This window comes from Xanthomonas sp. NCPPB 1128 (genome assembly GCF_001043115.1).
Taxonomy (GTDB): domain Bacteria; phylum Pseudomonadota; class Gammaproteobacteria; order Xanthomonadales; family Xanthomonadaceae; genus Xanthomonas_A.
Genome location: NZ_LFME01000024.1, coordinates 1 through 57,671, shown reverse-complemented (window position 1 = coordinate 57,671; position 57,671 = coordinate 1). Strand labels below are relative to the sequence as shown.

At 63.4% G+C, this 57,671-nt stretch carries 42 protein-coding genes and 1 pseudogene (1 of these 43 running past the window's edge); 19 read left to right on the top strand and 24 right to left on the bottom strand.

Translation table 11 applies throughout. The features are described 5' to 3' along the window. The 3 genes from ACP93_RS14780 to ACP93_RS14770 all read left to right on the top strand — a co-directional run. Positions 1-227: the 3' end of a macro domain-containing protein gene (locus ACP93_RS14780; protein WP_048491435.1), read on the top strand. 868 nt of this gene lie to the left of the window's left edge; 227 of the gene's 1,095 nt are visible here — the last part of the coding sequence; its start codon lies beyond the left edge, outside the window; it ends in the stop codon at positions 225-227. Positions 228-480: 253 nt separating this feature from the next. Beyond that, positions 481-1,881 (top strand): 3' terminal RNA ribose 2'-O-methyltransferase Hen1, encoded by a 1,401-nt coding sequence (locus ACP93_RS14775; protein WP_048491434.1) that lies wholly within the window; start codon positions 481-483, stop codon positions 1,879-1,881. Between the two features lie 16 nt (positions 1,882-1,897). Then, positions 1,898-4,450, top strand: coding sequence for a polynucleotide kinase-phosphatase (locus ACP93_RS14770; protein WP_048491433.1), 2,553 nt, complete (start codon positions 1,898-1,900; stop codon positions 4,448-4,450). A gap of 149 nt (positions 4,451-4,599) precedes the next feature. Here ACP93_RS14770 and ACP93_RS14765 read toward each other — a convergent pair whose 3' ends face one another. From ACP93_RS14765 to ACP93_RS14740, 6 genes are all read right to left on the bottom strand, one after another. Then, complete coding sequence (locus ACP93_RS14765) at positions 4,600-5,904, bottom strand: PQQ-dependent sugar dehydrogenase (RefSeq protein WP_048491432.1); 1,305 nt, start codon at positions 5,902-5,904, stop codon at positions 4,600-4,602. After that, positions 5,897-6,340: a DUF2231 domain-containing protein gene (locus ACP93_RS14760; RefSeq protein ID WP_048491431.1), complete on the bottom strand. Its 444-nt coding sequence runs from the start codon at positions 6,338-6,340 to the stop codon at positions 5,897-5,899. Before ACP93_RS14760 ends, ACP93_RS14765 begins: the two co-directional genes overlap by 8 nt. 185 nt (positions 6,341-6,525) lie before the next feature. After that, positions 6,526-7,710, bottom strand: a complete 1,185-nt coding sequence (locus ACP93_RS14755; RefSeq protein WP_228136056.1) for a LacI family DNA-binding transcriptional regulator — start codon at positions 7,708-7,710, stop codon at positions 6,526-6,528. Positions 7,711-7,785: 75 nt separating this feature from the next. Then, the gene (locus ACP93_RS14750; protein WP_048491430.1) at positions 7,786-10,230 is read right to left on the bottom strand and encodes a GH92 family glycosyl hydrolase; all 2,445 of its coding nucleotides are present in this window, start codon (positions 10,228-10,230) and stop codon (positions 7,786-7,788) included. A 139-nt stretch (positions 10,231-10,369) separates the two neighbouring features. Further along, the gene (locus tag ACP93_RS14745) at positions 10,370-13,471 is read right to left on the bottom strand and encodes a TonB-dependent receptor (protein ID WP_048491429.1); all 3,102 of its coding nucleotides are present in this window, start codon (positions 13,469-13,471) and stop codon (positions 10,370-10,372) included. A gap of 295 nt (positions 13,472-13,766) precedes the next feature. Continuing rightward, positions 13,767-17,108: a GH92 family glycosyl hydrolase gene (locus ACP93_RS14740; protein WP_204243698.1), complete on the bottom strand. Its 3,342-nt coding sequence runs from the start codon at positions 17,106-17,108 to the stop codon at positions 13,767-13,769. Between the two features lie 542 nt (positions 17,109-17,650). Between ACP93_RS14740 and ACP93_RS21890 the strand changes: the two genes are divergently transcribed. After that, entirely contained in the window at positions 17,651-18,067 is a 417-nt protein-coding gene (locus ACP93_RS21890) for a hypothetical protein (RefSeq protein ID WP_131721660.1), read from the top strand. A gap of 425 nt (positions 18,068-18,492) precedes the next feature. Here ACP93_RS21890 and ACP93_RS21535 read toward each other — a convergent pair whose 3' ends face one another. Further along, positions 18,493-18,918 (bottom strand): hypothetical protein, encoded by a 426-nt coding sequence (locus tag ACP93_RS21535; RefSeq protein ID WP_131721659.1) that lies wholly within the window; start codon positions 18,916-18,918, stop codon positions 18,493-18,495. 543 nt (positions 18,919-19,461) lie between these two features. Beyond that, positions 19,462-20,337, bottom strand: coding sequence for a LysR family transcriptional regulator (locus ACP93_RS14725; RefSeq protein ID WP_048491426.1), 876 nt, complete (start codon positions 20,335-20,337; stop codon positions 19,462-19,464). Between the two features lie 83 nt (positions 20,338-20,420). On the opposite strand from ACP93_RS14725, the gene ACP93_RS14720 reads away from it, so the two are divergent. Then, the gene (locus ACP93_RS14720; protein ID WP_048491425.1) at positions 20,421-20,879 is read left to right on the top strand and encodes a multidrug/biocide efflux PACE transporter; all 459 of its coding nucleotides are present in this window, start codon (positions 20,421-20,423) and stop codon (positions 20,877-20,879) included. A gap of 30 nt (positions 20,880-20,909) precedes the next feature. Here the strand turns inward: ACP93_RS14720 and ACP93_RS22510 are convergent, their stop codons facing one another. Both ACP93_RS22510 and ACP93_RS14710 read right to left on the bottom strand, forming a co-directional pair. After that, entirely contained in the window at positions 20,910-21,191 is a 282-nt protein-coding gene (locus ACP93_RS22510; protein WP_048491424.1) for a hypothetical protein, read from the bottom strand. Positions 21,192-21,244: 53 nt separating this feature from the next. Then, entirely contained in the window at positions 21,245-22,279 is a 1,035-nt protein-coding gene (locus ACP93_RS14710) for an NADP-dependent oxidoreductase (RefSeq protein WP_048491423.1), read from the bottom strand. Between the two features lie 64 nt (positions 22,280-22,343). Between ACP93_RS14710 and ACP93_RS14705 the strand changes: the two genes are divergently transcribed. Next, positions 22,344-22,928, top strand: coding sequence for a TetR/AcrR family transcriptional regulator (locus ACP93_RS14705; protein WP_048491422.1), 585 nt, complete (start codon positions 22,344-22,346; stop codon positions 22,926-22,928). A gap of 976 nt (positions 22,929-23,904) precedes the next feature. Here the strand turns inward: ACP93_RS14705 and ACP93_RS14700 are convergent. The 6 genes from ACP93_RS14700 to ACP93_RS14680 all read right to left on the bottom strand — a co-directional run bounded on the left by ACP93_RS14700 (position 23,905) and on the right by ACP93_RS14680 (position 28,753). Then, positions 23,905-25,668, bottom strand: a complete 1,764-nt coding sequence (locus tag ACP93_RS14700; protein WP_131721658.1) for a coiled-coil domain-containing protein — start codon at positions 25,666-25,668, stop codon at positions 23,905-23,907. Next, positions 25,665-26,144, bottom strand: coding sequence for a hypothetical protein (locus ACP93_RS21880; protein WP_131721657.1), 480 nt, complete (start codon positions 26,142-26,144; stop codon positions 25,665-25,667). The genes ACP93_RS14700 and ACP93_RS21880 overlap by 4 nt, the downstream gene beginning before the upstream one ends. After that, entirely contained in the window at positions 26,144-26,791 is a 648-nt protein-coding gene (locus ACP93_RS21875; RefSeq protein ID WP_131721656.1) for a hypothetical protein, read from the bottom strand. The genes ACP93_RS21880 and ACP93_RS21875 overlap by 1 nt, the downstream gene beginning before the upstream one ends. Beyond that, a complete protein-coding gene (locus ACP93_RS14690) occupies positions 26,788-27,423 on the bottom strand; it encodes a dsDNA nuclease domain-containing protein (protein WP_048491420.1) in 636 nt (211 codons plus the stop codon). The genes ACP93_RS21875 and ACP93_RS14690 overlap by 4 nt, the downstream gene beginning before the upstream one ends. 650 nt (positions 27,424-28,073) lie before the next feature. Beyond that, a complete protein-coding gene (locus tag ACP93_RS14685; RefSeq protein ID WP_048491419.1) occupies positions 28,074-28,499 on the bottom strand; it encodes a type II toxin-antitoxin system VapC family toxin in 426 nt (141 codons plus the stop codon). Continuing rightward, entirely contained in the window at positions 28,499-28,753 is a 255-nt protein-coding gene (locus tag ACP93_RS14680) for a type II toxin-antitoxin system Phd/YefM family antitoxin (RefSeq protein WP_048491418.1), read from the bottom strand. The genes ACP93_RS14685 and ACP93_RS14680 overlap by 1 nt, the downstream gene beginning before the upstream one ends. Before the next feature lie 366 nt (positions 28,754-29,119). Between ACP93_RS14680 and ACP93_RS21270 the strand changes: the two genes are divergently transcribed. Then, positions 29,120-29,902: a protein NO VEIN domain-containing protein gene (locus ACP93_RS21270; protein WP_228136055.1), complete on the top strand. Its 783-nt coding sequence runs from the start codon at positions 29,120-29,122 to the stop codon at positions 29,900-29,902. A gap of 225 nt (positions 29,903-30,127) precedes the next feature. Here the strand turns inward: ACP93_RS21270 and ACP93_RS21870 are convergent, their stop codons facing one another. Next, positions 30,128-30,553, bottom strand: a complete 426-nt coding sequence (locus tag ACP93_RS21870; RefSeq protein ID WP_131721655.1) for a hypothetical protein — start codon at positions 30,551-30,553, stop codon at positions 30,128-30,130. A gap of 720 nt (positions 30,554-31,273) precedes the next feature. Between ACP93_RS21870 and ACP93_RS14675 the strand changes: the two genes are divergently transcribed. The 3 genes from ACP93_RS14675 (at position 31,274) to ACP93_RS14665 (ending at position 34,996) form a co-directional block, all read left to right on the top strand. Next, complete coding sequence (locus tag ACP93_RS14675; RefSeq protein ID WP_053069772.1) at positions 31,274-31,831, top strand: TetR/AcrR family transcriptional regulator; 558 nt, start codon at positions 31,274-31,276, stop codon at positions 31,829-31,831. A 26-nt stretch (positions 31,832-31,857) separates the two neighbouring features. Next, positions 31,858-33,102: a DUF418 domain-containing protein gene (locus ACP93_RS14670; RefSeq protein ID WP_082143492.1), complete on the top strand. Its 1,245-nt coding sequence runs from the start codon at positions 31,858-31,860 to the stop codon at positions 33,100-33,102. Positions 33,103-33,907: 805 nt separating this feature from the next. Further along, complete coding sequence (locus tag ACP93_RS14665) at positions 33,908-34,996, top strand: hypothetical protein (protein ID WP_048491416.1); 1,089 nt, start codon at positions 33,908-33,910, stop codon at positions 34,994-34,996. A 214-nt stretch (positions 34,997-35,210) separates the two neighbouring features. Here ACP93_RS14665 and ACP93_RS21265 read toward each other — a convergent pair whose 3' ends face one another. Then, positions 35,211-35,732, bottom strand: a complete 522-nt coding sequence (locus ACP93_RS21265; RefSeq protein WP_082143491.1) for a DUF695 domain-containing protein — start codon at positions 35,730-35,732, stop codon at positions 35,211-35,213. Between the two features lie 168 nt (positions 35,733-35,900). Between ACP93_RS21265 and ACP93_RS14660 the strand changes: the two genes are divergently transcribed. From ACP93_RS14660 to ACP93_RS14650, 3 genes are all read left to right on the top strand, one after another. Then, entirely contained in the window at positions 35,901-36,953 is a 1,053-nt protein-coding gene (locus ACP93_RS14660) for a DUF3800 domain-containing protein (RefSeq protein WP_048491415.1), read from the top strand. 99 nt (positions 36,954-37,052) lie between these two features. Then, positions 37,053-39,677, top strand: coding sequence for an AAA family ATPase (locus tag ACP93_RS14655; protein ID WP_048491414.1), 2,625 nt, complete (start codon positions 37,053-37,055; stop codon positions 39,675-39,677). Between the two features lie 324 nt (positions 39,678-40,001). Continuing rightward, positions 40,002-41,666, top strand: coding sequence for an SEC-C domain-containing protein (locus tag ACP93_RS14650; RefSeq protein WP_082143498.1), 1,665 nt, complete (start codon positions 40,002-40,004; stop codon positions 41,664-41,666). A gap of 194 nt (positions 41,667-41,860) precedes the next feature. On the opposite strand, the gene ACP93_RS21865 is transcribed toward ACP93_RS14650, so the two are convergent. The 3 genes and pseudogenes from ACP93_RS21865 to ACP93_RS21860 all read right to left on the bottom strand — a co-directional run bounded on the left by ACP93_RS21865 (position 41,861) and on the right by ACP93_RS21860 (position 45,244). Further along, positions 41,861-43,219 carry a ComEC/Rec2 family competence protein gene (locus tag ACP93_RS21865; RefSeq protein ID WP_131721654.1) on the bottom strand — a complete coding sequence of 453 codons (1,359 nt, stop codon included), beginning with the start codon at positions 43,217-43,219 and terminating at the stop codon, positions 41,861-41,863. Positions 43,220-43,353: 134 nt separating this feature from the next. Then, positions 43,354-44,083: pseudogene (locus tag ACP93_RS22345) on the bottom strand (IS5 family transposase); the annotation flags it as partial. A 117-nt stretch (positions 44,084-44,200) separates the two neighbouring features. Next, the gene (locus ACP93_RS21860; RefSeq protein WP_131721653.1) at positions 44,201-45,244 is read right to left on the bottom strand and encodes a hypothetical protein; all 1,044 of its coding nucleotides are present in this window, start codon (positions 45,242-45,244) and stop codon (positions 44,201-44,203) included. A 364-nt stretch (positions 45,245-45,608) separates the two neighbouring features. Between ACP93_RS21860 and ACP93_RS14625 the strand changes: the two genes are divergently transcribed. From ACP93_RS14625 to ACP93_RS14615, 3 genes are all read left to right on the top strand, one after another. Further along, positions 45,609-45,806, top strand: a complete 198-nt coding sequence (locus ACP93_RS14625; protein WP_048491409.1) for a helix-turn-helix transcriptional regulator — start codon at positions 45,609-45,611, stop codon at positions 45,804-45,806. 268 nt (positions 45,807-46,074) lie between these two features. Further along, positions 46,075-47,295: a YagK/YfjJ domain-containing protein gene (locus tag ACP93_RS14620; protein ID WP_048491408.1), complete on the top strand. Its 1,221-nt coding sequence runs from the start codon at positions 46,075-46,077 to the stop codon at positions 47,293-47,295. A gap of 44 nt (positions 47,296-47,339) precedes the next feature. Further along, on the top strand, positions 47,340-48,686 hold the full coding sequence (locus ACP93_RS14615; protein WP_082143490.1) for a DUF3987 domain-containing protein: 1,347 nt from the start codon (positions 47,340-47,342) through the stop codon (positions 48,684-48,686). Positions 48,687-48,758: 72 nt separating this feature from the next. Here ACP93_RS14615 and ACP93_RS22340 read toward each other — a convergent pair whose 3' ends face one another. Continuing rightward, positions 48,759-50,084 (bottom strand): hypothetical protein, encoded by a 1,326-nt coding sequence (locus tag ACP93_RS22340; RefSeq protein WP_228136054.1) that lies wholly within the window; start codon positions 50,082-50,084, stop codon positions 48,759-48,761. Positions 50,085-50,424: 340 nt separating this feature from the next. On the opposite strand from ACP93_RS22340, the gene ACP93_RS14605 reads away from it, so the two are divergent. Further along, positions 50,425-50,811, top strand: coding sequence for a helix-turn-helix domain-containing protein (locus tag ACP93_RS14605; protein WP_048491406.1), 387 nt, complete (start codon positions 50,425-50,427; stop codon positions 50,809-50,811). A gap of 80 nt (positions 50,812-50,891) precedes the next feature. On the opposite strand, the gene ACP93_RS14600 is transcribed toward ACP93_RS14605, so the two are convergent. After that, a complete protein-coding gene (locus ACP93_RS14600; RefSeq protein ID WP_048491405.1) occupies positions 50,892-51,401 on the bottom strand; it encodes a JAB domain-containing protein in 510 nt (169 codons plus the stop codon). Then, complete coding sequence (locus ACP93_RS14595) at positions 51,401-52,357, bottom strand: DUF932 domain-containing protein (RefSeq protein WP_048491404.1); 957 nt, start codon at positions 52,355-52,357, stop codon at positions 51,401-51,403. The genes ACP93_RS14600 and ACP93_RS14595 overlap by 1 nt, the downstream gene beginning before the upstream one ends. Before the next feature lie 618 nt (positions 52,358-52,975). On the opposite strand from ACP93_RS14595, the gene ACP93_RS21255 reads away from it, so the two are divergent. Continuing rightward, positions 52,976-53,623 (top strand): DUF1629 domain-containing protein, encoded by a 648-nt coding sequence (locus tag ACP93_RS21255; RefSeq protein WP_082143489.1) that lies wholly within the window; start codon positions 52,976-52,978, stop codon positions 53,621-53,623. A gap of 43 nt (positions 53,624-53,666) precedes the next feature. Continuing rightward, the coding region (locus ACP93_RS14590) for an AHH domain-containing protein (RefSeq protein ID WP_082143497.1) at positions 53,667-57,671 on the top strand (4,005 nt) is incomplete at its 3' end.

Here is a 57,671-nt window from a genome sequence, read left to right as displayed (position 1 = left end):
ACCTGTTCGCGCAGATCAGGAACATCGACCAGGCCGAGGACATCATGACGGTGTTCCAGGCTGCGCGCCGGCTTCAGGTGGCCCATCCCGGGCAGGCGCTCCATGCGCAACACCTGCATGCGCATCTGCTCGCTTCCAGGAGCACGGCCGATTCCGAACAGACGCAGCAGCGGCTCGCCGAAGCCATCCGCGTGCTGGTGGCGCTGGATTGGATACGCTTGCGCTAGTGCAGCGCTGTCGGGCGCGCCGCCAAGTAATCAGTCCAGCGCGACTCGCAGCAAGTGACACCGCGTCATCGCACCGACTGCGTGCCGACAACAGCATCCATGGTCCGCATGGCTGAGTCGCCATAGCCCTGCCACACCCGCCACCAAGCAGGCCTCCGTGCCCGGCCGACATTGGCCCGCCCACTTCCACAGCTGCCGCACAGCGGCAAGGGTGGCACGGTAGACTCACGGCCTTTCTCGCGAAGCCATCACCGTGCTGCTGTCCCTGTCCACCACCACCCAGCCCGCCACCGATCTCGGCTACCTGCTGGTCAAGCATCCCGAGCGCGCCCACGAAGTCGCTCTGCCGTTCGGCACCGCCCGGGTGTTCTACCCGCAGGCCGACGAGACCCGTTGCACCGCAGTGCTGATGCTGGACATCGACCCGGTCGGGCTGGTACGCGGTCGCGGCGAGGCCGAAGGCAGCCTGTCGCAGTACGTCAACGACCGTCCGTACGTCGCCAGTTCCTTCCTCTCGGTTGCGCTCAAGCGCGTGTTCGGCACCGCCATGGCTGGCACCAGCAAGAGCCGCCAGGCACTGGCGGACACGGCCATTGCGCTGGAAGCGGAGATTCCGGTGCTGCGGTGTCGCGGCGGCGAGCAACTGCTGCAGGCCTGGTTCGAACCGCTTGGCTACACCGTAACGGTCGAGCGCCTGCCGCTGGATCCGCGCTTTCCCGAGTGGGGCGACAGTCCGTATGTGCGCCTACAGCTCGCCAGAACCGTGCGCCTGCAGGACCTGCTGACCCACCTGTATGTGCTGCTGCCGGCCATCGACGGCGACAAGCACTACTACGTCGGCCACGACGAAATCGAGAAACTGCTCGACAAGGGCGGCACTTGGTTGTCCGCGCATCCGCAACGCGAGGCGATCGTCGGCCGCTACCTGCGCCGCCACAAGCCGCTGGTGCGTGCGGCGCTGGCGCGCCTACTGGACGATGAAGAGGAGGCGATCGACGAGCAGGAAGTACGCAAGGAAGCGGTCGAGGACGCGATCGAACGCCCGCTCAGCCTCAACGACCAGCGCATGCAGGCCGTGGTCGAGACACTGCGCACCCTCGGCGCACGGCGCGTGGTCGACCTGGGTTGCGGCGAAGGCCGCCTGCTCGGTTTGCTGCTCAAGGAGCCGCAGATCGAGCACCTGCTCGGCATCGACGTGTCACTGCGCTCGCTGGACCATGCCGCCGACCGCCTGCACCTGGAGCGTCTACCGCCGCTGCAGCGCCAGCGCATCACCCTGGCCCATGGCGCGCTGACCTACCTCGATCGCCGCATCGAGGGCTTCGATGCGGCTTGCGCGATCGAGGTGATCGAGCACATGGATGCGCCGCGCCTGCCAGCGTTCGAGCGCGCGCTGTTCGGTTTCGGCAAGCCGCAGGCGGTGGTGATCACCACGCCGAACAGCGAGTACAACGTGCGCTTCCCGACCTTGCCCGCCGGGCGCTTCCGCCACCCCGACCACCGCTTCGAGTGGACACGCGCCGAATTCCGCGCCTGGGCCGACGGCGTGGCGCAGCGCAACGGCTACCGCGTGCGCCATGCCCCCATCGGCCCGGACGATCCGGAGGTCGGCCCGCCGACCCAGATGGCGGTGTTCACCCGCGACGTGGCCTGACTCTTTCGGCATTCTCATGACGATACGCATTCCCAAGCTCAGCCTGGTCGCCCTGATCGGGCCATCCGGCAGCGGCAAGTCCACCTTCGCCCGCACCCACTTCCTGCGGACCGAGGTGATCTCCTCCGACACCTGCCGAGGCCTGGTCGCCGACGACGAGAACGACCAGACCGCCACCAGCGACGCCTTCGAGGTGCTCTACTTCATCGCGCGCAAGCGCTTGGCCGCCGGGCGCCTGACTGTCGTCGACGCGACTAACGTGCGTCCGGAAGACCGCAAGCGCCTGGTCGAACTGGCACGCGAGTTCCATGTCCTGCCCTGCGCCATCGTGTTCGACCTGCCCGAGCGCGTGTGCCAGGACCGCAACAGGGCGCGTGCGGACCGCAACTTCGGCCCGCATGTCATCCGCAACCAGCAGCAGGCGCTGCGAAAGGGGCTGCGCGGCCTGGAGCGCGAGGGCTTCCGCCATGTCAGCGTGCTGCGCTCGGTGGAGGATGTGGCGGCCGCCGCGATCGAACGCATCAAGGTCTGGAACGACCGCCGCGAGGAGCACGGGCCGTTCGATTTGATCGGCGACGTGCACGGCTGCCGCGACGAACTGGTCGCCCTGCTCGGCCGCCTGGGCTACACCGTCGGCGGCACCCGTGAGGCACCCGAGGTCGTCGCACCGGAAGGGCGCAAGGCGGTCTTCGTCGGCGACCTGGTCGACCGCGGCCCGGATTCGCCCGGCGTGCTGCGCCTGGTCATGCACATGGTCGGCAACGGCACCGCGTTGTGCGTACCCGGCAACCACGACGTGAAGCTGCAGCGCAAACTGGCCGGCCGCGACGTGCGCATCAGCCACGGCCTGGCCGAGACCCTGGAGCAGTTGCAGGGCGAGCCGGAGGAGTTCAGCCGCGAGGTCGCCGCCTTCATCGACAAGCTGGTCAGCCACTACGTGCTCGACGACGGCAAGCTGGTGGTCGCCCATGCCGGCCTCAAGCAGGAATTGCAGGGCCGCACCTCGCAGCGCGTACGCGAGTTCGCGCTGTACGGCGAGACCACCGGCGAGATCGACGCGTTCGGCCTGCCGGTCCGTTCCGACTGGGCGCGCGATTATCGCGGCCCGGCCATGGTGGTGTACGGCCATACGCCGACGCCTGAGCCGGAATGGGTGAACCGCACCATCTGCCTCGATACCGGCTGCGTGTTCGGCGGCAAGCTCACCGCACTGCGCTATCCCGAGAATGAACTGATGTCGGTCGCGGCCGCGCGCGAGTACTACGCGCCGGTCAAGCCACTGCTTCCGGCCGAGGACACGAGCGCCACGGCCACCACGCCGCGCGAGGCCCTGCTGCTCGACCTGGACGATGTGGCCGGCAAGCGCGTGATCGACACCCGCGCCTTCCGCAGCGTCACCATCCGCGAGGAGAACAGCATCGCCGCGCTGGAGGTGATGAGCCGCTTCGCCATCGATCCGCGCTGGCTGGTGTACCTGCCGCCGACGATGGCGCCGCCGGAGACTGCCAAGTCAGGCGATCTGCTCGAGCGCCCACAGGAAGCGCTCGAGTTCTATCGCCAGGAAGGCATCGCCACGCTGGTGTGCGAGGAGAAGCACATGGGTTCGCGCGCGGTCGTGGTGCTGTGCCGCGATGCCGGTGTCGCGCAACGCCGTTTCGGCATTGGCGACGACGGCCGCGGCGTCGTCTACACCCGCACCGGCCGCCGCTTCTTCGGCGAGCGCGAACTGGAGAACGCTTTGCTCGATCGTCTCGACGCGGCATTGCAGCGCGCGGGCCTCTGGGAGGAATTGCACACCGACTGGATCGTGCTCGACGCGGAACTGCTGCCGTGGTCGGCCAAGGCCCAGGAACTGCTGCGCGAGCAGTACGCGCCGACCGGCGCGGCCGCCACCGCGGCGCTCGCCACCGCCCGCACCTGGCTGGACGCGGCTGCAGCGCGTGGCGTCGACGTGCAGCCATGGCAGCAGCAGGCGCAGGCGCGCCACGGCGACGCCAGCCGCTTCGTCGACGCCTACCGCCGCTACTGCTGGGAAGTGAATGGCCTGGAGGACCTGAAGATCGCGCCGTTCCACGTGCTGGCCTGCGAAGGCGTGGTCGGCCTGGAACGCGACCATCGCTGGCACCTGGACGTCGCCCGCCGCCTGGCCGACGTCGAACCGCTGGTGCGCCTGACCCGTCATGTGTTCGTCGACCTGGCCGACGCGGCAAGCGTGGCCGACGCCGTCGCCTGGTGGGAGGCGCTGACCGCGCAGGGTGGCGAAGGCATGGTCATCAAGCCGGTCGAAGGCCTGGCGCGCAGCAAGCGGGGGCTGGTGCAACCGGCCATCAAGTGCCGCGGCCGCGAGTACCTGCGCATCATCTACGGGCCCGAGTACACCGAACCGCAGAACCTCGACCGGCTACGCCAGCGTGGCCTGCGCACCAAGCAGTCGCTGGCCATCCGCGAGTTCGCGCTGGGCCTGGAGGCGCTGCAGCGTTTCGTCGCGCAGGAACCGTTGTACCGCGTGCACGAATGCGTGTTCGGCGTACTGGCGCTGGAGAGCGAACCGGTGGACGTGCGGCTTTAACCCCCATGTCCGTGCTTTGCCGCAATTCGGCCACGCGGCGGGGTTACCCGCATATCGCACCGCGGCGGCACAGCCGGCGCCCGTGATGAGGGCGGCATCGCGTCGAGACTGCGCCGCCCACATACAGATGGGCGGCGTCGTGCGACCGGTCAGAAGCGCACGCGCCAGACGCTGTTGCCGACATCGTCGGCGATCAGCAGCGCACCGTCCTTGTCCTGCGCCAGACCGACCGGGGCACCGAACAGCTGCGACTCGTCTTCTGAATGGAAGCCGCTGACCACGGTCTGCGGTGGGCCGACCGGCCGGCCCTGCCGGAACGGCACGTAGACCACCTGGTAGCCGCTGAGCGGCGAACGGTTCCAGCTGCCGTGCTCGGCGACGAACGCACCTTCGCGGTAGTTGGCCGGAAGCGTCTCGCCGCGGGAGAACCAAAGGCCCAGCGCGGCCACATGCGAGCCCAGCGCGTAGTCCGGCTTGATCGCCTTGGCCACCAGGTCCGGGCGCTGATCCTTGACCCGCACATCCACGTTCTGTCCGTAGTAGCTATACGGCCAGCCGTAGAAGCCGCCGTCCTGTACCGAGGTCAGGTAGTCGGGCACCAGGTCGGCGCCGATCTCGTCGCGCTCGTTGGCGATCGCCCACAACTTCCCCGTCCGCGGCTCCCACTGCAGCCCGGTCGGATTGCGGATGCCCGAGGCGAAGATGCGGCTGCTGGCCGAGGCGACATCCACCTCCAGCACGGCCGCGCGGCGGTACTCCACGTCCAGTCCGTTCTCACCGATGTTGCTGTTGGAGCCCACGCCGACGTACAGCTTGCGTCCGTCGGGGCTGGCCAGCAGGGCCTTGGTCCAATGGTGCTCGATCGTGCCGGGGAGATCGGCGAACAGCGTGCCGGGCGCGGTGATCTCGGTTTGGCCCACGACGTAGGGGAACTTCATGATGGCGTCGGTGTTGGCGACGTACAGCGCGTCGCCGATCAGCTGCACCCCGAACGGCGAGTGCAGGCCCTTCAGGAACGCATGCTGCTCCCACCTGCCGTCCGCGGTCCTGCGCAGCAGGGTGATGCGGTTGCCGCCCTTGGCGCTCTTGCCGGAGCGCCCCTGGATCAGGCCGGCGATCAATTGCTTGGGCGTGGTGACCGGCTCCATGCCCGGCGAATTGGCCTCCACCACCAGCACGTCGTCGTTGGGCAGCACGTACAACTGGCGCGGATGTTTCAGGCCACCGGCGATCTTCTCGATCTTCAGGCCCGCCGCCACGGTGGGCGCCTGCCCCTCCTTCCAGCCCACACCCTCGGGAACCTGCATCGGCGGCAGCAGGAAGTTGCGCGCCTGCGGCAGCGGCGGCGCATTACCCGCCTGCTGAGTGGGCTCGAGCGAGGCCTTGCCGCCGCAGGCGGCCAGGGCCACTGCGCCGCTCAGCGCGAAAACGGACAGGCACAGGCGCTTAGCCATGGACGTAACCCTCGCGTGGCGTGGTGCGGATGGCGATGAGCACATGCCCGATCGCCAACAGCGCGACTGTGGCGATCGAGAGCCAGAGCCCTGCCGGGACCACCGCATACGCGTCGCGGCTATGCACGAAGGCATTGAAGATGGCGGCGACGATGGCGAGCAGGTTCAGCCAGAAGTCGAGCCGTTCCACCGGCAGCACGGAGCGCCGCGAGGTGATCCAGACCTGCACCAGGTTGATCAGACGCGGCACGATGGCGATGACCAGCCCGATCGCGATCAGCCAGGCCGCCGCCTTGCTCCACAGGATCACCGCGCTGCGGGCGTAGACGATGTCGAAGATCAGCGCGGCGACGAAGCAGCCGAACGGGATGGGATTGAGCAAGCCATAAAGGGCATTGGCCACCACGGAGCGGCGCGGCGCAGTCTGCAGAGGCATGAGACGGCTCTCGACGAAAGGAAGAAGGGGGCGAATCGCTCGCTCACCACGAACCCGCGGGACGCGCCGTTGTGATGGTGAGACCCACTATCTGCCCGCCCCTGTCTAGAGGGCGTCGCGATGGCACTGCGCGTGTCGACGCGCCATCCCGCATCGTCGCTGCAGCCGCAGCCGTGTGCGCAGCGCTAGGTGCGCGCGGAAGCGATAGGCGCTCCGCTGCTCTCGCGCACCGACAGGCTCACCGGCACGATCGTCCTGCGCGGCGGTACGGCTGCGTCCAGCCGCTCCAGCACCAACTGCGCCGCCTGACGACCGCGGGCGCGCGGTTGCGCGGCGAGCGTGGTCAGCGCGGGCGTGCTCACCGCGGCCTCGGGGATGTCGTCGAACCCGGTGATCGCGAAGTCCTGGCCGGGGCGGATGCCACGCGCGAGCAGGCCCAGCATCAGGCCCAGCGCGACCGTGTCGTTGTAGCAGACCGCCGCGGTGGGCGGCGCGTCGTGGGCGAACAGGTCGCCGTGGCGCGCGGCCGCTTCCAGGCGATTGGGCGCGGATTCGATCAGCCAGGCAGGATCGACCGGCAGCCTGGCCTGCCGCATCGCCTGGGCGTGGCCAGCGCGACGCTGCCGGCAGGAACTGGAATCGGCATGGCCGCCGTAGAAGGCGATGCGGCGGTGGCCGAGCGCGATCAGGTGCTCGGTGGCCAGTTGCGCGCCGCGCTGGTTGTCCAGGCCGAGGAAGCCCCAGTCGTCGGCACCGGCGAGTTCGCGGTTGAACAGCAGCACGTTCGCGCGTGCGTCCAGCACCGTGTGCAGTTCGGCGGCGTCGCTACCCTCGGCCGGCGACAGGATCACGCCGGCCGGCGTGTGCTCCATCAGCGAGGCCAGTACCGCCTGCTGCCGCGCAGGCGATTCGCCGGTGCTGCCAAGCAGCGTCACGTAGCCCTGCTCGCCCAGCGCCGCGTCCACGCCGGCGGCGAACTCGGCGAAGAACGGATTGGCCAGGTCGTTGATGACCAGGGCCACGCAGGTCGAGGTGCGCCGGCGCAGATTGGCGGCGCCGCGGTTGTAGACGTAGCGCTGCCGCTTCAGTTCCGCTTCCACGCGCGCGCGGGTGTCGGCATGCACCAGCGGGCTGCCGCGCAGCACCAGCGACACGGTGGCGCGCGAGACGCCGACCGCATCGGCGATGTCGGTGACGGTCACCACGCGCTGCCGGTCGCGCACGGCGGCGGCAGGCGCGGTCTTTGTGGTCTTTGTGGTCCTTTTCGCCTTGTCCGCATGCTCCAACGCAACCGACGCCGCCTTGCGCGAGGCGGCCTTGGCGGCCTTGGAGCCTGCAGATCCGGCGCGGGGTGGACGCTTCTGGCTCATCGGATCGATTCCCTTCGGACGAGACGCGCAGCGTAAACCATCGGCTGCGCGCCCCTGCCGCGCGACGGCACGGACTCAGCGCCAGCCCAGGCTGGCGGCGGCCGGCGGTGCCGCGCACGGCGACACCGGCAGGTCCTGCGGCTGCGTGCCCCAGCCCTGCGGCTGCGGCGCATCGCGCAGGTCGAAACGCAGGCGGCCGCCCTGGCGCAACTGCGCCCAGTCCAGCCACACCGGCGCGTGCGCGCGGCCATCCAGCGACACACCACCGACATAGCGCAGCTTGCCGTCGCCGGCCTGCGGCGCGTCGATGCGCAGCGTGCGGCCCGCTCCCACGTCCAGTTCGACGCGCGAGAAGCGCGGCGCGTGCAGCAGGAACTGCCCGGTGCCGGGCACCGCCGGATACAAGCCGATGACGCTGAACAGATACCACGCCGACATCGTGCCCAGGTCGTCGTTGCCGGTGACGCCGTTCGGCGCGTTAGTGAACAGCGTCTGCGCCGCATGCAGCACGGTGCTGGTCTTCCACGGCTGGCCGATCAGCGTGTACATCCACGGCGCATGCAGGTCGGGCTCGTTGTTGGGGTTGTAGCGGAACTGGCTGTAGTAGCTGTACGGCCCCACCACCCATTGCTTGCGCGCGGCACCGGCCGGGTCGGCCAGCAGCGCCTCGTAGGCGAAGAAGGTGTCCAGGCGCCGCGCGGTCTGCTCGGGCCCATGCATCGCCTCCACCAGGCCCGGCACGTCCTGCTGCGCCAGCCACTGGTACTGCCAGGCCGTACCTTCGTGGAAGCCGTGCTGCGAACGCGGATCGTAATGGCCATCCGACGGCGTGTACCACGCGCCGTCCTCGGTGCGCGGCCGCGGGAAACCGGTGAAGCCGGTCTCCGCATCGCGCACCGACGGATCCCAGATCGAGTGCCAGTTGCGCCCGCGGCGGTTCAGCACCGCCGCGTCCTCGGCATGGCCCAGCGCGCCGGCCATGGTCGACAACGCGCAGTCGGCCAACGCGTACTCCAGCGTCGCCGAGCCGCCGTGGTGCGGATCGACGTCCATGCCCTTGGACGGGAACGCGCGGTCGTACTGCACGAAGCCCTGCGCCAGGTAGTTGGCATTGCCGGAGCGCCCGGCGTGCCGCGAATTCAGCGGCGGCATCTCGAAGGCGTTGCGGCGCAGCGCGGTGTACGCCTCGGCCTCGCGTCCCTGCAGTGCGCCGAAGCGCCACAGGTCGACCAGGAACGGCGTGACCGGGTCGCCGGTCATGACGTTGGTCTCGAAGTTGGCATAGCCCCAGCGCGGCAGCCAGCCGCCTTGCGCGTTGATCGCCAGGATCGAACGGCCGATGTCGGCGGCGCGCTGCGGCCGCAACAGCGCCAGCAACTGGTTCTGCGAACGGTAGGTGTCCCACAGCGAGAAGAACTCGTGGTACGTCCAGCCATCGGCGTGGTGGATTCCGTCGTCGTAGCCGCGGTAGCGCCCATCGGCGTCGCTGCCGGTCAGCGGCTGCAGCAGCGCGTGGTACAGCGCGGTGTAGAACACCACGCGGTCGTCGCCGCTGCCGCCGTGCACGCGCACGCTGGCCAGCTCCTTGTCCCAGGCCTGCTGCGCGCGGGCACGCATCGCATCGAAGCCGAGCAGACGGCCATTGGCCATGCCCTCGCTGCGCAGGTTGTTGCGCGCACCCTCGGCATCCACGTGCGAGATCGACGAGATGGCGGTGACCGCACGGCCCTTGCTCACATCGAAGGTGAGCCACGCGCCGCTGGGCTTGCCCTCGCCCTCCATGCCATGGCGCGATCCCGGCACGCCGCCGGCCTCGCCCCAGGTGCCGAAGGCCTTGAACGGGCGATCGAACTCCAGACGGAACCAGGTGGTGTACTGGTGGCCGCCACAGAAGCTCTGGGTCACCAGCTTGCCTTCGACCACGCGGTCGCCGACCACGCTCAGGGTGCTGCCGGTGACCGTGTGGCGGGCGTTGGCCTGGCCGATGTTGACCAGTACGTGGCCGTCGCCCGAGGTGGAAAAGGTGTAGCGCTCGGCTGCGGCGCGGGTCAGCGCGGTGGCTTCGGCGTCGATGCCGCCGTAGTCGGTCAGCCGCACCTTGTAGTAGCCGGCCTGGCCGCGCTCGCCGTCGTGCTGGTAGCGCGCGCCGTAGCGGGTGTGGTCGAACGCCTTCGGATCGCCCGTATCGAAATCGCCACCGGGGCCGATGCGCCCGGTCACCGGCAGTACCGAGACCTGCCCGCCCTGCTCCCAGCAGCCGGCGCCGGACAGGAAGGAATGGCCGAAGCCGCGGATCTGCGGATCGTCGTAGCGCCAGCCGGCGTAGTGCGCGCCGATCGGGCTGACCTGGATCATCCCGAACGGCGCAGACGCGCCGGGGAAGGTGTTGCCGTCGTCCTTGCTGCCGATGAAGGTGTTGACCTCGGCACTGGGCCGCGGCGCGGCGGTCAGTGCCGGCGTGACTAGCAACAACAACAGGGCGAGCGTGCGTAACAGGGAGGGCAACGGGGAAGACGTCATGCGATCGGATCCTGTGGTGAACGACCGCGTAAACGCGACGGCGCAGTCGTGGACGGCGAAAACGGTAGCCCGGCCGTCGCCGGACCGTCGCGCCCATGCCGTCCGCCGCGCGGCAGGCATGGGCGCAACACACTGCAGCCTAAAACTTGTAGGTCAACCCCAGGTACGCCAGCCGCCCGGCGTAACCGCCGGTGTAGAAGCGCGCCCGCGTGTCGTCGCCCAAGTGCTGGCGCGACTCCTGCTTGGTCAGGTTCAGCACCGACGCGGTGAGGCTGAGCGCCGGAGTGATGTTGTATGCCGCGTTCACATCGATCTGGTAGTACGGCTCCTCGTACACGTTCAATCCATTGACCAGGCCTTGCACCAGCTCACCGCGGCGGTTGTACGAGGCGCGCAGCAGCAGGCGGTCGGTCTCGTAGAACACGGTGAGGTTGGTCTGGTTCTTGGCGCTGCCCGGCATCGAGGTCTTGCCGACCTCGGTGCCGTCCTCCAGCCGCACCGCCGCCTTGCTGGCATCGTTGTAGGTGTAGTTGAACTGCACGCCGAGGCCGGACGGCAGCGTGTGCTGCGCGTACAGCTCCACGCCCTGCGACACCGCATCCTGGCCGCCGGCCTGGGTGCTGTAGTTCTGCACGGTGACCGCCTGGCCGTTGATCATCATGTTCACGTCGCTGATCACGTCGACGGCGAAGTTCTCCACGTTCTTGCGGAACAACCCCACGCCCGCCACCGAGCCCGGCTGGAAGTACCACTCCAGTCCCAGGTCGAACTGGGTGGCCTTGTACGGCTCCAGGTTCTTGTTGCTGCCCGAGCCGTACCAGCCCTGCTCGCTGGCGCCACCGGTCAGGCGCCGGTCGGCCACGTACTCGGGGCTGTAGTACTCCAGGCTGCCGGGCGCGGCGATGTCGTTGTAGCTCGGGCGTGCGATCACCTTCGAGGCCGCCGCGCGCAGCAGCAGGTTCTCGGTCAGGTCGTAGGCCAGGTTGAAGCTGGGCAGCACGTCGGTGTACTTGCGGTCCAGGCCGCTGACCACGAACGACTCGGTGCGCTGCTGCGTATCCGACAACCGCCAATAGCCCTCGGTACCGCAGTAGGTATCGGCCGGCGCGCCGGCGGGCATGGCAGCGCCCTGCTGGCAGGCCAGCGGGTTGCCGTCGGCGCCGTCGAAGAAGTAGTCGTTGTACGCGGTCACCTTGTCGGTGGAATCGGCATGCTGGCCGGTACGCGCCACCCGCACGCCGACGTTGCCGCGCAGGCGCTCGGTGTGGAAGTTGAGCTGCAGGTAGGTCGAATAGATTTTCTCGTCGACGTTGTAGACGAAGTTGTCTTCGCTACGGGTCTGCATCGCGCCGTAGGTGTTGTTCAAGTAGCCGATGTAGCCGGGGAAGTTGATCGCCGGGAACGCGCTGGACCTGACCCCGCCGGCCAGGTTGTCCATCGAGAACAGCAGGTCCGGCGAGAACTGCGTGGCCAGCGCATTGCAGCGCCCGTTCCAGTAGCGGTTGTTGTAGTCGCTCGGGTCGGTACCCGGGCACACCCAGTAATTGTTGCCGGTGTTGCGGTGGACGCCGCCGTCGCGGCGCTTGAGGCCGAACTGCAGCGAGTCGAAGAACTCGCCATCGATATGCCAGGTGGTATCGATCTGCGCGTACTGCTGCTGATTGGTGTTGCGGGTCCAGGACGAACTGGTCGAGCCCAGGTCGACCTGCAGGATGCCGTCGCGCAGGTTCTGCATCAGCTCCGGCGAGAAGGTCATGGTCGGCGTGCCGGTCAGGTCCCAGGCGCTGGCGAAGTTGCCGTTGCTCCAGCTGCCGTCGGCGTTCTGCCGGCGCGGCTTGATCGGCAGAGAGAACTGCAGTTCCGGCCCGCCCTTGGCCCAGGTGCGGCCGGCCTTGAACGACACGTCCACCTTTTCGCCACGCCATTCGCCGCCCAGGTCCACCGTCTGCGACAGCGATTTCTCGATGTTGTAGCTGCCGGTGATCTGCGGCGTCGGCACCGTGCAATCGTCCGAGCCCCAGCCGCCCGGCGGCAGGCCGGCAGCCGCGGCCTGCGCCTCGCTGCAGTAGTAGGTCTTGCCCGGATGCAGGCTGTAGCCGGCGCCGGTGACGATGGTGCCGCTGGGATCGAACTGCAGCCCGTCGAGCAGCCGCCCGCCGCGCCAGTTGCCGTCGCCGTAGTAGCGCGCGATGTTCCACTCGGGGATCTTGACCGTGTTGGTCTGCGAGTTCTGCGACAGGTCGAAGCGGAAGTAGTTCGCGGTCAGGGTCAGGTCGTCAGTGGGCTTGAACTGGAAGGTCAGCTGGCCGCCCTTGCGCTCGCGCTCCTCCTGCTTGACATCCAGGCTGACCGCCGTGGGCATCATGAAGCGGGTGTAGTACTTGCCGTTCTGGTCCCAGAAACCGGTACCGCCCCACCAGTTGGCGTTGAAGTCCGACCGATTGCCGTTCACGTCGACCGCCGGGCCGCCTTCGTCGCGCCCGTACCACTGCCAGCTCTCGGTGCTGGCATTGAGCGTGCGCGCGGTGCGCTTCTGCTGCGTGTAGCCGACAAACACGCCGAAGCGGTTGTCCTGGTCGTGCCACGAGTACGAGCCGGAGAACTGCCCATCGGTCTTCTTGCTGCTGTCCGACCACACGCCCTCGGCAGAGACGAAGCCGGAGTTGGGCTCCAGCTCCAGCGGGCGCCGCGTCTGCAGGATCACGGTGCCGCCGATGCCGCCTTCGTCGATGCGCGCTTCCGGCGTCTTGTACAGCTCGGCGCTGCCGAGCAGGTTAGACGGCAATAGCGTGTAGTTGAACGAGCGCGTCGGGTCGCCGTTGGACTCGGCGGTGGCGATGTAGTTGCCGTTCAACTCGGTCAGCACCAGCTCCGAGGACAGGCCGCGCACGCTGACGTTCTTGCCTTCGCCGCCGTCGCGGGTGATGACCACGCCGGGCACGCGCTGCAACGCATCGGCCACGTTCTTGTCGGGGAACTTGCCCACGTCCTCGGCGGTGATCACGTCGACCACGGCGTTGGCGTTGCGCTTCTGCTCCAGGCTCTTCTCGATCGCGTAGCGGTAGCCGGTCACCGTCACCGCGTCCAGGTCCTTGGCCTGCAACTCGGCCTGGCCCGCAGGCGCCGGCGTGCCGTCCGCCTGCTGGGCGAAGGCGGTGGTGGAGGCGGCCGTCGCGAACAAGGCGATGGCGATACCGGCGGACAGCGTGCTGCGCTTGCGCGCGGATGGCATGCACTTCATTTCAATCATCCTCTCCCAAAGATTGATCGGCTGCGGCGGATGTCCATCGATCCAAAGATCGGGCAAGAACACCGCGCGGTGTGACATGAAAACTCTCCGGCGCCCTTGCGGCGAGCCGGCTTCCCTACGTCTCCCTCCCCCTTCTGCGCAGATGCGATTGGATCGTTCTAATGCAGTGGAAAAATAAGTATCACAGCCCATGCAGTAGCGCATGCTGCCGCGCAACAGGCCTAGTACGTCGTGCGACGTCCGCGGGGTACGGCAGGCAGGACGCGCTCACCGTGTTTGCATGTGGTCACGGCACGGCCTGCCGTGTCACCGGCTGCAGCAGTTCGATCTCGGCCAGCGCCATGTCCTTGCCCGCATCCAGGCGCAGGCGGTACGCGCTGTACGCACCTGGCTTGGCAATGCGGAACGGCCGCAATTGCCGCGCCCAGGCGAATGCCTGCGTACGTCGCTGGTCCAGCGTGGTCCACGCACCGTCTCCGTTGCGCCCTTCCAGCGTCCACGCCAGGCCCGACAAGGCGGCCTCGCCGCTGGTCAGCGTGTAGTGCGTGGCGCGCTGCGGCGCTGCGAAGCGCAACTCGACGCTGGCACCGGCCGGCAGCGGCAGCGCCGTGGTCGCATCGTCGTCGATCAAGGCCCTGGCTTTGGGTTGTCCGTCCAGCGACATCGCAACGGCCTGCGACGCCACATCCTCCAGCCCGCGCGGCGCACTGGCCGGCGGCGTCAGCGACGGCGGCAGCGCGTCCGCGCCGCTACCCCAGCGCGACGGCGTCGCGCCCATCACGAACTCCAGCGTGGCGCCGTCGGCGATGTCCTGATGGCGCAGCCAGGCCTTGTTCCACGGCTTGCCGTTAAGCATGAGCGACTGCACGTACACGTTGCGCCCACTGTTGTTGCGCGCGATCACCACCAGCTTGCGGCCGTTGCCGAGATCGACCTCGGCGCGCGGGAACGCCGGCGAGCCGATCACGTACTCCGGCGCGCCCATCCGCAGCGGATACAGCCCGAGCATGGCGAACAGGTACCACGCCGACATCTCGCCGTTGTCCTCGTCGCCCGGATAGCCCTGGCCGATCTCGCTACCCAGGTACAGCCGGCGCAGCACCTCGCGGGTGAGGCGCTGGGTCTTCCACGGCTGCCCCGCCGCCACGTACATCCACGGCAGATGGTGCGAGGGCTGGTTGCTGTGCGCGTACATGCCCATGCGCACGTCGCGCGCCTCGGTCATCTCGTGGATGACGCCGCGGTAGCTGCCGGCAAAGCGCTTGTCCGCGGTCTCCGGCGTGGCGAAGAGTTCGTCCAAGCGCGCCGCCATGGCGTCCTCGCCGCCCAACAGCCCCGCCAGGCCGGCCGCGTCGTGCGGTGTGGTGAAGGCGAAGGTCCAGGCATTGGCCTCCGTGTAGTCGCCGCCCCACACGCGCGGATCGAACTTCGACGCCGGCGTGCTCCACTGGCCAGCCGGCGTACGCCCGCGGAAGAAACGCGTGGCCGGGTCGAACAGATACACATAATCGGTAGCACGCGCCCGGAAGTACTCGGCTTCCTCGCGGTAGCGCTGCGCCTGCTGCGGCTCTTTTTCCTCTTCCGCCAGCGCTTGTGCCATCTGCGCCAGGCCGAAATCGTTGAGCGCGCCCTCCAGCGTCCACGACAGCCCTTCGTGCACGTCGTTGGCCGCGTAGCCGCGGTACATCGAACGGGCCAGGCCCTTGCGGCCCACGTTCGACACCGGCGGCACCACCGTGGCATTGCGCAGCGCCGCCGCATAGGCTTCGTGTGCATCGAACCCGCGCACGCCCTTCAGCCAGGCATCGGCAAAGGCCACGTCGGAACTGGTGCCGACCATCAGGTCCGCATAGCCCGGCGAGGACCAGCGCGCCACCCAGCCGCCATCGCGGTACTGCTGCAGGAAGCCATCGATCATCGCCCCGGCCTGCTCCGGCGCGAACAACGCATACGCCGGCCAACTGGTACGGAACGTGTCCCAGAAGCCGTTGTTGACGTAGACCTTGCCCGGCACGATCGGCGCCGCGGTGCGCTCTGCATCGCCACCGGTGTTGTCCTTGGACCAGCTGTTCTGGTCGGCATGCCGCCAATCCGGATGCGCCGCGTCGCCGACGTTCTCGTGGGCGATGTTGGGATACAGGAACAGCCGATACAGATTGGAGTACACGGTGACCCGCTGGTCATGGCTGGCGCCCTGCACCTGCACCCGCCCCAGCACCGCGTCCCAGGCCTCCTGCGCACGCGACTGCACCACCTCGAACCCGGCGTCGCCGATCTCCTGCTGCAGATTGCGTTGCGCCTGCTCCACCGAGATCAGCGAGGTGGCGATGCGCATCACCACCGTGCGATCCGCGCCCGGTGCGAACTTCACGTAGCCGGTCGGCCGCCCCGTGGCGATCTTGCCGCTGGTGATCCACGGACGGTCGAAGCGCGCATATACGAACAAACGCGTGGCGCCGTTGGACAGGCCGCTGCGCGTGTCCGAGTAGCCGCGCAGCGTCTGCGTCGCCGCGTCCAGGGTCAGCCCGCCGCGTGCATCGACGTTGTCGAACAACAGGTTTGCATCACCGCCCTCGGGAAAGCGGAAGCGGAAGATCGCCGCCCGCTCGGTCGGCGTCAGCTCCGCGCGGATGCCGTTGTCGAACTCCACCCGGTACAGATGCGGGCGCGCCTCCTCGTGGTCATGACTGAACGACAACGCACGCTTCGTGCGGTCCGCCTCCGGCACCCCGCGCGTGGACGAGGGCATCACCTGGAAGGTCTGGCGATCGCCCATCCACGGGCTGGGTTCATGGCTGATCGACAGCGCCTGCAAGCGCGGTCGGTTGTCGTCGCCGTTCTGCTCGTTCCAGCGGTACAGCCAGCTCAGCGTCCCCGCATCGGTCGCCGGCACCCAAAAATTGAAGCCATGCGGCATCGCCGTGGCCGGGATGTTGTTGCCGCGCGAGAACGTGCCGTTGGACTGCGTCCCACGCGTGGTCACCACCTCGTCGCTGGGCCGCCGCGCCGGCTGCGGCGCTGGCTCGCGGCGCACCACGACATCATCGATCCAACCCGACGCCACCTTGCCGGCACCGGGCTGCACCTGCAGCTCGATCGCGCGAATACGCTTGCCGCGCAAGGCCGCCACATCGCCCAACCGCACCTGCTTGAGCGCCCACTGCTGCGGATACAGCGTCTTCGACGCCGCCTGCCCCGCCGCACCGACCAGCGCACCGTGCTGATCCTCCACGCCCAAGTCGGACAGGCGGTGCCCATCGTCGAACAGCAGATCCACCGCCACTCCGGTCGACGCCACCGTATCGCCGTCGACGATCTCCGGCAGCACCATCCACGACAGCACCGTGTCCTGCTCCACCGGCAGATCGACCGCAAACAGCTGCGCGCGTCCGGCCGCAGTGGCGCGATAGTGCAGCGCATGCGGCCCCGTGTAGCCCATGCCAGCCTTCGCCGCGTAGGGCTGCTCGGGGCCATTGCCGATGGCGACCTGGACACCTGTTTTGTCGGACTGCGTAGCCGACGCAGGCGCAGGTTCGCCCCGCTCGAACGAAGACGCGAAGCCGGGATCGGCCGCGCATGCCGCGCCGGCACCCACGCACAACAGCGCCGACACAGTGACGGACGCCAACCACCGACGTGAAGACTCAGGCAGATGCGCGAAGCGCGGGCAGATTGACATGGCAGGCTCCCCAACTTTCTCGGTCGGTTGTGCCGCGACGCGTGGCGTCACGCACCTCCGGTGGCAACGGCGTGCAGTCAAGGCACGCAACGTGGACCGGATCGGCCCGAAGGATCGCAGCTCAAGTCGGCGTCCGACACCGCTTCATGACCGCAGTTGCATGCGGACAGAAGAGCAGGTCTCAGCAAACGTGTAGCACGCGATCCCTATCTACCGTTTTCCCCAGGATGCGCTGCATCAACGGCTTTGGATCGATCCAACCGAGCTAGAAGTAGCACGCCTTTTGCAGAGTTGCATGCTGCTGCGCAACAGTTCGGTTGCGAATCGACACGCGATCCGGCGTCGATCGCGTTACGTCGAATACGAAGAGGGATGACGCTGAACGTCCCGCGACGAGGAGCGATCGAAGGCGATAGAGCGCCCTGCCTGACCGACCATCAGCGGCTACACTGGCAAGCGCTGGATCGCTCCACATACACAGGGGGTTTTAAATGAAAATGGCCACACTCGCAATTTTGGCTGGACTGCTGGCAACGTCGAGCGCACTCGCCGACACAACACGCTGCTCGACGGACTCGTACGGCAACACCACGTGCCGCGGCGACGACGGAAGCGTGACGCGCACCAGCAAAGACTCCTACGGCAATACCACAACCCGTGACGACCAGGGCAACGTGATTCGCTGCTCCTCGGACTCGTACGGCAATAAAACCTGCCGCGGCGATGACGGAAGCGTGACGCGCAGCAGCACGGACTCGTACGGCAATACCACGACCCGTGACGACCGGGGCAACACAATTCGCTGCTCCTCGGACTCGTACGGCAACAAGACCTGCCGCGGCGACGACGGAAGCGTGACGCGCAGCAGCACAGACTCCTACGGCAATACCACGACCCGTACCGATTAGGGCATTGCAGTTCGCGGCGCGACGCACTCTTTCGGCAACACGACGTGTCGCGAAGACAGGGGCAGCGCAACGCGCTGCACCGTCAGCTTTGGCATTGCCACTTGCCGACAAGCAGCCTGACGCTGCATTCAAGCCGACGCCACGTTGCGGCGCGGCTTGATCCAGCAACATCCCTCCGCGCAATGGCCCGTTGCGCCTAGCCTCTTCCTTGATCGAGGCTCCGCGGCGGCGTGCGTTGAGTATCAGAAGCTTGCGGAAGCTGGGATCAGGAAACCATGGGGCAACGTACATCTCCCGCTCCCTCTGTCTTGGACGTTGCCCTATGGAAATCGAGGCGGCAAGCGCAATCCGATCCCAATGTTCCCGACCGTCACGCGGCGGTAAGCGAATGAAAAGCGATAGAGCACGACCTGGTTGACTGTCTATCAACGGCTACAATCGTCAGCGCTGGATCGCTCTACACACTCAGGGGGTTTCAAAATGAAGATGGCCACACTCGCACTTTTGACTGGACTGCTGGCGACGTCGAGCGCACTTGCCGACACACGCTGCTCGACCGACTCGCTCGGCAACAAGACGTGCCGCGACAGCGACGGAAACGTCAGCCGCACCTCGACTGACTCCCTCGGCAATACCACGACCCGCGACAGCCAGGGCAACACGGTTCGCTGCTCTACGGACTCCTTGGGCACCACCACTTGCCACGACAGCAACGGAAACACCAGTCGCGCCTCGACAGACTCCCTCGGCACTACCACGACCCGTGACAGCCAGGGCAACACGGTTCGCTGCTCTACGGACTCGTTGGGCACCACCACTTGCCGCGACAGCAACGGAAACACCAGTCGCACCTCGACAGACTCCCTCGGCAATACCACGACCCGCGGCCACTAGGGCAACACGGTTCGCGGTTCGACGGACTCCTTCGGCAACACGACATAGCGCGACGACAGGACAACGCAACGCACTGCAGTACGACAGCTTCGGCGTTGAGACTTGCCGGTAAGCGGCCCAACACTGCATTCAAGCCGACGCCGCTCCGCGGCGCGGCTTCACCTGGCAACGGCCTTCCGAGCAACCGCCAGCTGCGCCGCGCGGCTTCCTTTATCCACGCTTCGCGACGGCGTGCATTGACGATGTTCCTAAGCTTGCGGACTAGGCCAGGTTGCATCTCGCCTGCATGGATCTTTGGACGTTACCTGGCGGAAACTGATGCAAGTAGTTGCACGCTGGCCTTTACTTCCCCAGCACGCACGGCTGCGCAACGCTCACTGACCAGCATCGCCCCACTAGCTGGACATCGGCCACATTGCGCGTCACCACCGGCGAAGGCCGACTTTTGCGCAGCGCGCGCGAGGCGGACGTGTGGCGGCGGCCTGCCGAACCTCGGTCCCTCAACCCGGTGCCAGCAGCCGCTCGCGCAACCAGTTGCCCGCCGGCCCCAGCGGCCGCCGGCGCGACCAGACCACATCCACCGCCACCCGCTGCGGCCAGCCCGGCACGGCCAGTTCCACCAGGCGCCCCTGGCCGAAACGCGTCACCAGCCAGAGCGGCAGCTCGGCCCAGCCGAACCCCTGCACGGCCATGTCCAGCAGCAGCAGATAGTCCGGCGCCGACCAGCAGCGTCCGCGGCTGTCCGGCAGGCGACAGACCTGTTGCGATGGCTGGGTCACGGTGCTCAGGCGCAGCAGCCGATAGGGTGCAAGGTCGGCCGCCGTGACCCGCTGCAGCGCCGCCAGCGGATGATCGGCGGCGACATACAGGCCGAAGGTCCCCAGGCCATCCAGCGTGGCCGCCTCGATGTCCGCCGGATACGGCGGCTGCGCGGCCAGCAAGCCCAGGTCGGCCCGCCACTGCACCAGGCTGAGCACATCGGCGTCCTCGGCGATCAGGCATTCGAACTCGAGCTCCGGATAGCGCCGGTCCAGCTCCACCAGTAGCGCCTCGTAACGGGTGGGCTGGTAGGTATCGGAGATCACCAGGGTCAGGCGCGGCTCCACGCCGGCGGCCAGTTGGGTGGCGCGGCTGGCCAGGCGGTCATGAGCCGAGAGCACCGCGCGGGCCTGATCGAGCAGTTGCTCGCCGGCAGCGGTGAGTCGTGGATAGCGCCCCTGCCGATCGAACAGCACGACCCCCAACTCGTCCTCTAGGCGGGCGATGCTCTCGCTGATACTGGACTGGCGCTTGCCCAGCGTCCGGGCGGCCGCACTGAAGGAGCCGGCCGCGGCAGCTTCGACGAAGGCTTCGAGGGCGTCGGCATTGGGGTACATATCGGCTAGCCCTATGGAACCTACTTTGATCCACCCAGCTTAGCCGATGAGACTGGCGGCCTGTCCATCAGGGAGAAGCGCCCATGTCCAGCCAGCTGACCCAGCGTCCCGCCAGCGCCCGGCTACTGCACGCCGTGCTGTTCGAAGGCTGCGCCGTCCTGCTCAGCGCCCCGACCCTGGCCTGGCTGCTGGACCGTTCCCTGGCGCACATGGGCCTGCTTGCGGCAGTCTTCTCCGCCATCGCCATGCTCTGGAACCTGGTCTTCAACCTGGGCTTCGATCACCTGCAACGGCGCCTGGGCTTCGTGCGTGGCATCGGGGTCCGCCTGCTGCATGCCCTGGGCTTCGAAGCCGGGCTCATCGTGGTCCTGGTGCCGCTGGCCGCGTGGTGGCTGTCCATCGGACTTTGGCAGGCCCTGCTGCTGGATCTGGGGCTGATCCTGTTCTTCCTCCCCTACACCCTGGCTTTCAACTGGCTCTATGACCTGGGGTACGCAGCCTGGCTCAGGCGCACGAACGCCACGTGCCGGGCGCAGTGCTGAGGTCTGCTATGGTCGAAGGACCGCAGCGGCTCAAGGATGAAGACAGATGCCCTGATACGCGTGGCTGATCCTGCGGGTCGCCATTGGCTCAGTTGTCGGCGGCGTGTGCGTGCTCAAGGACACCGCGGCATGCCCTCCCTTGCGCTGGAAGCGACTCCCTCGAGCATCCACTGCTGCGTGTTCGAGGCAGCCCAGGATGGCGGCCGCAGCAAGCAGCGAGATGTCCTTCCGCAACTGATCAGCCTGCACGTCGGCGATGGTGGCGACAGCGCGCGCCAGCATCTCTTCGATGACCCGCTCGGCGGTCGACACATCGCGGATCCGCTAAGCCGTTCGATGCGGGCGGCGACACCGCGACTCCGGCCTCAGTCGACCGTCATCACGATCTTGCCTTGGACGTGCCCCTGCTCCGCGCGTTCGTGCGCCTGTCGTGCCTGCGACAGCGCGAAGGTGCTGTCGATCGCCACACGCACCGTGCCCGCGTCGAGAAGTACGGCGAGCTCGCCGAGTTGCGCGCCGGTGGAACGCACTTGCGTGGTGGACACCGTCACGCCCAACGCCGTCGCCGCATCGTGCCCATCGAAGCCGAGCGGGAAAATGGGAAACAGTGCACCGCCACGCTTGAGTGTGCGCAGGAACTTTCCGGCGCTGGCGCCGCCGACCGCGTCCACCACCAGGTCCACGTCGTGCAGCACATCCTCCGGCGCCGTCTTGGTGTAGTCGATGAAGGTCTCGGCGCCCAACCCGCGCACGGACGCCTCGTGCTTGCCGGAGGCCACCGCGATCACGCGCGCGCCTTGCCACCTGGCCAGTTGCAGCACGAAATGGCCGACGCCGCCGGCCGCTCCGTTGACCACTACCGTCTTGCCCTGCAACGGTACCGGCACATGCGGCATGGGCTGCAGCGGATTGGCCACGTCGTGGCCCTGCGCGATCAGGAACTGCCACGCTGTTAGCAGCGACATCGGCGCGCCCGCGGCATGCACGTGGTCGATCCCGGCCGGCTTGAGCGCGACTTCGCTGGCGGGCACGGTGACGTACTGCGCATACGCCTGGCTGCCGCCGGCCAGTCCGCTCGGAAAGCGCACCATCGCGTACACCGCGTCTCCTAGCGACAGCCTGTCCACATCCTCCGCCACCGCCGCGATCACCCCGGAAACGTCCGTGCCCAGGATCAGCGGGAACGCCACCGGCGGGCGCCACTCCGGCGGCAGGCGGCTGTAGCCCTCGCGCAGGTACAGGTCGGGCGGATTCAGCCCGATGGCATGAACCCGGATGAGCACCTCGCCGGGCCGCAGCACGGGCCTGGGCGCGTCCTCGTAATGAAGCACGTCGGGGCCGCCGAACTCACGCTGGCGGACCGCTTTCATGGTGGTCTGTGTGTCTTCGGCGCTGTACATGGCGTATCCTGATCGGAACAGTGCCCCGAATATACGGAGCACCGCTCCATTTGTAAAGGATAACATGCGCGCCGACGCCCAGAAAAACTACCAACGCCTGCTGGACGTGGCCCGCGAGGCCCTCGCCGAATCCGGCGCGGACACCTCGCTGCGCGACATCGCCCGCCGCGCCGAAGTCGGCCTGGGCACCTTGTACCGCCACTTCCCCACCCGCGAAGCGCTGCTCGAAGCGCTGCTGCGCAACGACTTCGAGGACCTGGCGACCAAGGCCGACGCCCTGCGCACGGCAACGGCCTCGGACCAGGCCGTGCTGGAATGGCTTGAGGAGATCATCGCCTTCACCCACCGCCAGCGCGGCATCCTCGCCCCGATGATGTCCGCCATCGAAGACGAATCCTCCGCACTGCACGCCTCCTGTGTTCGGCTGCGCGCCGCGGGCGCCGCCCTGCTGGCGCGCGCCCAGGCGGACGGCAAGGCCCGCGCCGACATGGATGGCGACGAGTTGTTCGACCTGATCGCGGCGCTGGCCTGGCTGCGGGAACAGCCGTCGCATGCAAAGCGCTCCCAGCGCCTCTTCGAACTTGTGACCGGGGCTATCCTTGCTCAGCCCGCAACGCCTTCGGCGAGGTCGCAGGCTCGGCACCGGTAAGCCGCACCGGCGCCCAATTCATGTTCTCAACTTGTTCGGAGAAAAACTGCGGAAACTAGGGGCGAAGTACATCTCCCACTACATCGGCTTTGACGTTAACCGATAGAGATTGATGCAAATAAGTGCACTCTGACCCCTGTTTCGCTGCAAGGGGCCGACGCGTAGCGACGACCCAACCGCCACGCGTCATCTCCACCGTCAAGCGCTTCGACTTACGGCCCCGCCCCGGCAACCCACCTTCAAAACCGAGCGGCTACGGCGCCACCTTGCACCTGTGTCGCTTCTTAGCCGCAGGCGGCGTCCCCGCCGGCGCAGCCGTGATCAGCAAGGCGCCATTGGGCATCGTGATGCGCACCTTGCCGCCCACCGCGAAGCCGATACCTTCCAGCCATAGGCCATACAAGCGCAGGCTCGGCACCTGCCGCCCACCCGCATGCCGTTGCGGTCCACATCGTGGTAGCGATAGCCGTGGTGCATTGCGTGGGCCGACGCGGGACCTAGCGCCTGAGCACTAGGTTCTTGTCAGCGTCGGGGTGTAACGGCGGCGCCGACGCGGCAAGCAGCGACTCGGCGACGACGGCATCTAAGGCTTTAGCCAGCAGGGCTTTGTCTTGACGGCACGGCGAGCGGATCTGGCCTTTGAATGAGCGGCTGCACTACCGGACATGACGTCCCCCATTCGATTGGGAGTCGCCAAGTGATTTCGGGAGACCAAACCCGGCCGCGGAATTTGCCGTAGTGCGTAGATAGTTGCCTGACCCAAGAAGCTGTCAACGCTCAAAACAAAACGTCTGCAGACATTTACTGGAACCCGCGCCGGCGCGAATTAAGTCAACCCGACCCTGATATCGCGATCCATCGAGCATATCCCGACTTCAGGGCACGAGTGCAGTCACTGTCACGTCACGATCCGGAAGGGCTCCAGAACCGCCCCAACGGGTGCGCCTGCGCAACCTGACTCTTCTTCAAACACCTATTACCCCAAGTACATTGCTTGCTCCACTCCCTCGAACCTAGGAGGCCACTCTCGATCTCGCTCATCCGGATCATAGCGGTAGTTCGAACTCGAGAAGACAATTTGGACTCCATAAGCCACTGAAAGCTGCTTAAGCGCATCTACGTAATTTGCAAAATCTCCCTTCTTAATGTCTTGCTGGCGCGGCGTATCGAGCAAGAAGAACCGTGGCGAAAACCGGTCGTTCATTAAAAGAACCTCCAACGCAGCCGTCCTAACAGCCAGAACAAGCCTCGTCTTTGTGCTCCCCTTAATTGCCTTAAAATTGTCACCCACGAGATCGACCCCAAAGTCATAGTCGATTGCAATTTGCTTCGGCAAATTAACTGCGTGCAACACGCCGAGCCAATGCCGAATTCTCTCCTCTAGGGCTGACTTGACCTTGAGTAGAACGAGATCGACATTACCAGGACCTCGCATAACATTCGAGAGTTCATCATGGGTACGACTTCTTGCATCCAACTCTGCCACATAAGACTGCTCCTCCTCATGAAGTTGAGCCTCCAAGAGCAGATCCTTCTTCAACGCTATGAGCCTCTCCATGACTAATGCGGTAGCGTCGACCAAGCTCGCGGCATGAACGTCAGTTTGAAGCGCTTCCTTCTCGTGAACCTTCTTTCTCAGCTCCTGCTCAGCATCCACTAAGCTTCCGTCCAATCGCGCGACCGCGTCCTCGTGGAATTTGCGACTGCGCTCCAGATCCTTCAACTGATCTTTTAGGTAAAGCAGGCTCTTTCCATACGATTCAGAGCTATTGACAAAGAGCCCACACGCCTGATTTGCGCAAACGGAATCAAAAGACGCAAAGATCGCTCGAGCCTCTTCGTTCAGAGATAGCGTGTTGGCTTCTATTTCGATCTCATTGCTAATCGCAAGGAAGCTACTTAGCCTCGCTCTGTGCTCAGCCTTGTCCGCAGTCAGAGCGGATACTCGACGCCTCAAGAGAGCGATCTCTCCATCGAGGGTTACTTCGCTCTCGGACCGAGCGTCTCCCCCCTGCCGCAGTGATTCGAATGAGCACTGCACCTGAGCTAGCTCGTCCGAAAGCTCTGCCTCACTACGGCGGGGATGAGTCACATCAGACTCAAGCTGCCCGATAGTGCGTTGACGTCGAACAATTGAGAGATCGAGGCGCTCCAGCCGCTCTTGGAGCTCGCGCCTGAGCTTACGCTGTTCGAAGGCGTTTTTGGCCGGAAGCCTAAATACAGAACGCATGACCTCGGTGTACTGATCCTTGATGAACCTGCTGGGGGTAAAGTAAAAACTCGAATAACCCTCATCCTGATCCAAGTAAATCAACGGCAAAACCTGGGAAACATAAAGCCTGGTCGCAGCACCGGAAACGCTCACGAGAACAGGGTCGGCCCACCCCCACAGCTGAAAAATGTAACGACTGAAATCGGCCTCACTGTGGAAGGCGAGCGTTTCAGCGTCACCTGCCAACGGGTCGCTAACCTCAATGAAGAAAGCCCCCTTAAAGGATCTACGGAAAGCGTAGTATCGACCCATATGAACTACTGTAAGGACTACACATTTACAGCGCTCGTTAATATCCTCCCTAAAACTTGCGGGATACCCAAGCGCAAAAATTATGGATTGAACCACAGGCGTCTTTCCCGCGCCGTTGTCACCGAAGAGCTGCGTCACTTGATCGCCAAACTCCAGCACTCCAGAGCCCCATCCGGTCGGACCATCCGCAATGATCTCCAAGCTCACTAATTTCATTGCAAATTGATCCTCATTTGGCGCTCATTACGGAGATTTCTGTAGCTGCGGTCCATCCTGTAGAGGTTGAACGCTAAGTCGCCATCTTGTTTTAGCGCCACCCCCACTACGCGCTGACCTTCGGCGGTTGCAGAAATGGCTCGATCCCCGGCCCTCACAGAGACGAGCCCTGCAGCTTCAAGAAAGGTGAGTGCTTGAACTGTCCGCAAGCGAAGAGCAGCCGACCAACCAAGATGCTGTGCGGACCCGCGAAAGCCAGCGAAAGTGTTTTCGAAACATTCACCAATGAGCTGCCCGATCGAATCGACCTTGGGCTTGCTACGACCCTTACAGATCATAAGAATGGTGATCGCGATCAATGGCAAGTGGAACATCGCCTCATTGCTCAGCCGAGGTGGCGGGACAGGCTCGGAATTGCCGAATGACAACTCAAGACCATCTCGCTCGATGGCATCAAAAAAATCATCAAAGTCCATCAGCTCAACCTCCCACGCATTGACTCGCTTCTCACAAGCTCGGCAAGGACACCACCTAGAACCAGCTCTTTCGTAAGCATGCTTCCCAGCACGCTTGATCCCCACTTCGTCACGATGTCCAATGCCTCTCCGCGGATGGCTCCAAATGAAACCTCGCCACGCACCCATCGCTCACGCACCCGCGCGATGTCTTGGAGAATGAATTCCATGTCTACCTCATCCAAATGGCGATAGGTTCGATACCAATTATCCCAACCAACCTTCCACTGACACGCGCTATCGATGACCGGCTGCGCTGCGCCTGCTGTCTCCAGCTTGCGCTGGATGATAGATGCACTTTTTAGCGCACCCTCGTCTCCTCCGCTGAGAAGCTGCAGGTATCCACTTGCTGAAATGCTCAGCAGGCCAAGTAGATCCTCTAGCCCAATGCCGGCGAGCTGCTCGAGGGTTTGCACCTGTGGCACTTGGGCCATCTTGGGATAGGACTTTCTCTCAACCAGCGCAACGAGATTTCCCGCAATTTGCGCACTTTCTGAATGCGACAAGTCGATTTCGCTGTATGTGTAGATCGCCTTCGACGCCAAGGCTTCGTAATCGCCCCCACCGGGCTGCAAGAGAGTGAGTCCGGGCTCAATTGACAGCTTCAAGAGACGCTGCTTGATCTCCCCAGGCAGAGCGGGTCAGCGATCTTGCACGCGGAATTGAAGTGCTCGGAGAGCATGCTCAGAACGTCATTCGGCTCACTGATGCCACCTTCCAGCGCCGCAGACACCAACTCGACCTCGTCATTCAGGTTCGCGTTGGTGAGAAAGCTAACTTGCTCGCAGGATTCGCCAAATCTGACGGTATGAAGGAGAAGCTTGCCCAAGAAGCTGTCAGCTATTCGCGATGACAGGTTATTGCTGTCGTCCACGTTACCGGCCGAGTCGTTTGTGGCAACCGCAGGCGTCGGGCATGCCTTCTTCTTGGATGCTTTTTTCTTCTTTGACCTAGGGATGCCAAAGAGGTCAGCGATCGACCACAGATGGTTTCGTTTACCAACGGTTTTAACTTGGAAGAAGCGGTAGAAGTGAGCCCCGCCAACGCTTCGTCTGCTCACGAAGTCATCGTGAAATTCGCAGTAAACGCGGTCAATCGACTGGCGATCTAGCAGTTTGAGGCACTCCATGGCCGCAGCGCGGTACTGGGCCTGATAGCGGGCGATGGTGTCGCGACCAACTTGCTCCGTAGGTGCTACCTGATGGAGTTGCAGGTCCTTATTGTTGTCGCTGCCTGCCATGGCTCCCCCCTAGAATGACAGGGGGATGGTGAGGCTCGGAACACCGGTTAGTCAACGTCGCCAGGGGCAATCGCTCGAGCTCCAGAGCACGCCCGCACGTCCATCAGCGTAGAGTTGCCGGAACTCGGCTGTTGGCACCTGCCAGGGCTAGAGTCGACGCGACGGTGATTGCGGCCTGGCCCAGATTTACCTGCAACGCATTCTGTCCAGCGATAAGTCCTGTGCCGCCAAGTGTCACGCCGAGGGCGGTCTGCTTGGCTGTTCCCGGCGGGTTAGCGAACACCTTGCTGCCGCTGCGAATGAAGTCGGCCAGCCACTCTCGTCGCCTAAGGCGTACAGCATCAGCCATGCCGCCAATGGTCCATCCAACCGAGCATCGACCAACGCATGCAGCACAGGCCTGCTCGGCCCCTGACAGGCGCGGCCGTAAGCGAGCCCTGCGTCTTCCAACTTCGTAGCTGGCGAGTACGATCAGCCGCGGCCGGCGCGCGCATCACTGCCTTCTGATCAAAACCCAGCACCGATTTCCTGCCTATCCCTCGCTAAAGTAGAGCTGAGCATCAAATCAACGGGGTCGGGTTGACTTCTAACCCTTACTTTTTTCCATAGCGGACAACTTCCAATTGCCTTGTGCATAAGCTCGTAGGCGATCATGGCAACGGCTCCCAAGCATTGACGACAGGAACTCCCGTGGGCTCGAAGTCAGATACGTTGCGCGTGACCACCGCCATGCCATGCACCAGCGCCGTCGCCGCAATGAGCGCGTCGCGCTCGCCGCGCTTGTCGGGTACATGCAACCGAGCGCAGCGTTGCGCTACAGCGGTATCGATCGGCAATGTACGCCCTGCGAACTCGGGCAGTACGTGCTGCTCTAGCCACGAGCGCAGCATGGCGCCCTGGGTAGCATCTTTGCGTTCGATCGACAGGATGCCAAGCTCCAGCTCCATGACGGTGATGGCCGAGATGAAGAGATCGGCGGCATCGACGCTTTCTGTCCACGCCGCCACATTTGCATCCGCCCTGCCGAGCCGCACCTTGCGCAACTCGGACAGCACGTTGGTGTCGAGCACGTACATCACGAAAGATCAGCCGGCTGGGCTCCAATCGTCACGCGCGGCGGCTCAAACTCGACGTCTGCAATGCCCGGCATCGCCAGCGCATCGGCAATGTTGCGCCGCTGCCTGGTCAGCCGTTGATAGTCTTCGAAGCTCAACAGCACGTGCGCAGGCTTGCCGCGGTCCGTGATGAACACAGGGCCGCTCCTGGTGGCCTTCTTTGCCCGCGTCACGTCCTGATTCAGCTCCCGACTTGATAGGGTTGTGATGGTCATAAAGCACCTCCTAAACCTGTCCAATGTAGTTACGTTACTACAATAATGCTTGAGGGGCAAATGACTGATCAATACGGCGACGGGACCCTCGGTCAGGCAGCCCTTCCTATCGAGAACGGGCCAGGTCCATTCCAAACCTCCGCTTATTTTCGAGAGCGGACAAAAGGAAATCGCCGTTGCATGCTACTGGTAGCCACTAGCAATCGCTGCCGCCCGCATCACATCGCTCCACGCAGCTATCGCTGCCAGGACTAGCTCCCCACACCTCTGCCAGTTAACCTGGTAACACGCGAAAGGAGCTATATGGCACGAGGCACAGACTGGTCACATGAAGAAGTGGAGGCCTGCGTCGCCGACTACTTGCACATGCTCACGCTCGAACTGAACGGCCAGAGGTATAGCAAGACCGTCCATGCACGTGCGCTGACCGAGCGGCTTGACGGGCGCAACAGGGCCGCCATCGAGTTCAAACACTGCAACATCAGCGCAGCCCTTCTCGCACTCGGCTACCCGTACATTGATGGCTACAAGCCGCGTGGCAATTACCAGACCCTGTTGTTCGACGTGGCGGGAAGTCAAGCGCAGTCGAACGATGCACTACAGGCCGCCGCTCAATCCGCCGTGCTACGACCTGCCGTGATGATTGCCCCGGAGGATACGGAAGCCGTATGGGTTCCGGCACCGACAGCGGCACGGGTACGAGAGACACCACCTATCTATCTGCCCCGATTCTCGCCTATGCGACGTGACTACCTGGCACAAGAAGCGAGGAATCAATCGTTGGGCCGGGCCGGCGAGTTGTTCGTAATGGAGTTGGAAACCCGCCGCCTTCATGCAACTGGCCAGAAACGCCTGGCCAATCGGGTCGAACACATAGCCGCTTCTCAAGGCGATGGTCTAGGCTACGACATACTGTCCTACGAGACTGATGGCCGAGAACGACTCATCGAGGTAAAGACCACCGCGTTCGGCATCCTGACTCCATTCCATGTCAGCCACAACGAACTAGCGCGCTCGGAAGTCGATGCTGACAAATACCGCCTCTATCGTCTCTTCGACTTCCGTGCAAAACCACGCCTATTCGATCTACCTGGCGCTATAGCTTCGCATTGCCATCTCGAGGCAACCATGTACATCGCGCGCATCTAAGACAATGGCCTCACCAACAACATGAAGCGCTACCCGCCATAAGCAGAACTTCGCGACTTTTTCCCGATGTCTATTTCAGACGAATTGCAGCCCGCTGCTGACCGAGTTTGAGCGACCAGGGCGAACTAAAGATATGCAATGGCATAGCTCCCGACGTCATCAACAGCCTGCCACCTGCGAGATTGCGCCCCAAGAGTGGAACGCCTGCTCGCGGACAGGCACCTCTCATTTGTCTGTGCTAGCAGCCGCCACGAGCTTCAGAAGCTTCGTGTATCGGACCCAATCCAGATCCGACGTCAATGGCGTCGGATCGCCTGCAAACAAGTAAATAATTCCAGGCTCATTCGGCATGTCTGGATGTACGCACGGCGAAAGATCCTTGATCTCGTTGATCGCCCCTTCGTCAATATCGAGTCGGTCGGGATGCGTGTTGTAATCCACCCAATCGAGATTTGTTGTACCGACTGGTTTATAGCGCCTGTTAAGCGCTAACCATTTTCCATCGGTGGTCTTCTGCAAACAGTAAGGAAGCTGGGTATGCGAAAAACAAGGCATGGATGCAAATTCCTTGGCAAAGGTAACGGCAGCGTCAGTTTCGATCACTTCTTTAGGGAGCGGGTAGCGCTGGAAATATAACCCCTGCTTGGCCAATCCTACGAGAACTGGAAGCTCCAACTCAAGTAAAACGCACCAAAACCGGGGCCAAGCTCACTTTTTTCACGCCCGCTTATTTTTTAAGAGCAGGCAAAATTGATTTGCATGCTTGTGGCCCACCAACAACCGAATTAGCACGCTAAGCACATGAAAAATATTAATTTTTCGAAATATATTTACGATCTAGACTCACACTTTGACTCACTTTTCCATCTGATGCTGCTGGACGTCTTTGGACAACTCTGAACGTCCGAGAGGGTGGCAGTGGGCTGCGTGCTCTGCACTATCGCTGTGCGCCCAAGTCGGAACAAGGGCGGGATCTTCGTGCCATCGGCCTCTTGCCTGCTCAGACTACTTCCGACCAAAAGAAGAAGTTCAGAAAGTGCTGCGAGACCTCGCCGGAAAGAAGGAACTTCAGGAGGTTCCTACTGATCGCTTCGCAACCCTGAGCATCCCTTCCGGCCACTAAGGGCAGTAGCACACCGATCAAACGTTTGGCCCGGCCCCGCGTAATCCGTGATGGCTAGGATCAGCACGATCCACGCCAAGGCCTGGACCTTTGCCGCCAGCACGGCACCCGCCTGAATTCAGGCGCCGGGCCAGCCAAGCCAAACGCGATGCCACGCCTGCTCCCGGCGATGTCGTGGGCCTGCGCTCGACTTGAAATGATACCGATCGGTCTATATCATCCGCGGCAAATCCACCGCCGGAGTGATCATGAGCAAGGTTCGCGAGCGCATCCTGGATGTCGCCACCAATCTCTTCTATCGGCAGGGGATTCAGGCGGTCGGCGTAGACGCCATCATCAGCACCGCGGAAGTCGCCCGCATGAGCTTCTATCGGCACTTTCGGTCGAAGGAAGGTCTGGCGTTGGCAGTGCTGGAGCGGCGCGACGAACGACTCTGCGCCTGGTTCGAGCAGGAGGTCGAGCGCTTGGCGCCCGATGCAAATCTGCGGCCGCTGGCAGTGTTCGACGCCTTGGCGATGCGCCTGGCCAGCCCCGACTACCGCGGTTGCGCCTTCCTCAACACCATCGCCGAGACGCCGCCGCCCAGCCACGCACTGCATCGGGCTGCGGCTGCGCACAAGCACCGCTTTGAGGCCTACTTCGCCCGTTTGTTGCGAGCGGCCGGGCTGGACGAAAGCGCGGCCGGCGATCTCATGCTGCTGTTCGACGGGGCCGTGGTCACCGCGGTTCGCGAAGGAAATCCGACCCCCGCCACGCGGGCAAAAAACATGGCGGCGCGAGTGCTCGGCATCGCGCCGGCGAACTGAGTCAGTGTCTTACTGAAAGAGTAGTTATGTCTACGAAAGTTGTGTCGCAAGACCCGGTCGCTCGCGGCGAACGGTTGTTGCAGTTGGATGTGCTGCGCGGCCTGTCCTTGTTCGGCGTGCTGCTGGTCAATATCGGTTACTTCTGCGGTGCCGATTTGGCGCGGCAAGCCGGGGTCGCCTATCCGCTGGGAGACTTCGGTGGCTTGGCCGGCGACCTCGTTAGGGTGCTGTTGGAGAACAAGGCGGCGGCGCTGCTGTCGATCCTGTTCGGTGCCGGGCTCGCCATCCAGGCCGATCGTGCGTCCGACAAGGGTCAGTCGCCCTGGCCGTTTGCGCTGCGTCGCAGCGCGGTGCTCGCCCTGCTGGGCAGCGCGCACACGTTCTTGTTGTGGAACGTCGACATCCTGCTCGACTACGCACTGATCAGCTTGATGGTTCTGCCCTTCCTGCGGCTGCCGGCCGGCCGGGTGCTGTGGGCGATCCCGGTGGTGCTGATCGTCTCGGCGGTGATTGCCGGGCCGATGCTGGCGCTTGCAACGGATCTGCCGCCGGCGCAAACCTACACCCTTGGTCTCCAGCACTACGGGCAAGGTGGGTGGCTCGACGCCCTGCAATACCGATGGTGGGAAACGCTGCATGTGATCGGCCCGATGCGTATCGCCGATCGCTTCGTCATCCTGGCGCCGTTCTTCATCGTCGGCGTTGCGGCCTGGAAGGGCGGATGGCTTTCGGCGCCGGACGCGCATCGGCGGCGGCTGCGGCAGGTCTTCGTGCTCTGCTTCAGCTTCGGGCTGGTGGCCAACGCGGTGCCGCAGGAGGCGCAGCATGCCTGGGTGAATCAGCTGGCACTGCAGCCGCTGCGGGTCTTGATCAAGGCGACATTCTTCCTCGCCAAGTTCGCGCTGACTCTGGGCTACGCGGCCGGCATCCTGTTGCTGCTGCAGCGATCGCGCTGGCGCGTGTGGCTGGGTGTGTTCGCGCCGCTCGGTCGCATGGCGCTGACCCAATACCTGCTGCAGTCGCTGGTCTGCACATGGATCTTCTACGGCTTCGGTCTGGGCCAGTACGGGCGGATGCCGCTCGACCTGGCGCTGGCGCTGGGCGTGCTGCTGTTCGCTATGCAGGTGATCAGCAGCCGCTGGTGGTTGGCGCGCTTCAGCATCGGCCCGGTGGAGTGGCTGTGGCGGCGATTGAGCTACGGCGGCATTCGCCAGCGCCCGCCGGCGCTCGCAGCGGCCGGGGCGGAGGCTGAACAGGCCCGAAGCCGGTAGCGTGGGTGATGCCGCGTCGCGGCATTAGCGCCGTGTTTTTGCGCCTGTCGGCGTGGCGGTGTGCGGGCGGATTTAGCGCCATGAGCGCGTCGCTGCGGCCGCCGGCATCGACAAGACCCGGGATACTGGGATGCCGTCAATCTACCTCACAGCCGCGCCGGCTACGCAGCTTTCCTTGGCTGAGCGCTGGCAGATCTCCCAGGGCCGACTAAATTGGGCGAATTGCGCCGAACGAAGCTGAAGAAGACCTCCGCCCATGCTGCTACGCCCGATCCATCACGGCAAGGGAATGTCATGGCCCGCTACCATCACGTTGATTACAGCCCACAACTGCTTCCGGCCGACCTCCAAGCGCAGTGGGTGCCGGCCAGCAACCTTTGGTGGAGGCCGTAATGACCGCTAAGGGTCGGAGGCGGACACTGGCTGGTAGGCGCTGGGAGGATGGTCGGCTCCAGCTGAACTCCATAGGTGCCCCGGGCAGATCCCGCTTTGGGTCTGAATCGGACCTCGCTGGTCGGCGCCGTTAGGCGGTCAGCCACAGCTGGAACGGTGACGCAGGACACCAGTGCGCGCAGTTGCAGTGCGCGCTTGGAATCCCGATAGCAGACGGCATACACTGGCCGCGGCGCCCGCCATGCTTGCACACGAGCAAAAACAGGCCGCAACCCCTGATCGACTCTTCTTCTGGCCAGCTGCCGGGGACTTAAACGTGTGCGCCTGACCCGGATCGGCTTGGCCATCGAGGACGAGTCATGAAAATCAAGCAATACGCGTTTCATGTCCATGCGCACCTTCGGGCGCGGGCTTGGCGTCGCTTACCCGCAGCCAGGTCCATGAGCTGCTGGCTGCGGCCGCTGGATACGCAACCCATGCCGCGTTCCATCACCAAGCCGCGTGGTGCGACGTGGCCTGGCGCGATACCGGCCTCGCGCCGGATGAGGACCGCGTCATCCAGCGGTGTCTGCAATTTGGGCTGTCACCCGACGAGGCGGCGCGCGCAGCCCAAGGCTTGGTCAACCTTCTTGGCGCATCCGGCTACGCGCCGGTGCGTTTTGAGGAGCTGATTTCCGCGCTCGGGAATGATGAAGACGAGTGGGCGGAAGCTGACGAGGCGGAGTCGGCCGTCGTTGCCAAGTGGCTGTCGATCGGCCTGATCAGCCGCATGCAGCAAGGGGGTGATGCACTGCTCGGCGAGCTTCCATTACTGCTCGAAGGGTTGGAGACCGCCGCAGCCCGCGGCATAGCCGCTGCGCACTTGGCGACCGCGTACATGCTCGAGCCGTATGGGGGCCTGCCAGACGAGGACGACCGCCGTTTCGGTCGCGAGCTGCGCCGGCGTGCTCAGTGGTCGGCCGAGCCAGTGAGCTTCGCGGAGTTCGCCGCGGGCGCAGGTACGTTTGTTCGGGTGGTGGCGAAACATCGGTACCACCTCCTTGCGGCGGCCCGGGGTGGGGACAGGCGCGCGATGCTGGTCACCGCAGAGCGATACGGCGATCCTTCGATGCTCGAGCTCGAGCCGTCGGATGAAATGGATCCGTACGACATGGCTGACCTAGCCGATGCACATGGCCGACCCGAGCTCGCGTACCAATGGCTGACCGCGCTCGCACGCGAAGGTGAGGTGTCCGCCATGCGCGAGCTCATCGAAGACCGGGGCGAGACACCCTTCCGCGCCTGGGTCTGGATGCACCTGTCGCGCATGCTGGGTCAGGACCTGGGCCAGGACCGGCATCAAGCGATCAAAGAGAACGGCACTCCGTATGACGACGAAGTCGGCGGGCCAGCGTATGTCGGGGGCGTCGACGGGATCGAACTGGCTCCGCTCGCGGCCGAGGAGAACAGACGCGCCAAAGAAGAGGCAGCTCAGCTGTTCGCCGCAATCGAGGAGCGCTAGACCTGACCTGATCGAGTTAGGTCGTGGGCGGGCTCCCGGTCAGGGGCGCTCGCCCAGATTTTTGCGTGGACGTGCGCCATGCGCGCACCGTCAGATTGGTCTCACGCGTCGTAGCAGGTTGCTTCACTGTAATCGACGAGGTCCGCTTTCGGCCAAGATAAGACTTCCGCTACTTGGTCCGTCCTTAGCGGCCAGAGCAAAGTCTTAGCTCCAATTAATTGAGATATAAGCCATAGTGCTCGCGAGTGGCTTGGTTCGGAAATAAGAATTCCGAGTAGTTGAGCCAAGACGGATCTTGCTTGATGTTCGTATAGAACTTGCATCCTGAGCAATGCCGAGCATAGACATCCGCAAGCGCTCTCTGTACTCCCACCTCACTCTTCGCGTAAACGTAGTGCAGCTGCTCAAAGTTGTGAGTGAATGTTCCCGCGTAAACGCAAGGTGTGTGCTTCGCAACTTCTTCAACGATCCGCTCTTGCAAATCATTCAAGCGCTTGAGGTCATCTTTGTCTGGCAGACCATCACTTCGGCTGGTTTTGTAAGTGGGTCCGGTGACGACCAAGTGGGGATAGTCGACCTGGGGAGCGACTTTGCGCAGTGCTAGATTCAGCCGAATCGAGCCTGGTCTGTCAGCGTATGAGGCCATGTAGGCCCACCATTTTTCTGGCCACGGCGGAAGCGAAGAAGCCGCGGTGGTCGACAGAGCAGCCAGAAAAGCACTAACTATTCGGTTCATTCCATCCTCCTTGATGAGTTTAACTTACGCGCAGAGAACTACCACATGCCGGATACTGCCACGTCAGACTGACGCCAGCTACCGCCCAAGGGCGGTCTTTGTACGCAGTCCGATGTCGCTACTGGCCGTATCATCATCTGAATCCGTCTTGCTATAGGGGGCTGGAACTTGGGGTGCTTCCGAATCGACGAAAGCGGCTACACAGGCTTTGACCTGCTGAACCCGGAGCAGAGATTTCAAGGTGCGACGGCGATCGCCATCAGTGACGACGAGGCCAGGCGCCTGATCCGGGAGCACTTTCCAACGCTGCAGGCCAGCGAACTCAAGTACCGGGCGTTGGCCCGCCGTCCCGCCAATCACTGCCGCCTGATGGCGCTGCAGCGCGACTTGTTGAACCATCACAAGTGCGTGACCTACGTCTGCGACAAACGCTACCTGCTGCTGTTGATGTTCCTCGACTATGCGGTAGAGCCGTTCTACTACGAGCGCGGGATGGACTTCTACGAAGACGGGCAGAACTATTCGCTCGCGTCGTTGCTGTACACGGTAGGGCCGACGCTTCTCGGGCCAGGCGCGCTCGACCGTTTGCTGGCATGCTTCCAGAGCGCGGTGAAAGAAAAGAGCCCCGAATCGCTCGCGGCGCTGGTGGAAGCGGCCCGTGCGTCGCGCTGGCGAGAGCTGCCAGAGGCGCTCGGCCCGCTTGCGCAGTTCTGTGCCCCTGAATGCCTGGCGGCAATCGCCACCGCAGGCGTCAGCACCGATGCGGCCTTCGTGGTCCTGCAGTCCTTGGTCAGTCGGATGGAAGCGATGGCCGGCGGTCCTTATCAGGTCGAGCACGATCAGTCGAAGAACCTGCTCACCTATCACGATCTTCTGCAGCGCTACATACGCCACGAGGACGTGATCACATTCCGCCAATCGGAGATCGCAAGCCTCACCTTCCCGCTCAAACTGCAGTCGGTGACCCAGGTCGATTCCAAGTCCAGTCCGGCGGTGCAACTGGCGGACGTGATGATCGGCGCGGCCATCGAGGCGGCCAACACGCTGACCGGACAACGCGCCGGGGCGCTGGATGCCCATAAGGTCATGGCGATGTACGCCGATCACCAATTGATCCACATGTTGCCCTCGATCGATTTCGAGGAGCAGAAGCGCTTCCGCCAGGGAACCCAGGCGGGACAGCTCATCGACTACTTCGCCAAGAACTTCCACCAGCCGTAACCACGAATGGAAACAAGGCCAGCCAGCGCCCGGGCGCGGGTGGCCGATCAACAACGCCAAGGACGCCGCTCAGAGCGTCCTTCTGTGTAGAGGGGCTGCATGGCAAGCATTCGTTCGGAATACCACGGTTTCATGGCGCACTTAGCCCAGCGACACGTGCACGACGACGTGCGGCGGCTCGCACATCTGGTGCTCGATCACCTGCAACCACTTTCCGAGGTCGGTGCTGTGCGCCGCGGGCGTTCCACGCGCCTGGCGCCGCTAGCCATCGCCCATCTGGCGCGGACAGCTGTCGCGTACGACGGGAACGCCCGTGGCCCCGAGACCGGGCCGGCGCTTGGGAGACTGCACCAGCTCGAGGTCGGGCCGTTTCGCGGATTCATGCGGCAGGAGACGTTCGACCTCAGCCATGACATCACCTTGGTCTACGGTGCCAACGGCACGGGCAAGAGCAGCTTCTGCGAGGCCCTGGAAGTTGCGATGCTCGGTTCGATCAGCGAAGCGCAGGCCAAGCGGGTCGACCAACGAACCTACTGCAACAACGCGCGCCTGCGCCGCCACGTCGCCCCAGTCCTGTCGTCCAAGACGGCGGACGAGGCGCAGGCCGTCCAGCCCGATGAAGCCGAGTACCGCTTCTGCTTCATCGAGAAGAACCGCCTCGACGACTTCGCCCGCATCGCCGCGCGCACCCCGAGCGATCAGCGTCAGCTCATCGCAACCCTGTTCGGCGTGGACCAGTTCAGCGAGTTCGTGCGCGGCTTCAACCCCTCGCTCGATCAGGACCTGATGCTTGCCGGCGTCCAGGCGGCGGAGCTGGCACAGCGTCGCCTGCAGTTGGCGAACTCCGAGCAGACGATCGCCGCCTACCCGCAAAAGCTCGCAGCGGTCGAGGGCCAGGAGCAAGCCCTGGCGCAGCGCATATCGCCCGGCACGACCTTCCAGGCCTGCGTGGACTGGCTCCTCGGTACGCCGCAACAGCAGGGGCGGTTGCCGTATGTCCAGGCACAGCTGGACGCCAACCCGCCTGCCATTCACGAGGTGACCCAAGCCCGCCTGCAGGCGTTGCTGGCAGAGGCTTACCGCATCCAGGGACTGTGGCAGGCGTCGTCCTCGCAACTCGCGGCCCGCGCCGGCGAGGTGTCGTACGCAAAGCTCTACGAGGCCGTACTGGCCCTGGCCGACGGTGCGACCGCGTGTCCCGCCTGCGGCACAGGACTGGCCGCCGTGGCGCAAGATCCGTTTGCCAGGGCTCGAACGGGTCTGGACCAGCTCGCACAACTGGCGGCCCTCCAGCAGCAGGAGACCGGGCTTCGGACGCAGCTGAGCGAGGCGGTCAGAGCTCTATGGGATGAAATTCGCCGCGTGCTTGTGGCGACTGCGGCCGCCTGTCCTGCCGAACTGCATGCCGCAGGCCTGCCGCTGCTGCCTCCCACGGCTGCGGGCAACTGGCTCGGCGCGTGGGTCGACGGTGACCAGCGCGCCTGGCAAACCTTGTTGCGGATCGCCGACATCATCGAGGGCTTCGACGCGCAGGCGCGCGTCGTGCATGCCCAGCGCGGCGCGCTGGCTCAGGAGCGGGACCGACTGCAGCAGCACCAGTTAGAGATCGAACGGCTGCGGACCCTGCGCTCGACGGCCGATCAGGACTTGGCGGCCGCCCGCCAGACCGTAGCCCAGTTCGACGAGGCAAACCGCGAGCTGATCCTGGCTGTCGCGGCCGAAGTGCCGGTAGTGGCGCACCATCAGCGGATCAAAGCCGCCTACGACCGCTTCCTGCCCGAGATCCAGGCCTACCTGACCGCTCTGCCGGGTGTGCTGCTGCAGGGGCTGGGCGAACAGGCCCGGCATCTTTACAACGCATTAAACCGAGCCGATCCGCCCGGCGATCTGCTGCACGCTCTGTGGTTGCCGGTGGCGGAGAACGGCAAGATCGAAGTGGAGTTCGCGGGGGAGCCGGGCATGCGCTACGACGCGCTCATCGTCTTCAGCGAAGGGCACATCAAATGTCTTGGCCTGGCGATCCTGCTCGCCAAGAACATCGCGCAGGGCTGCCCCGTGGTCATCTTCGACGACGTCGTCAACGCGATCGACGACGACCACCGCGATGGCATCTGGCGCACCTTCTTCGAGGACGGTCTGCTCGACGGCAAGCAGGTCATCCTCACCTCCCACGCCGAGGAATTCCTGCACCGTATCCAGCAGGAGCTGGGCGTGCGGCGTGCGGCAGTCATCAAGCGCTACAAGTTCCTCCCGCATCAGGGAGAGCACGAGCTACGCGTCGACAGCGACCCGCCGACGAAGAACTACGTGCTGCTGGCCCAGCAGGCGTTGGCCGCCGACGAGAAGCGCGAAGCGCTGCGCCAGGCGCGGCCGGCGCTGGAGAGTCTGACGGACCGCCTCTGGACATGGTTGGGCCGGCGGGCGGACGGTCGAATCGACATCAAGCTGGGTGGACCGCGCTCACCTTGGGAGTTGAACAACAAGTGCAGCAAACTTCGATCGGCGATCGATCGGATCGCTGCACAGCACGTCGGGGCGCCGCAGGCGGTCGCCGCGCTCGCGGCACTGCTCAATGTCAACGGCGCCAGTATCGAGTGGGGATACCTCAACAGCGGCGTGCACGACGCCCAGCGTGACCACGAATTTGACCGTGCCACTGTGCGCACAATAGTGGAGTCCGTCACTGCATTAGACGCAGCATTAGAAGCATTGCAGAACCGCTGAGCAACGGCCTTAGGTCGTCCGAGCTAAGGATGACTGTGGGACATCGACCTTACCCAGCATCCTAGACCCATGACCGACGCCCAACCGATGCCCGCTTTGTGTCGATAGCAGTCATCTTCTCCGATCAATCTCGCTCCGACTAGACGTTGGTTCAAGCATCCAGTTCATGTAGCTGCGGTGTCCAATGCCGTTGCCGATGAGTGTCCAGTTGACTGGCTTTTCGTACCATGTCCCTCCTATCTGTCTTTTTCACTTCCGCCGAAGCCCGAACCGAAGTAGGTTGCGCCGAGAGTGGAGGAGAACATCAGGCCATGGAAGGAGCGCATGAACCAGAGTGAGGATACTGACGAGCAACTTCTGACCATCGGCGACGTTCCTCGTAACGCGCCCTGCCCCTGCAACAGCGGGAAGCGGTACAAGCATTGCCACGGCGACCTCCGACTTTTGGACGCGCTGGAAGAAGGGCAAAGGCGCGCAGAGCTTCAGGAGTTTCAGAGGACTCGCCAGCAGGGCCTCGGGAGACCAATCGTGTCGACCGAGATCGACGGGGTGCGGTTCGTTTCGATAGGCCAGCGCACCGCGTACGGCAAGTGGCGCGTTTTCAGCGATTTCCTTCTGTTCCACCTCAAGAACACCCTAGGACTTTCATGGGGACAAGCGGAACAAGCCAAGCTCCCCCATGAGCGACACCCGTTGATGGAATGGTGCGGAGCGCTCCAGGACGTCATGGAGCGCCATACGACCAATCATGACGACGTCAACACCATGCCGGGCTACGGCGCGGTGAAAGGCGTGCTGGGTCTGGCCTACGACCTGTACCTCATCGAGCACCACCTCACTTCGGCGCGCGATACCGCCGCGTTTGCGAGGCTCCTCGATCGACTACGGAAACAAGATCAGTTCTTCGGCGCCAGGCACGAGGCACGCGCTGCCGGCATGATGCTGCGGGCTGGCTTCGATCTTGAGTGGGAAGATGAATCGTTAGGGGCACCTGGAGGGCACGGAGAGTTCACGGCGACCTATCCGGGAACTGGTCGATCCTTCTGGGTGGAGTGCAAGATGCGTCAAGGGGAAGGCGAAAGTCGACCCAGATTCACGCCGCGCCTTACCGAAGCGCTGAGGAAGAAAACGGACCTTGAGCGGATCGTCTTCGTCGAGCTCAATGCGGCCGGCTATCCAATGGAAGACGGCCGGGGCGGCTGGCCCGCCTACGCCCTCAACCAACTGCGGGTACTGGAGACACAGCCCGAATCCGCGACGCTTCCTCCTGCGATCATCATTTTTTCAAACTTCCCAGAGCATCGACGACTCCACGAACTGCAAGCGGGCGTCGCCGGCATGGTGATGGAGGGTTTCAAACGCGACGGTTACGAAACAGGCGCAACCATCACCCTCGATGAAGCCATCCGGCGGCGCCAAGAAGACCCGGAGCTCGAAGCGCTCTGGCAATCACTGCAAGAGCACTCCTCGATACCTACCACTTTCGATGGTTCGATTTTTGGCATTGACGAGGGGCGATTGCTGATCGGTGAGCAGTACCGGATGGATGACGGACATATTGGAATTCTGATGTCCGCCGTTGTCGTCGAGCAGTTGAAGAAGGCCGCCTGCGTCATGCAGCGGGATGACGGAGTTCAGGCGATTTATCAAATCGCTCTCTCCGAGGATGAATTGACCGCCTGGCGCCAGCACCCCGAGACGTTCTTCGGTCAGTTGAACCGCAACGAGCGGCCTAGGCGTGCCGAGAACGTATTGGCTGTGTACGACATGCTTCAGGACACCTACTCCCAATCAACTCGTGAGCACCTTCTCGAATTTATGAAAGGAGCGCCTGACTACGAGCGGCTGCTAGGCCTCTCGCAGCCGGAGCTGGTCGAGGAGTACGCGACCGGGATGGCCGCACGGATAGCGCACGCGCAGGGGCCTCAACGAGTCCCCGAGTGGCAGACACGACTCCGCAAGCGGCGGCGTCCCTCTAAGGACAGCTAGATAGGCCGCACCCCTTTCCTCTCCAAGACCAGAAGTCGTCAGAGTCATCTGACTACCGCAGCGCATCACTGTAGGTGTCGTAGACGCTCGTGGTGCCGCACCGTGCTAACGGCGGCTATCGGCCAACAGTTGCCACAGAGCGGCTGGTTCAGTTTGGCGGTTGATCTGCATCCGGGCGATCAACCTGCGCATCGCTACTGAACCGGGCGCCAAAAGCAAAATGAGCCACCCTGGGGCCACTGCGTACGCACGGAAGCGGTGGTCAGCAGGATGTTGCCGTGCGCGCAATCCTTGGCGATTGTGCTGCTGCGGTGGGAGGTCGGCGCTTGCCAGGTCCACCCCTTCTCGATGTATCCGCACTGCGCTTGCTTGGCCGGGTGTTTGTACTTGTTGCCCATTCCCACGGAGATCGCCAGCCATGCCGGGGACGCGGCTGCGGGAATCTTGCCCGCTGTCACTTTGCCGCCGTGATGCGAGGCCGACAGACCGCTGAATGAATACGCAGGCGACCAGCCGGGCTTCGAGAACGGGAGATGTGAGTAGTCGGCATCGCCGGGCAGCAAGATGGCACGGCGTGGCTCACGGCCGTTGAGTTGGTCAGCAACCACCGCGACCAACCCATGATTGTTGCGGTTGCCGGGCTTACCGCCACTCACCGGCGTCACCATCAACCGGTGGTTGGACATCACGAACGTCGGCGAAGGCCATCGGTACAGATTTCCCTTGCGCGCCAAGGCCAGCGCGAAGCGCCAGTGCATTGGCGATAATTTGACACCGCCCCAGTGCTTGCCAACCCCGGGCACCACCCACGGTCGCTCCAATGCGGCTACGTTCCATTTGATCACACAGCGCTTGGGAGTGCCCGCCCACTTGATGGTGTTCAGTGCCAAGCCCCAATGGTCCCAATCCCAATGCGTCAACAACACCGGAGTTTTCAACCCGGTGACGTCAGGCCGACAGTTGGGTTGGCCTGCACGATTGAAATTCGTCGGCCATCCCAGGTCCACGAACAGCAGCGGATGATCGCCACCGCCCCGCGCGCACACTGCCGCCAACGCGCCCTGCCCCACATCGACGACCACGACATCGGGAACCTCAACTGGTAGGTCAATCTCCCGAAACAGCCGACGCAGGACGTCCAAATTCGTTTCCTCACCGCGCGGCATGACCACCAGCGCGTCCAGCCGTCGTGCCTGAGTGCGATCCACGCGACGGATCTCGGTAATGAATACCTCTCTATCATCTTCTGGAACGCCAATTACCCGTGCCGGAACGCCGCCGTGCTCCTGCAGGGTGATCTCATACCACGCAGTACCGCTGATAAGCGGCCTGAGCCTGAAACGGCGCCTCACCGATTCACCATCGATGGCGATCAGGACTACCGGGTAGTGCACGTCGAGTACTTCCTCGTCCGTGCCCTCACTCGGCACCAAACCCCGTTTGACCGCCTCGGTCGCGACGAATGCATCAAACACCCATTCGTCAGATTCTCTTCCGCCGCTGGGGCTCACAGAGGACTGATCGATCTGAGCAAACAACGTGATGGCTTCCATGCGTTGCCCTCCTTGGGCCTATCCAACGACGCGTACCTGAGCTAGCGCATACCGTATCGGCAGGTGAAGCAGGATCTTGAGGCTGCAGCAGGTAGACCGGGCAGCCGATCACGCAACCACAGCGGCAGCGTCCTGAGGCGGTCCAGCTTGCGCTGCATATCGCAGCAAGCGTCCCAGCACCGGGCGTTGACGCCGCAGCACGCGCTGCATGCGTTTGAAACGGCGCGAATGCGCATACCGGCCCGCCTTGCGGCTCAAGCCCGGGCCCTGTCGTGCGTAGCTCTGCCGCGGCGTGATGCCGTGACACTTGGCCAGCATCACCAGCTTCTTGCGTGCCACCTCCAGCAGACGACTGTCGGTCGGATAGGCGATCGCTTTTTCCTGCATCGTGGTATCCACGATAACCCGCGACAGCTCGCGCCCGTCCACCGCCTTCATCGCGTGTGCCGCATTGATCGTTTGCACCAGCACCTCTTCCATCCCTGCCCCGCCCAGGCGCTGGCGCCAGCGCGTCAGCGCGTCAGCGAACTGGCATCGCACGGCAGGCACTTCTGGAACACGACCTCGCCAGTGAAGAACTGCCAGTACGGGTTCTCCAGCCAACGCGCACACCGCTTCGTCGGACAGGTCGTAGGCGTGCTTGAGGTACAACAAGCCAGTCATCAACCGCACTGGCGAGGCCGGACGACCGCCGTCGGCGGGAGTGGCCGGCAAGTGCGGCGACATCGCCTTGTCCAACGCAGCCCACGGCATCCGTTGGTTCCATTGCGCCAGCGGATGTCGCAGATCGATCTGGTTTTCCAGGCGCGAACGAAACAGCTCGTCGGCGGATCGGTACTCGGCAGCAGGGCGGCGTGTACGCATGAGCGTAAATTGCCAGAAACCCGTCGGGGGCCTAGCGAAAACTGTCAGTTCTGGCACGCCTGTATTGCCGGTAAAGCCTTGTCACTGGGTTAGCGGGGTTTCTCATGGGCGACTAATTCAGGGGTACTGCTCCAAAACTTCTTCAGCCGCGTCGATCTGAAGAACGTCATCAATAGAAACGCCCTTCCACCGGGTATCGCCAACAATGATTTTTATCAAATGGGGGACGGCGGATTTCTTGAAACCCATCATAGTGAGCCGAGCTTCCAAAGCCAGAATCAGCTTGTTATCGGCCGCCTCTGCATAATTACTCCACCAAGCAGTCGCGACAATCAAAGCACGCAAGCCCGGCCCAATGAAACCCTGCGAAAGGAATTCCTCACATCCATCCGCCCATTGATCCAAGCCGCCAAGCGAGATCGCACCACTCGCATAGTGATCCTTGGCTATCAATTTGGAAGCCTCACCAAGACGCTTCACTGCGAATACCTTTCCGTCCGCCCTCGCAAGACGCATCAGCACCTCTTCCTTGAACAGCTTTAAAGCCTCAAATTCATATGCGGCACGATAGAGGCTTCGAATTGGCGACTTAACGCCCTCTAACGCGACTGGAAAATCCATCAACCCAGGAATAAACTCGCGCCGGATCTGTTCATGATCCCGCTTTTCAATGTACAGATTACCGAGGTCGACCAGGTAGCTAACGGCATATTCGCCCCATCTATGCAGCCCCGGCGCTCCGCGACTATTAGCATCCCAAGCCCGCTTCTCGACCAGCTCTACCGCGTAGCCATTGAGGAAGGAGACCTGCCAATAACCTGGCGCAACGCGATCATTGCCAGGGTCTTCTGCCAGAGCACCTGAAAAGAACTCAGTGCATCGCGTAGAAGCGTCGGCCCGCTGCAGATCATCGATAGACCGATCACTCAACCGGAAAAAGCTAATTCGCGCATCAAACCCGACCGACGGGTATTCAGCGGAACCATATCGTCTAAATGCAATATAACGAGACGTATCAAGACGGACGTAGAGCGGGATGCCGCGCTTGCGTAAGAAACCAAGCAGATTCAGCTCGGGACACAGCGCCTTAGCCTCCTCGGCCACCTCTCGATATAGCAGAACTTCCTGGACCCATTGATCGGTGGTTGCTGGCTCAGGCATTGCCTCCTTCTCTCGGCCCCATCCAACCGTAACCCTTACCCCTTCGCGATGAATCATGTCCCACTCACAAATATGAATTGCTACGAGTGTAGTCCCATTACGGTGTCGTCTGGGCTCGGCGCGGTCGCAACATCGCAAGCTCATAGCCGCCCTTGGACGTCGTCGAGTTAGCCCGTAGGGGAGCGGCGAGTATACAGCGAGACCCCACACCGTCAGCGCCAAAGCCTTAAGCACCAAGGCTTCGCGGGTCCCTTACATGAACTTGGCAAGTTCGAATTTCCATTGGCAACGTTGGAGTTCTGGGCCTGGGAGCAGAGGATGGCCACTCCCTTCCACGTCGTACAGCACCAACCAGAGCAGCCCCATGCGCACCACTCCTCCCCACGACTACTACCTTCGCCTGAGCGAGGTCATCCGGATCAGCGGCCTCAGCCGCTCGTCGATCTACAACTACATCGCCGCTGGGCTCTTTCCCAAACAGCACTCCATGGGCATCCGCGCCGTTCGCTGGCGCGCCAGTGAGGTCCATGCCTGGATGGAGGAGCGTGCTCGTTCGGTCTAACTTCAACGTTGATTCAACGCCTCGCGATTAAGGCGGCCACTGGCAATTACGCCCCTTATAAACCCTAATACTCCCCCTATCTAGGGGCTACGCATCAAATTGCAATTCCGGATATATATCCAATAAGAACCAGTAGCAGTAGTAGTTATAACACCGGGGCGACGCCCGTCCGCACCAACTCATATCCGGCACTACGCCGGCCACAAGCAACCACTAACTACCAAGGACATTGCAGCCTGGCGCTACGCTGTGGCCGCAATGATGAATTATGCCGTCGATCAACAAATCCAATTCCGCCTCTATCTCCAGCCAGAGCCTGGATACCAAGATGACCTTCATCCTCAAGAAGGAGGTTGAGCACGAGTATATGTCCGACAGCGGACTCCTCCAGCTCCCGAGTCCGGCCGATAAGGCCGACTTGTTTAAGGAGCGCGAACTGAACATTTTGATGAAGAATTTCACCAAGGTCTTCAAGTGCGTCGTCGAGTCCGATACCGCTGCCCTGACTTCCACCCGTCGTCGCGCAGTGCACTGCCCAGCTGCTTATACGCTGACCAAGGTGGGGCGCAATGTCCGCGCTGGTTGTATTCAGTTCCTCAAACAAGGCGATGAGCATCCGGACTGGCTGCTCGATTACGCCGACCATAAGTTCAACCCGTTGATTACGGTAATGCTACACGCCATGAAGCGCTGGGCATCCGCCGTTGTCCACGTACCCAACGACAGCGTCTTCGAGCTGATCGATAACCGCGACAAGACGACCATGACGGCGATCAATCGCCTGCTGGCTTTTATCCGCCGTGTCGGCAAGTCGCGCAAGTTCAAGAACGCTTGGCACGATTACATCCGCCAAGCTGATAGCAACTTCCGCAGCGGCAGCCGGTTCATCAGCAAGTTGTTCTCACACCACACTCGCATGCTGGTGCTGCGTGTGGATCTGTACCTGCGACCCGGCACCTACTTCCCCGGCTTCGAGAATGAAGCCGAAGCGTATGCGGTCAAGTTCCGTCGCAAATTGCGTGATGGTGGAATCGTCCCCGGTTACCTGGGGGCGATCAGCAAGCGGGAGAACGGCGTGCACCGCGGGATGCACTGGCACTGGATGGTCTTTCTGGACGGCCACTGCCACCAGCATACCTCCTACTACAGTCAAGCCATTGGCGAGGCCTGGGTCGAGCTGGTCGGGAATAACCGTGCCAGCTACTTCAACTGCTACAGCCGCCGCCACGAGTACGCATTCAACGGCTTGGGGGTCGTGAATATTGACGACATCGAGAAGCTACTCGGTGTCCGTGCGGCCCTGCATTACATGACCAAGCGTGGTTGCGTCTTGCAAGCCAGCGGCCGCAAGCAGCAGGACTTCCGGCGCAGCAAGCCTCGCCAACGCACTAGGCGGGGCGCCCCGCGTAAAGGCCCGAATGACCTGCAGCACGTACAGCGCGCGCTAGGCGGCGCTCGTAGTCGCTACCCCGCTTGGCTCAAGCGCTGAACCACTCTCTCCACCGCCGCACCCACCTAACCTGGATAAACAAAATGTTCAATCACTTCCGTCCCGCCTGCCCCTTGGATGCCCTTCCGGACCTGCTATACAGCGCCGCCTGCGAGATTGGCCAGCTCACTGAAGCCCCCGCCGAGGTGCTCCTCACGGACGCCATCGCGGCAGCGTCTTTGGCTGTCTGCCTGCGACACGACGTCCGTGGCTTTGATGGGCGCACCATGCCCACCTCGATCTTCACCGCGGCGCTGGCCCGTTCGGGTATTGGCAAAGGCCAGTCCATGGCTCAGTTCTTCAAGTCCTTCAACGAGGACACCAAGAGCAAGCTCAGGCGGGAACTAGCCACGGGTCAGCCCGCACAGACAGACGAGGAGTTGATCCTCGAGGAGGTCACCCTGCCAGCATTGATGGACCGTCTGCATGGCACTGGCAAGAGTTGCTCAATCCAGCTCGAAGAAGGTGAGCGCTTCATCCAGACGATGCTCAAGCTGGGCAACATCCTGACGCAGTTTTGGAGCGGCGATCCGCCGGTCAAACGCCTCGCGAAGGGGCGCAGCCGGATCGCGATGGATGCGCGCCTGTGCATCGGCTTACGGATCCAGCCGCAACTGTTCTACCAGAATCTGCTCAAGGACGGTGGGCGTACATACGAGCAGGGCCTGTGGGCGCGCTTCCTGCTAGCCTGTCACGACAAGGGCCGCTTCCCTACCCCGCAGCAGTCGTTGGCCCTGCGCGATAGTGGCGCCGATCACAACGACCGCCTGCAGGCCGCCCTTAAGGAACTGGTCGACCAGGCGCAGCGGTGCCCAGGTGATAGCCCTCGGGTGGCCGTCGAACTGAGCAAGGACGCAGCCGTGCGAATGCGCATGCTGAAGGAGCAAATCAAGCATTTCTGCCCTGCCCACTACAAGGCGATCGGGCCGTCGGTGTCCCGTGCTTGGGAGAACACGCTGCGCCTGGCGGCCGTATTTCACGTCGTGTGCGGGGAGGCGGGCCAGATCAGCCTGGAGATGGTGGAGCGTGCCTGGACGATCGTGGACTGGTCTCTCACCCAGCACTACATGGTGTTTGTAGAGGCAGTTCGCTCTATTCCCAAGCAGAAGGCGGCCTCAGTGGACAGCGCGCGTGCGCCTCGCAAAGCGACCCGTGCTGAGGATGCCAGGCGGGTTCTGGAATCGGTATGGAGTGCACGCCGGCTGCGCTCCAGCGACGAGTCGTTCTTCGACGAGGTGGAACGCGTCGCTGATCTGCCGCCGTTGCGCTTCCTGCGGGCCGTGGACTGGTTGGTACGCAGGAAGCAGGTCGAGGTCCATGGCGAAGGTCGGCTGCGCCGCGTTCGTTCCCTAGTCGCGCGTCGAACGTACTTGGGATGTGGAAACCTGTAAAAAAAAAGAAGGGAGTTCCGATGCGCCAAGTGGAGAGAGCATTTGCTCTCTCCACTTGGGCAGCTATGCACATCAGAGCGATGGCTGTACCTGCAGCCACTTGCTTCCATCAAGGACGTAGAGTGCCTCCTCCTTCATCGATGGGCAGCAGTCCGGATCGTCAGGACCCGGCGCAAGCAGTGTCACGTATGCCTTGCCATCCTCTACGCGCAGACTCTGCGCTGCAACACCAAGGCCTGCAACCAATGTCGTGCCGACCAGGTGCAGCTGACCACCTTCCTCGCGCTGGAAGGCCGCCAGGTAGCTCCCGGCACCATTGCTGCCGCTCTGGCCTTCCAACGTGTACAGCAGCACCACCTCTGGCTTGCCGTCACCGGTCAAGTCAGCTTCGACGGACTTCCGGGCGTCCTTGTACTCCCTGCCCCCGTCCTGCTTGGCCTGCGTGGCGATCGCAGCGTCGATGACATCTACACTGGGCACGACCCCCGAGGCCGTAGCGGCCGTCGGGGCCGTGCCCGGAGCCGCCGCCACGGACATGGTGGAAGGCGTGATTGGAGCCGAAGGATTACCTCCATTCATCTGGATGTAAGTTCGGTAGGCATCGGTGCTCGTGTGGTAAGCAAGCGACTCCTTCGAGCCATCAGCCATCATGACGACCAAGCTCTTCCCCTGTATTTCGTAACTCGATGGCTCCGTGCCAAGCGCCTCTACTGCACCCTCACCGGCAAACTCAACCGCGTTCTTCTTCCCTGGCCCCTTGGGATATTGATGTGACGCGAAGGCGTACCACTTCGAATCGCCACTGGCGTAGTTGATCTTCATCGCCGTCAGGAATTCCGCGACGCCATCTCCATCGATGTCTAGCGAGGTGACACGCACCGATGACTCATCTACGCGATCCCCGAAGAACTGATGCCCAACCGAAATCCCGGCCTCTCGCGCATCCTGGTCGGTGGCCAGAACGTATGGATTTGCTGCGGCCGCGTCGGTCAATTCTTTCGTCTTCTTGTTGGCACGATTCTCCTTGGCAAGCGCTGTTGCCATGTAAGAGACCTGCCCAAGATCGGTCCTGTCCGCGTAGACCTTGAAGTTGGCGTCCCCGGATTCGACCTGTTCTATCTGATAGCTGATATTCCGCTCGCGGGTATCCGCTTCACTTTTCATGACGATTTTTGCGGCGCAGGCGCGATAACCGGTGTCCTTGTCCACGTCCTGGGTGACGACGCTCTTGAATACCGATGATTTGAGGATTTCTACAGCGTCCTCATCGTTTAGATTGCCTACCATCCCCAGGTAGGCTTCCTGCACATCGCTACTCGCGCAGTCGGCCTGCGAGCCACATCCCGTCAACACAACCGACAGGCCAATTAGGGCAAGGCCCAGTGGGTACTTCTTCATGGTCAAGCTCTCCTTATTCAAGATGGTTTGAGTTGATGGATCTGCACGATTGGCCTCACGCAAGCACGAAGTGCCCGCCCCACGCGCCTCGAAGGCGGTGGTTTGCAATCTCAGTTGAGCGTTGATCCGCGGTCAGTGCCGCGACGCGGAATTGATGGCGTCGCCACCTGACTGCTCCCCCCCTGTTTCGTATTGCTTGCCGCACTGGGCGGCCTCCCTGTTGGCTTGACACCTACCCTCTATTTGCTAGATAGAGTCTGCCACACCGATAGAGGCTTCGTCATGATTCGGGCCATCCCCGCTTTTTCGTTGTCCGGTGCCCGATTCCTCGCCACGCGCCTTGTTTGCTGCTCGCCTTTTGCAGGCGCGGCAGTTGCGTGGCCTGAGCCAGCGCGCGCTGGGGGATCGCATGGGCCTGGGTAAGGACAAGGGCTCGTCGCGGATCAACCGCTACGAGCATCAGGTCACCGCCATCGGCTTCGACAACCTGGGCACGCTGGCGCAGGTGCTGGATGTGCCGGTGGCCTACCTGCTGGCTGACAATGCGGCTATGGCCGATGCCATCCTGGCGCTGTCCCAGGTCGATGAGGGCCAGAGGGATGCGCTGGCCACATTGATACCTGCGCTGGTCCAGGATCCCGCCCTGCTATCCAAGCTGCTGAAGTTGCTACAGCTACCCAAGCGGGAGCAGCCCAAGGCGTTAAAGGTGCTGGCTGAAAAGGACTGACGCGCGCGAGGGACGAATTCACGCAGCTACGCGCCCGGCCCCCATGGGCCGGGCGTTATGCCATCTCTGACCGTGGGCCGTCAGACCCATCCCCGGGCAGCCATCGATATCGCCTCGCTGGCGGTGACCACGAAATGATCCAGCAGGCGAACGTCGACCAGCTCCAGGGATGCCTTCAGCCGCGCCGTCAGCGCGCGGTCGGCCGCAGAGGGCTCGGTGTTGCCACTGGGATGGTTGTGGGCCAGTAACACCGCTGATGCGTTCAGCGCCAGCGCCCGCTGTACCACGACGCGCGGGTGTACTTCCGCCCCATCCACCGTGCCGGAGAACAAGCGCTCCACTGCTATCAGCCGATGTCGGGTATTGAGGAAGGCGGCCTCGAAGTGCTCGCGCTCCTCGCTGCCCAGCCGTAGCCGGAAGAACGCACTGCAGGTCATCAGGTCACTCAGCAAGCGTCCGGACTGCCCGCCCCGTTGCTCCAGAATGCGCAACGCACGGGCGATGGCCTGGTCCTCCCGTATCCGGACAGCCCCTTCGGACGGAGCTGCCCGGGCAACGGTGACTGTATGCAAGCCTGACCGGACGCGCATCAGGCCACCAGCTTCATCACTTCGTCCCAGGCCCGCTGCTTGAGCTGGGCACCGGGTCCGAACCAGGCCGCGTCGCGGCGATGATCGTCGCTGCGCGCGCGGCGGTGGTGATCGATGAACTCGGTCACGCTGTTGAGCAGGCCCCAGGCCGTACCGCGGCTGGAGGCCATCAGCGCACCACGTCCGCCGCCCTCGTACAGCGAGCGCACATTGGCCATGGCCTGCTCGTTGACCACAGTGGCCTTGCCGTCTGGCCCGGTATAGGTCAGCACCCGGCGCAACAGCCCTTCCACCGAGTCCGGATCCACCGGTCGCTCCACCAGTGCCTTCATCCTGGCCACGAAGCCATCCCAGGACGACACGGTGATGCCCAGTTGGCGCTTCATCACGTCCGGATCGAACTGGCTGCGGTGCGGCACCTTGATGGCTCCGGGGGCGTTGCCCAGTGCGATGGACAGGGTGTTGTTGCAGACCACCCGAACCGAAGTGAACTGCGCCGTGGTAGCCAACGTGCCGTCGCAGGCGGTCGCCAGCAGCAGGTAGCCATTTACCTTGTCCCGTCCTTTCAGCGTCGCGCTCTGTCCAGTCCGGGCCAGCGCCCAGAACTTGCGACCCTCGCGCAGCACCCCGGCCGTTTCCAGTTCGAAGCCGTTGCTGGAGGTCAGGTCCCGATAGAACTCCAGGATCTGGCCCGGCTGCACGACCTGGAAGCGCTTGGACACGACTGACAGGGGCAAACGTGTATCCGAGCGGTAAAGCACCTTTTGTTCCGGGAAGGCATGGATCACGCCAAGGTTGTGGCTACCCGCAACGTAGCGCACCTCCGCCTCCTCTATCTTCCAGTCCATGCCCGCCTGCCGCTTCCATACGTCGATGGGCTGCCGAGGTGCCAGCCGGTTACCCAAGCCGTGCCAGGGCATCTCTCCGGCGTAGGCCATTGCTTCGATCAAGTGCATTTCTGTTTCCTCGTTGTTGACGGCACAAACGCACAAGGCCCGGACGATGCCGGGCCTTGTGCGAGGTACCAGGTGGATCGGATCAGTCGAACGGATCGACCAGGTCGCCACATCTGCTACAGGCCGCGCTCGCTGTGCATTTCATGACCCCAGCAAGAACAGCCGTAGCCACGACCATCACGCAATAGATCAGCTCGACCTTGCTCCTCATGCTCATTGCTCCTGCAAGACGCTACCGGCGCAGCGTCATACGCAAAGCCGGTACCAGCCAGCTTCAAGAAGGTAATATGGGTTTGAGATTTCGTCGAATCGCGAACTTCGAAGGCTCATCAGGCAGCTTCTTGATCGGGCCAGCCTCGGTCACCGGAGTCGCCGCCACGCAGGCTGGCAGTGCAATCGATCCGTCAGAATTTTCCTACTGCAGGTCGAACACCGAACTGGCATCCTAGAAGTACGCTCGGTGGCAGATCGATCTCAGGTCATACGGATGACTGATGTTTAACTCGGTGCGGTTGGACAATGCACGGAATGGCTATGGTAAAGCGCGGATATAGCGTTACATCCGATGGCCACGTGTTATTTCAATTACCGAATTACCTAAAAAAATGAAGTGATCCAATGAATAGTAGCCAAAATCCACAGAAAGGGCGCTTTTACGTCCTCGATCCAGATACCCGCGGTGGCGGCTCTGGAACCGACGTTGAGATCTCCAACGAAGAAGCCCTTCTGACACCGCCACGCCTGATTATTCGACCCGCGGAAGGCGGATTTCCCACGCTGGCGGAAACGCCCGTATTGACTCACGCGCGCAATTCAAAAAGGCGCCCTCGTGATCTGGAAGGCGGATTCAGCGGCTACTGGCTGGTTTCGGAGCGGCTCAAGCGCGTCTTCGAGTCGGTAGATGCCGAGGGTTTTGCATTTGTCCCGTGCGATTACGAATTGCCGGACGGCTCGAAGGGGCCGCAGCACTATCTGTGTGACGTGGTCCGGACCATTTTTGCCATGGACAAACCCAACTCTGAATTTCAGACGCGAATAGTCCGGGACCATACTTCCAATCAAGACGTGGAGGTCATCACTTTCTCCGGAGGCGCGAAACTATCCTTCAAGGAAGAACTGATTGGAAATGCCCATGTCTTCAGGATGGGGGAGGATCCATCCAGCGTAATCTGTGATCGCACGATGTATGAGGCGATACGGAGCGCCGGAATTGGAGTGAAACCTAGCTCCAATGGCCTGTGGTGGAACGACGCCGCCGATTTTTAGTGGCTTGCATTCCCTGTGATATGCCAACTCGGAATTTCGGACAGTGGCCAAGAATGACAAGCCGGTTTTTCAGGGACATCATGTTATTGAGCGGCAAGCATTTCGAAGTAGCGCTCTGCTCCGGAAGCTCTCAAATTTAGGTCTATTCAATCTTGATGGTGACGTCAATCTACTGAACCTCCCGGCTGACAAGCAACTGGCGCTGAAGCTTGACGTCCCCCCTCACAATGGCGGCCCTCTCAGCCAGTATTCCCAGGGCCTGAAACAAGAACTGAATTTTCTCCAGAAGAGCGCTGACGGCCAAGCGGCATTAGCTGGAGATCGAGCCGCAGCTGCACGGGTTTCCAAGGAGGTAGACAAACTCTGCGCCACGCTAAAAGTGGCGATGGTGAACAATGACCTGCTGACCAATACGCCCATCGGGATGACAGCGGAGCAGGCCAACCAGTTCAACAAAGATTTCTTCAAGAAGTTTGCCACCTACCAGCAAACCCACGCGTTGCAAATCGATGAGGCACTCAAGCTGACGGGGGCCGAGGCGCGGTGGCCTGCCGTGCTGAAGTCCGAGTCCAATCTCATCACCAGCATCCATGCTGTCGACCAACCCGGCTTCAAAACCGTCAAGGGCAATGCGGCGCTCGGCAGGCAGCTACTAGGCGATTCGGTCGAACAGGCACAGTCAGGCGGCCGTCTGACACTTTCTGCGCCAGCGAGTGCGCGGGTTACTCAGGCATTTAACAGCAACGCCGCTGCACCGCATTCCGTTCCCTCGGCAGCACCGGTATCCGCTTCCATCGCAGCAGAATCGGACTCGTTAACTGCGCCTCGCTCAGTGCGCGGCTTCGCCACCGCCGAACTTTTAGCCGGTAACCACTCCGCTGGCCAATTGCTGCGCGGCGCCGGCTTGCTCGCTAGCGCGGCTGATACCGCCATCACTGCGCGCCGTGCCGGCGAGCTGTACAGCCAGGACAATCCTCTCGCCGCGCAGTCAGAGCTAACCCACTTCGCCGGCCGCAACGTCGGAGGCTGGGCCGGTGGCGGTACGGCCGCCTATGCCTTGGGCGCCTCAGGCGCCGGCCCAATGGTGTTGGTCGCGGCCGATGCGTACTTCATGAGCAAGGCCGGCGAGAAGCTGGCTGATTTGTACGACAATCGCCAGATCTATCAGCAGAGCGACCGCGACGGCACGCATTGGTCCTTCAACGGCTACGCCTGGTCGCGCCAGGGCAAGGTTGATGGCACTAACGATGGCGTCAGCAATCCTGTCCCTACATCCATCGTCGCGAGCTACGACAAGGCGCGCGAACTGAACTACCTTGCGACCAATGCCGCGGCGGCGCTGGCACTGAAGGACGCACCGAAGCCGGAAGATCCCTGCATCCTGCCGGCCAACGACAGTGACCGTCCTAGCCTTTCACCGGCGAACTGGAAGCGAGACCCCACCGACGGCCAATGGCATCGCCTGGCCAAGATCGGTGTGTCCGGGGAGAACAACCGCGGCATTTACTCAGAGGAAACGGCATTGCCACCCCGCGTGGCGGAACTGGAGGCCGAGGTTGCGGCTATCGTTGCGCGCAATCTCGCCAACAGCCCTGGGGCCATCGCCACGCGCTATGAGCTGGCCTATCACCGCAGCGGCTGGGCGGCAGAGGGTTGGCCGATGTCGGAGGCGGTGAAGGCAGCACTGCCCAATCCGGATGCATTGACCGCCTCCGATGGCAAGCAGTACCGCTGTGATGCCGATGGTCAGTGGACCCACAACGGCGTCCCGGCAGATAGCAATCACGCATTGGAGCTGAATACCGCCCGCGCGTTGCTGCAGCCCGCGATGGTCGAGCATGCCCAGGCCATTGCCGCATCTCCCCAGTCACCTCCGTCGCCACAAGACCTGCAACGGGAGGAGACGCTCTATCGCTACCGTATCGTCGGAACGGAGTTGAAGCCCGACTGGCGCGAGGCGATCGAGCTGGCGACCCAGCGAACGCGGGAGTCGCAAGGGCTCTCCAGTGGCGGCTCACTGAAGCTGCAGCACGGCCCGGGCGGGGCCTTCGGCGCTGACAGTCCGATCGCACATTTCCAGCGCGGCGCCGATGGGGTGGATCGCATCGTGGCCGTCACCAGCACCGAGGATATCCGGCAGGCGCTACAAGAGGTGCGGGCGCACCAGGCTGCAGCGCCCTCTGCCGAACTGCCGACGCCGCGGCCGGCGCCTCTCGCAAGGGCCACCGACGGGTCTAGCGACACGGAGGGGACCGCCTCCAACCCCTCTTCCAATCCGCAGCATGCGCTCGACATGCAGGCGCGGACCCAGGCGGCCAGCGCCGCGCAGCAACGCCTGGAGCGCGAACAGCAGGAGCGCCAGATCCAAGAGCAGCAGGCCGGACAGGCGCGCGAGCATGCGCTGGCGCAGGCGTCCCACGAGGAACAAGCGCATGCGGCCCAGGCGCTGGAGGCACATGCCACGCTCGATCACCAAAGCCAGGACCTGCAGCAGCGCGAACAGCAAGAACGCCAGACCCACGAAATCCAGCAGCGCACGCGGGAGCAGCGCCAGGCACAGGAAGCCCATCAGCGCGAGCATGAGCAGCGTCAGGCCCAGGAGACGCAACAGCGCGAACGGGGGCAGCGCCAGGCCGAGACGGACCAACAGCTTGAGCAGGAACAGCGCCCCACCCAGGATGCGGTGCCGCGCGAGCAGGAACAACGCCAGGCCGAGGATGCCGCGCCGTCAGCGCAGGAGCAGCGACGGGCCCAGAAAGCCTTTCCGCACGGGCCGGAGCGGCGCCAGGCCGATGACGTGCTGCCATCCGGACAGGAACAGCGACACGTCCAGAACGTCCGGCCGCGCACCCAGGCGCCATCTGGCACACAGGAACGCTACGCGCAAGTCACCGGCGAGCAGCTGGTGCCGTCTCGGCAACCCCAGGAGGCCGAGGCGTTTCCGCAAGCGACACAGGAACACCAGGCGCATGACGGCCGCGCACAACAAGATGTGGAGCGTCCGGCAGTGCCAGCGAGCGCGCACGCACCAGCTACGCAAACCACCGATGCGCAGGCACCGCCTGCTCCACACTTGCCGAGCGCGCAAGCGTCGGCCGTGCGCGAGGACGCGTTACTGCAACGGCGCGAAGCATCTCTGGAAGCGCCAGTGCAGGAGCGACACGCTCAGGTCACGGATGCGTCGTTGGACGCGCCGGTGGCCATGTCGCTCGCTGCGGGGCGCACCGAGGACCAGCGCACACCGACGCCCTCGATGTCCCCATGGGGCCCACCAGTGGCCGACCATAGACTGGCGCCCGCGCCCGTCTCGGGAACGCACGGTGCCGACCGCGCAAGCGGCGGTATCGAAGGCGACGAAACCGCCCGCGAGCAGCGCCACGATGCGCCGGCGGATGGGCAGGACGCCCGCACCGCTCCTGCGCCGCAGAGAGCCGAAACCTGGGAGGAGACGCTGCAAACGATGCGTGCGCTCCGGATACAGCTCGAAAAAGATCTCCAGCAGGAAGAACGCCTGAAGCAGGAAAGGCAGCAGCGGCGAGAGCGCGGAGACGATCGTCCCCTCGCAGAGTTTGATGTCCGCCATCAGCAGGATGCGTACGCGCTTGCACCAACCGAGCGCGCGGCGTTCGAGCCACAGCCCGCAACGGCACGGCGCGATGCCGCTTCTGCCGTGGAGCAAAGGCCCGGCGAGCCGGACGATTCCCAGTTGCCCCAGCGCAAGGAGATCACTGGCGACCGCGACGTGGACGATCTACTGCACGCCATCGATTCCAAGAACGACGCGGCCATCGAGCAGGCCTTGAACCGGATCTCCAACAGCCCCCTCACCCATGCCCTGCTGCAACAGGGGCATGAGCATCTGGAGGCCAAGGCCTTGCAGGAAGCGACGGAGCAGGTCACGGCGATGCAGTCGCTGGGATTGGATACGTCGGCCGAGGTGCAGACCAGCCGTGGCCCGGTGATGGTGATGACCCTGCCACAGTTCGCCAGCGGGCCGATGATGCAAGGTGGCGCACCGGGAGGGGGCGGTGGCGGCGGTGATGGAGGG

Excerpts from the sequence above, each read along its gene's own strand:
- ACP93_RS14770 (WP_048491433.1), top strand. The coding sequence starts at position 1,898 with ATGACGATACGCATTCCCAAGCTCAGCCTGGTCGCCCTGATCGGGCCA.
- ACP93_RS14765 (WP_048491432.1), bottom strand. The coding sequence starts at position 5,904 with ATGGCTAAGCGCCTGTGCCTGTCCGTTTTCGCGCTGAGCGGCGCAGTG.
- ACP93_RS14760 (WP_048491431.1), bottom strand. The coding sequence starts at position 6,340 with ATGCCTCTGCAGACTGCGCCGCGCCGCTCCGTGGTGGCCAATGCCCTT.
- ACP93_RS14755 (WP_228136056.1), bottom strand. The coding sequence starts at position 7,710 with ATGAGCCAGAAGCGTCCACCCCGCGCCGGATCTGCAGGCTCCAAGGCC.
- ACP93_RS14750 (WP_048491430.1), bottom strand. The coding sequence starts at position 10,230 with ATGACGTCTTCCCCGTTGCCCTCCCTGTTACGCACGCTCGCCCTGTTG.
- ACP93_RS14745 (WP_048491429.1), bottom strand. The coding sequence starts at position 13,471 with ATGAAGTGCATGCCATCCGCGCGCAAGCGCAGCACGCTGTCCGCCGGT.
- ACP93_RS21890 (WP_131721660.1), top strand. The coding sequence starts at position 17,651 with ATGAAAATGGCCACACTCGCAATTTTGGCTGGACTGCTGGCAACGTCG.
- ACP93_RS14725 (WP_048491426.1), bottom strand. The coding sequence starts at position 20,337 with ATGTACCCCAATGCCGACGCCCTCGAAGCCTTCGTCGAAGCTGCCGCG.
- ACP93_RS14720 (WP_048491425.1), top strand. The coding sequence starts at position 20,421 with ATGTCCAGCCAGCTGACCCAGCGTCCCGCCAGCGCCCGGCTACTGCAC.
- ACP93_RS14710 (WP_048491423.1), bottom strand. The coding sequence starts at position 22,279 with ATGTACAGCGCCGAAGACACACAGACCACCATGAAAGCGGTCCGCCAG.
- ACP93_RS14705 (WP_048491422.1), top strand. The coding sequence starts at position 22,344 with ATGCGCGCCGACGCCCAGAAAAACTACCAACGCCTGCTGGACGTGGCC.
- ACP93_RS14700 (WP_131721658.1), bottom strand. The coding sequence starts at position 25,668 with ATGAAATTAGTGAGCTTGGAGATCATTGCGGATGGTCCGACCGGATGG.
- ACP93_RS21880 (WP_131721657.1), bottom strand. The coding sequence starts at position 26,144 with ATGGACTTTGATGATTTTTTTGATGCCATCGAGCGAGATGGTCTTGAG.
- ACP93_RS14690 (WP_048491420.1), bottom strand. The coding sequence starts at position 27,423 with ATGGCAGGCAGCGACAACAATAAGGACCTGCAACTCCATCAGGTAGCA.
- ACP93_RS14685 (WP_048491419.1), bottom strand. The coding sequence starts at position 28,499 with ATGTACGTGCTCGACACCAACGTGCTGTCCGAGTTGCGCAAGGTGCGG.
- ACP93_RS14680 (WP_048491418.1), bottom strand. The coding sequence starts at position 28,753 with ATGACCATCACAACCCTATCAAGTCGGGAGCTGAATCAGGACGTGACG.
- ACP93_RS21270 (WP_228136055.1), top strand. The coding sequence starts at position 29,120 with ATGCTCACGCTCGAACTGAACGGCCAGAGGTATAGCAAGACCGTCCAT.
- ACP93_RS14675 (WP_053069772.1), top strand. The coding sequence starts at position 31,274 with ATGAGCAAGGTTCGCGAGCGCATCCTGGATGTCGCCACCAATCTCTTC.
- ACP93_RS14670 (WP_082143492.1), top strand. The coding sequence starts at position 31,858 with ATGTCTACGAAAGTTGTGTCGCAAGACCCGGTCGCTCGCGGCGAACGG.
- ACP93_RS21265 (WP_082143491.1), bottom strand. The coding sequence starts at position 35,732 with ATGAACCGAATAGTTAGTGCTTTTCTGGCTGCTCTGTCGACCACCGCG.
- ACP93_RS14655 (WP_048491414.1), top strand. The coding sequence starts at position 37,053 with ATGGCAAGCATTCGTTCGGAATACCACGGTTTCATGGCGCACTTAGCC.
- ACP93_RS14650 (WP_082143498.1), top strand. The coding sequence starts at position 40,002 with ATGAACCAGAGTGAGGATACTGACGAGCAACTTCTGACCATCGGCGAC.
- ACP93_RS21865 (WP_131721654.1), bottom strand. The coding sequence starts at position 43,219 with ATGGAAGCCATCACGTTGTTTGCTCAGATCGATCAGTCCTCTGTGAGC.
- ACP93_RS21860 (WP_131721653.1), bottom strand. The coding sequence starts at position 45,244 with ATGCCTGAGCCAGCAACCACCGATCAATGGGTCCAGGAAGTTCTGCTA.
- ACP93_RS14625 (WP_048491409.1), top strand. The coding sequence starts at position 45,609 with ATGCGCACCACTCCTCCCCACGACTACTACCTTCGCCTGAGCGAGGTC.
- ACP93_RS14620 (WP_048491408.1), top strand. The coding sequence starts at position 46,075 with ATGCCGTCGATCAACAAATCCAATTCCGCCTCTATCTCCAGCCAGAGC.
- ACP93_RS14615 (WP_082143490.1), top strand. The coding sequence starts at position 47,340 with ATGTTCAATCACTTCCGTCCCGCCTGCCCCTTGGATGCCCTTCCGGAC.
- ACP93_RS22340 (WP_228136054.1), bottom strand. The coding sequence starts at position 50,084 with ATGAAGAAGTACCCACTGGGCCTTGCCCTAATTGGCCTGTCGGTTGTG.
- ACP93_RS14600 (WP_048491405.1), bottom strand. The coding sequence starts at position 51,401 with ATGCGCGTCCGGTCAGGCTTGCATACAGTCACCGTTGCCCGGGCAGCT.
- ACP93_RS14595 (WP_048491404.1), bottom strand. The coding sequence starts at position 52,357 with ATGCACTTGATCGAAGCAATGGCCTACGCCGGAGAGATGCCCTGGCAC.
- ACP93_RS21255 (WP_082143489.1), top strand. The coding sequence starts at position 52,976 with ATGAATAGTAGCCAAAATCCACAGAAAGGGCGCTTTTACGTCCTCGAT.